This window comes from Streptococcus sp. SR1, assembly GCF_000526075.1.
Lineage (GTDB): Bacteria > Bacillota > Bacilli > Lactobacillales > Streptococcaceae > Streptococcus > Streptococcus halitosis.
On the sequence record NZ_JATR01000023.1, the window covers coordinates 57672 to 113831 of the forward strand.

Annotated in this window: 60 protein-coding genes, 1 tRNA gene, 1 pseudogene and 1 riboswitch (2 of these 63 running past the window's edge); of the genes and pseudogenes, 52 read left to right on the forward strand and 10 right to left on the reverse strand. The window is 41.4% G+C overall.

What is annotated here, in order from left to right; translation table 11 throughout:
* The 7 genes from HMPREF1518_RS08255 to HMPREF1518_RS08285 form a co-directional block, all read left to right on the forward strand.
* On the forward strand, nucleotides 1–555 hold the 3' end of the coding sequence (locus HMPREF1518_RS08255; protein ID WP_007522449.1) for an NCS2 family permease. 864 nt of this gene lie to the left of the window's left edge; 555 of the gene's 1419 nt are visible here — the last part of the coding sequence; the start codon falls outside the window, past its left edge; it ends in the stop codon at nucleotides 553–555.
* Between the two features lie 54 nt (nucleotides 556–609).
* Entirely contained in the window at nucleotides 610–1317 is a 708-nt protein-coding gene (locus tag HMPREF1518_RS08260; protein ID WP_033585462.1) for a CPBP family intramembrane glutamic endopeptidase, read from the forward strand.
* 75 nt (nucleotides 1318–1392) lie between these two features.
* Complete coding sequence (gene folP, locus HMPREF1518_RS08265; protein ID WP_033585464.1) at nucleotides 1393–2367, forward strand: dihydropteroate synthase; 975 nt, start codon at nucleotides 1393–1395, stop codon at nucleotides 2365–2367.
* A 1-nt stretch (nucleotide 2368) separates the two neighbouring features.
* A complete protein-coding gene (locus HMPREF1518_RS08270; protein WP_033585466.1) occupies nucleotides 2369–3691 on the forward strand; it encodes a bifunctional folylpolyglutamate synthase/dihydrofolate synthase in 1323 nt (440 codons plus the stop codon).
* Nucleotides 3672–4226 (forward strand): GTP cyclohydrolase I FolE, encoded by a 555-nt coding sequence (folE, locus tag HMPREF1518_RS08275; RefSeq protein WP_033585468.1) that lies wholly within the window; start codon nucleotides 3672–3674, stop codon nucleotides 4224–4226. Before HMPREF1518_RS08270 ends, folE begins: the two co-directional genes overlap by 20 nt.
* 148 nt (nucleotides 4227–4374) lie before the next feature.
* Complete coding sequence (gene folK, locus HMPREF1518_RS08280; RefSeq protein ID WP_033585470.1) at nucleotides 4375–5196, forward strand: 2-amino-4-hydroxy-6-hydroxymethyldihydropteridine diphosphokinase; 822 nt, start codon at nucleotides 4375–4377, stop codon at nucleotides 5194–5196.
* Nucleotides 5189–6472, forward strand: a complete 1284-nt coding sequence (locus tag HMPREF1518_RS08285) for a membrane protein (protein WP_033585472.1) — start codon at nucleotides 5189–5191, stop codon at nucleotides 6470–6472. Before folK ends, HMPREF1518_RS08285 begins: the two co-directional genes overlap by 8 nt.
* Before the next feature lie 51 nt (nucleotides 6473–6523).
* On the opposite strand, the gene HMPREF1518_RS08290 is transcribed toward HMPREF1518_RS08285, so the two are convergent.
* Nucleotides 6524–6841 carry a DUF960 domain-containing protein gene (locus tag HMPREF1518_RS08290; protein ID WP_000886045.1) on the reverse strand — a complete coding sequence of 106 codons (318 nt, stop codon included), beginning with the start codon at nucleotides 6839–6841 and terminating at the stop codon, nucleotides 6524–6526.
* Between the two features lie 205 nt (nucleotides 6842–7046).
* Here HMPREF1518_RS08290 and ccpA point away from each other — a divergent pair, with 205 nt between their 5' ends.
* The gene (gene ccpA / locus HMPREF1518_RS08295; RefSeq protein ID WP_007519606.1) at nucleotides 7047–8057 is read left to right on the forward strand and encodes a catabolite control protein A; all 1011 of its coding nucleotides are present in this window, start codon (nucleotides 7047–7049) and stop codon (nucleotides 8055–8057) included.
* A 53-nt stretch (nucleotides 8058–8110) separates the two neighbouring features.
* Here the strand turns inward: ccpA and HMPREF1518_RS08300 are convergent, their stop codons facing one another.
* Nucleotides 8111–9073, reverse strand: a complete 963-nt coding sequence (locus HMPREF1518_RS08300) for an asparaginase (protein ID WP_033585474.1) — start codon at nucleotides 9071–9073, stop codon at nucleotides 8111–8113.
* 65 nt (nucleotides 9074–9138) lie between these two features.
* Between HMPREF1518_RS08300 and HMPREF1518_RS08305 the strand changes: the two genes are divergently transcribed.
* The gene (locus HMPREF1518_RS08305) at nucleotides 9139–10533 is read left to right on the forward strand and encodes a Cof-type HAD-IIB family hydrolase (RefSeq protein WP_033585476.1); all 1395 of its coding nucleotides are present in this window, start codon (nucleotides 9139–9141) and stop codon (nucleotides 10531–10533) included.
* 32 nt (nucleotides 10534–10565) lie between these two features.
* Here the strand turns inward: HMPREF1518_RS08305 and HMPREF1518_RS08310 are convergent, their stop codons facing one another.
* Nucleotides 10566–11018: a universal stress protein gene (locus tag HMPREF1518_RS08310; protein ID WP_000079164.1), complete on the reverse strand. Its 453-nt coding sequence runs from the start codon at nucleotides 11016–11018 to the stop codon at nucleotides 10566–10568.
* Between the two features lie 244 nt (nucleotides 11019–11262).
* Between HMPREF1518_RS08310 and HMPREF1518_RS08315 the strand changes: the two genes are divergently transcribed.
* Both HMPREF1518_RS08315 and rpmH read left to right on the forward strand, forming a co-directional pair.
* Nucleotides 11263–12477, forward strand: coding sequence for a pyridoxal phosphate-dependent aminotransferase (locus HMPREF1518_RS08315; protein WP_000657745.1), 1215 nt, complete (start codon nucleotides 11263–11265; stop codon nucleotides 12475–12477).
* A gap of 144 nt (nucleotides 12478–12621) precedes the next feature.
* The gene (gene rpmH, locus HMPREF1518_RS08320; protein WP_000831902.1) at nucleotides 12622–12756 is read left to right on the forward strand and encodes a 50S ribosomal protein L34; all 135 of its coding nucleotides are present in this window, start codon (nucleotides 12622–12624) and stop codon (nucleotides 12754–12756) included.
* 181 nt (nucleotides 12757–12937) lie between these two features.
* Here the strand turns inward: rpmH and HMPREF1518_RS08325 are convergent, their stop codons facing one another.
* On the reverse strand, nucleotides 12938–14782 hold the full coding sequence (locus HMPREF1518_RS08325) for an APC family permease (protein WP_033585477.1): 1845 nt from the start codon (nucleotides 14780–14782) through the stop codon (nucleotides 12938–12940).
* A gap of 292 nt (nucleotides 14783–15074) precedes the next feature.
* Nucleotides 15075–15407 (reverse strand): helix-turn-helix domain-containing protein, encoded by a 333-nt coding sequence (locus HMPREF1518_RS08330; RefSeq protein ID WP_033585479.1) that lies wholly within the window; start codon nucleotides 15405–15407, stop codon nucleotides 15075–15077.
* 144 nt (nucleotides 15408–15551) lie between these two features.
* Between HMPREF1518_RS08330 and HMPREF1518_RS08335 the strand changes: the two genes are divergently transcribed.
* From HMPREF1518_RS08335 to pflA, 21 genes and pseudogenes are all read left to right on the forward strand, one after another.
* Nucleotides 15552–15998 carry a hypothetical protein gene (locus HMPREF1518_RS08335; protein WP_033585481.1) on the forward strand — a complete coding sequence of 149 codons (447 nt, stop codon included), beginning with the start codon at nucleotides 15552–15554 and terminating at the stop codon, nucleotides 15996–15998.
* Nucleotides 15999–16056: 58 nt separating this feature from the next.
* On the forward strand, nucleotides 16057–17010 hold the full coding sequence (locus HMPREF1518_RS08340) for a hypothetical protein (RefSeq protein WP_033585483.1): 954 nt from the start codon (nucleotides 16057–16059) through the stop codon (nucleotides 17008–17010).
* Nucleotides 17011–17205: 195 nt separating this feature from the next.
* Complete coding sequence (locus HMPREF1518_RS08345) at nucleotides 17206–17628, forward strand: sigma-70 family RNA polymerase sigma factor (protein WP_033585485.1); 423 nt, start codon at nucleotides 17206–17208, stop codon at nucleotides 17626–17628.
* A 141-nt stretch (nucleotides 17629–17769) separates the two neighbouring features.
* Nucleotides 17770–18135, forward strand: a complete 366-nt coding sequence (locus HMPREF1518_RS08350) for a hypothetical protein (protein ID WP_033585486.1) — start codon at nucleotides 17770–17772, stop codon at nucleotides 18133–18135.
* Between the two features lie 11 nt (nucleotides 18136–18146).
* Complete coding sequence (locus HMPREF1518_RS08355; protein WP_231458946.1) at nucleotides 18147–18563, forward strand: hypothetical protein; 417 nt, start codon at nucleotides 18147–18149, stop codon at nucleotides 18561–18563.
* 367 nt (nucleotides 18564–18930) lie between these two features.
* Nucleotides 18931–19781, forward strand: a pseudogene (locus tag HMPREF1518_RS08360) (rolling circle replication-associated protein).
* Nucleotides 19782–19832: 51 nt separating this feature from the next.
* Nucleotides 19833–20042, forward strand: coding sequence for a hypothetical protein (locus HMPREF1518_RS08365; protein WP_033585487.1), 210 nt, complete (start codon nucleotides 19833–19835; stop codon nucleotides 20040–20042).
* A gap of 62 nt (nucleotides 20043–20104) precedes the next feature.
* Complete coding sequence (locus HMPREF1518_RS08370; RefSeq protein WP_033585488.1) at nucleotides 20105–21244, forward strand: tyrosine-type recombinase/integrase; 1140 nt, start codon at nucleotides 20105–20107, stop codon at nucleotides 21242–21244.
* 139 nt (nucleotides 21245–21383) lie between these two features.
* Nucleotides 21384–22154: a TatD family hydrolase gene (locus HMPREF1518_RS08375; protein WP_033585540.1), complete on the forward strand. Its 771-nt coding sequence runs from the start codon at nucleotides 21384–21386 to the stop codon at nucleotides 22152–22154.
* Nucleotides 22154–22720, forward strand: coding sequence for a ribonuclease M5 (rnmV, locus tag HMPREF1518_RS08380; RefSeq protein WP_033585489.1), 567 nt, complete (start codon nucleotides 22154–22156; stop codon nucleotides 22718–22720). Before HMPREF1518_RS08375 ends, rnmV begins: the two co-directional genes overlap by 1 nt.
* 93 nt (nucleotides 22721–22813) lie before the next feature.
* A complete protein-coding gene (locus tag HMPREF1518_RS08385; RefSeq protein WP_033585490.1) occupies nucleotides 22814–23149 on the forward strand; it encodes a hypothetical protein in 336 nt (111 codons plus the stop codon).
* A 191-nt stretch (nucleotides 23150–23340) separates the two neighbouring features.
* Entirely contained in the window at nucleotides 23341–24054 is a 714-nt protein-coding gene (locus HMPREF1518_RS08390; protein WP_033585492.1) for a hypothetical protein, read from the forward strand.
* 19 nt (nucleotides 24055–24073) lie between these two features.
* The gene (rsmA, locus tag HMPREF1518_RS08395) at nucleotides 24074–24946 is read left to right on the forward strand and encodes a 16S rRNA (adenine(1518)-N(6)/adenine(1519)-N(6))-dimethyltransferase RsmA (RefSeq protein WP_033585494.1); all 873 of its coding nucleotides are present in this window, start codon (nucleotides 24074–24076) and stop codon (nucleotides 24944–24946) included.
* 1 nt (nucleotide 24947) lies between these two features.
* Nucleotides 24948–25826: a ribosome small subunit-dependent GTPase A gene (gene rsgA / locus HMPREF1518_RS08400; protein WP_033585496.1), complete on the forward strand. Its 879-nt coding sequence runs from the start codon at nucleotides 24948–24950 to the stop codon at nucleotides 25824–25826.
* A 10-nt stretch (nucleotides 25827–25836) separates the two neighbouring features.
* Nucleotides 25837–26493 (forward strand): ribulose-phosphate 3-epimerase, encoded by a 657-nt coding sequence (gene rpe / locus HMPREF1518_RS08405; RefSeq protein WP_033585498.1) that lies wholly within the window; start codon nucleotides 25837–25839, stop codon nucleotides 26491–26493.
* Nucleotides 26456–27118 (forward strand): thiamine diphosphokinase, encoded by a 663-nt coding sequence (locus tag HMPREF1518_RS08410; protein ID WP_033585500.1) that lies wholly within the window; start codon nucleotides 26456–26458, stop codon nucleotides 27116–27118. The genes rpe and HMPREF1518_RS08410 overlap by 38 nt, the downstream gene beginning before the upstream one ends.
* 1 nt (nucleotide 27119) lies before the next feature.
* Complete coding sequence (gene rmuC, locus HMPREF1518_RS08415) at nucleotides 27120–28376, forward strand: DNA recombination protein RmuC (RefSeq protein WP_033585501.1); 1257 nt, start codon at nucleotides 27120–27122, stop codon at nucleotides 28374–28376.
* Nucleotides 28366–29307 carry a 3'-5' exoribonuclease YhaM family protein gene (locus HMPREF1518_RS08420; protein ID WP_000703211.1) on the forward strand — a complete coding sequence of 314 codons (942 nt, stop codon included), beginning with the start codon at nucleotides 28366–28368 and terminating at the stop codon, nucleotides 29305–29307. Before rmuC ends, HMPREF1518_RS08420 begins: the two co-directional genes overlap by 11 nt.
* A gap of 104 nt (nucleotides 29308–29411) precedes the next feature.
* The gene (purR, locus tag HMPREF1518_RS08425; RefSeq protein WP_002874197.1) at nucleotides 29412–30239 is read left to right on the forward strand and encodes a pur operon repressor; all 828 of its coding nucleotides are present in this window, start codon (nucleotides 29412–29414) and stop codon (nucleotides 30237–30239) included.
* A 66-nt stretch (nucleotides 30240–30305) separates the two neighbouring features.
* A complete protein-coding gene (locus tag HMPREF1518_RS08430; protein WP_033585503.1) occupies nucleotides 30306–31562 on the forward strand; it encodes a diaminopimelate decarboxylase in 1257 nt (418 codons plus the stop codon).
* 121 nt (nucleotides 31563–31683) lie between these two features.
* Nucleotides 31684–32478: a pyruvate formate-lyase-activating protein gene (gene pflA / locus HMPREF1518_RS08435; protein WP_033585505.1), complete on the forward strand. Its 795-nt coding sequence runs from the start codon at nucleotides 31684–31686 to the stop codon at nucleotides 32476–32478.
* Between the two features lie 70 nt (nucleotides 32479–32548).
* Here the strand turns inward: pflA and yidC are convergent, their stop codons facing one another.
* Both yidC and HMPREF1518_RS08445 read right to left on the reverse strand, forming a co-directional pair.
* Nucleotides 32549–33478 (reverse strand): membrane protein insertase YidC, encoded by a 930-nt coding sequence (gene yidC, locus HMPREF1518_RS08440; RefSeq protein WP_007522396.1) that lies wholly within the window; start codon nucleotides 33476–33478, stop codon nucleotides 32549–32551.
* Nucleotides 33479–33555: 77 nt separating this feature from the next.
* Entirely contained in the window at nucleotides 33556–33834 is a 279-nt protein-coding gene (locus tag HMPREF1518_RS08445) for an acylphosphatase (protein WP_001174619.1), read from the reverse strand.
* Between the two features lie 33 nt (nucleotides 33835–33867).
* Here HMPREF1518_RS08445 and HMPREF1518_RS08450 point away from each other — a divergent pair, with 33 nt between their 5' ends.
* From HMPREF1518_RS08450 to HMPREF1518_RS08495, 11 genes are all read left to right on the forward strand, one after another.
* Nucleotides 33868–34608, forward strand: a complete 741-nt coding sequence (locus tag HMPREF1518_RS08450) for a TrmH family RNA methyltransferase (RefSeq protein ID WP_033585508.1) — start codon at nucleotides 33868–33870, stop codon at nucleotides 34606–34608.
* Nucleotides 34609–34662: 54 nt separating this feature from the next.
* Nucleotides 34663–35346 carry a Bax inhibitor-1/YccA family protein gene (locus tag HMPREF1518_RS08455; protein WP_033585509.1) on the forward strand — a complete coding sequence of 228 codons (684 nt, stop codon included), beginning with the start codon at nucleotides 34663–34665 and terminating at the stop codon, nucleotides 35344–35346.
* A 109-nt stretch (nucleotides 35347–35455) separates the two neighbouring features.
* The gene (asnA, locus tag HMPREF1518_RS08460; protein WP_000747987.1) at nucleotides 35456–36448 is read left to right on the forward strand and encodes an aspartate--ammonia ligase; all 993 of its coding nucleotides are present in this window, start codon (nucleotides 35456–35458) and stop codon (nucleotides 36446–36448) included.
* Between the two features lie 64 nt (nucleotides 36449–36512).
* Entirely contained in the window at nucleotides 36513–37052 is a 540-nt protein-coding gene (gene rsmD / locus HMPREF1518_RS08465; protein WP_000706949.1) for a 16S rRNA (guanine(966)-N(2))-methyltransferase RsmD, read from the forward strand.
* Complete coding sequence (gene coaD, locus HMPREF1518_RS08470) at nucleotides 37042–37530, forward strand: pantetheine-phosphate adenylyltransferase (protein WP_033585511.1); 489 nt, start codon at nucleotides 37042–37044, stop codon at nucleotides 37528–37530. The genes rsmD and coaD overlap by 11 nt, the downstream gene beginning before the upstream one ends.
* Complete coding sequence (locus HMPREF1518_RS08475) at nucleotides 37514–38551, forward strand: SepM family pheromone-processing serine protease (RefSeq protein ID WP_033585513.1); 1038 nt, start codon at nucleotides 37514–37516, stop codon at nucleotides 38549–38551. The genes coaD and HMPREF1518_RS08475 overlap by 17 nt, the downstream gene beginning before the upstream one ends.
* Before the next feature lie 55 nt (nucleotides 38552–38606).
* Nucleotides 38607–38837, forward strand: coding sequence for a DUF1146 family protein (locus HMPREF1518_RS10730; RefSeq protein WP_080568240.1), 231 nt, complete (start codon nucleotides 38607–38609; stop codon nucleotides 38835–38837).
* 23 nt (nucleotides 38838–38860) lie between these two features.
* Nucleotides 38861–40144, forward strand: a complete 1284-nt coding sequence (murA, locus tag HMPREF1518_RS08480; protein WP_033585515.1) for a UDP-N-acetylglucosamine 1-carboxyvinyltransferase — start codon at nucleotides 38861–38863, stop codon at nucleotides 40142–40144.
* Nucleotides 40131–40325: a DNA-directed RNA polymerase subunit beta gene (locus HMPREF1518_RS08485; RefSeq protein ID WP_000739701.1), complete on the forward strand. Its 195-nt coding sequence runs from the start codon at nucleotides 40131–40133 to the stop codon at nucleotides 40323–40325. Before murA ends, HMPREF1518_RS08485 begins: the two co-directional genes overlap by 14 nt.
* Before the next feature lie 40 nt (nucleotides 40326–40365).
* Entirely contained in the window at nucleotides 40366–41199 is an 834-nt protein-coding gene (locus HMPREF1518_RS08490) for a DNA/RNA non-specific endonuclease (protein WP_033585517.1), read from the forward strand.
* A gap of 125 nt (nucleotides 41200–41324) precedes the next feature.
* Nucleotides 41325–42656: a hemolysin family protein gene (locus HMPREF1518_RS08495; protein WP_033585519.1), complete on the forward strand. Its 1332-nt coding sequence runs from the start codon at nucleotides 41325–41327 to the stop codon at nucleotides 42654–42656.
* Between the two features lie 134 nt (nucleotides 42657–42790).
* On the opposite strand, the gene HMPREF1518_RS08500 is transcribed toward HMPREF1518_RS08495, so the two are convergent.
* A tRNA-Cys gene (locus HMPREF1518_RS08500) sits at nucleotides 42791–42861 on the reverse strand.
* Nucleotides 42862–43167: 306 nt separating this feature from the next.
* On the opposite strand from HMPREF1518_RS08500, the gene HMPREF1518_RS08505 reads away from it, so the two are divergent.
* The 5 genes from HMPREF1518_RS08505 (at nucleotide 43168) to HMPREF1518_RS08525 (ending at nucleotide 49649) form a co-directional block, all read left to right on the forward strand.
* The gene (locus HMPREF1518_RS08505) at nucleotides 43168–45144 is read left to right on the forward strand and encodes a peptide ABC transporter substrate-binding protein (protein WP_033585521.1); all 1977 of its coding nucleotides are present in this window, start codon (nucleotides 43168–43170) and stop codon (nucleotides 45142–45144) included.
* A 66-nt stretch (nucleotides 45145–45210) separates the two neighbouring features.
* Nucleotides 45211–46707 carry an ABC transporter permease gene (locus HMPREF1518_RS08510; protein ID WP_000759887.1) on the forward strand — a complete coding sequence of 499 codons (1497 nt, stop codon included), beginning with the start codon at nucleotides 45211–45213 and terminating at the stop codon, nucleotides 46705–46707.
* Nucleotides 46707–47633 carry an oligopeptide ABC transporter permease OppC gene (oppC, locus tag HMPREF1518_RS08515; RefSeq protein ID WP_000103693.1) on the forward strand — a complete coding sequence of 309 codons (927 nt, stop codon included), beginning with the start codon at nucleotides 46707–46709 and terminating at the stop codon, nucleotides 47631–47633. The genes HMPREF1518_RS08510 and oppC overlap by 1 nt, the downstream gene beginning before the upstream one ends.
* An 8-nt stretch (nucleotides 47634–47641) precedes the next feature.
* Nucleotides 47642–48709, forward strand: a complete 1068-nt coding sequence (locus HMPREF1518_RS08520) for an ABC transporter ATP-binding protein (protein WP_000159803.1) — start codon at nucleotides 47642–47644, stop codon at nucleotides 48707–48709.
* A 10-nt stretch (nucleotides 48710–48719) separates the two neighbouring features.
* Nucleotides 48720–49649: an ATP-binding cassette domain-containing protein gene (locus HMPREF1518_RS08525; RefSeq protein ID WP_001291314.1), complete on the forward strand. Its 930-nt coding sequence runs from the start codon at nucleotides 48720–48722 to the stop codon at nucleotides 49647–49649.
* 88 nt (nucleotides 49650–49737) lie between these two features.
* On the opposite strand, the gene HMPREF1518_RS08530 is transcribed toward HMPREF1518_RS08525, so the two are convergent.
* Both HMPREF1518_RS08530 and trkA read right to left on the reverse strand, forming a co-directional pair.
* A complete protein-coding gene (locus HMPREF1518_RS08530) occupies nucleotides 49738–51177 on the reverse strand; it encodes a TrkH family potassium uptake protein (RefSeq protein ID WP_033585524.1) in 1440 nt (479 codons plus the stop codon).
* 3 nt (nucleotides 51178–51180) lie between these two features.
* Entirely contained in the window at nucleotides 51181–52530 is a 1350-nt protein-coding gene (gene trkA, locus HMPREF1518_RS08535; RefSeq protein WP_033585525.1) for a Trk system potassium transporter TrkA, read from the reverse strand.
* A gap of 402 nt (nucleotides 52531–52932) precedes the next feature.
* Here trkA and HMPREF1518_RS08540 point away from each other — a divergent pair, with 402 nt between their 5' ends.
* The 4 genes from HMPREF1518_RS08540 to pheS all read left to right on the forward strand — a co-directional run.
* Nucleotides 52933–53436, forward strand: a complete 504-nt coding sequence (locus HMPREF1518_RS08540; RefSeq protein WP_000181367.1) for a tRNA (cytidine(34)-2'-O)-methyltransferase — start codon at nucleotides 52933–52935, stop codon at nucleotides 53434–53436.
* A gap of 40 nt (nucleotides 53437–53476) precedes the next feature.
* Nucleotides 53477–53694, forward strand: a riboswitch (FMN riboswitch).
* Between the two features lie 153 nt (nucleotides 53695–53847).
* Nucleotides 53848–54411, forward strand: a complete 564-nt coding sequence (locus tag HMPREF1518_RS08545; protein ID WP_033585527.1) for an ECF transporter S component — start codon at nucleotides 53848–53850, stop codon at nucleotides 54409–54411.
* Nucleotides 54401–55051: a phosphatase PAP2 family protein gene (locus tag HMPREF1518_RS08550; protein ID WP_033585529.1), complete on the forward strand. Its 651-nt coding sequence runs from the start codon at nucleotides 54401–54403 to the stop codon at nucleotides 55049–55051. Before HMPREF1518_RS08545 ends, HMPREF1518_RS08550 begins: the two co-directional genes overlap by 11 nt.
* Before the next feature lie 379 nt (nucleotides 55052–55430).
* Nucleotides 55431–56160: the 5' portion of a phenylalanine--tRNA ligase subunit alpha gene (gene pheS / locus HMPREF1518_RS08555; protein WP_000103747.1), read on the forward strand. The gene runs 317 nt beyond the window's last position; the window shows 730 of its 1047 coding nt (coding positions 1–730); its start codon is at nucleotides 55431–55433; the stop codon falls past the right edge of the window.

Below are 56160 nucleotides of genomic sequence, written 5' to 3' on the forward strand. Positions count from 1 at the left end.
GATATTTTTGACACAATTGGTACTTTGATCGGTACAGGTGAAAAAGTCGGTATCGTAGCAACAAATGGTGAAAATCACCAATCAGATAAGTTAGATAAGGCTCTTTACTCTGACTTGATTGGTACTTCAATTGGTGCCATCGCAGGTACTTCAAACGTAACGACTTATGTCGAGTCTGCTGCTGGTATTGGTGCAGGTGGACGTACTGGATTAACTGCCTTAGTGGTTGCGATTTGTTTTGCAATTTCAAGTTTCTTTAGTCCACTTTTGGCAATTGTTCCATCAGCTGCGACGGCTCCAATTTTGATTATCGTTGGGATTATGATGCTTGGTAGTTTGAAAAACATCCATTGGGATGATATGGCTGAAGCTGTCCCTGCCTTCTTTACATCTATCTTCATGGGATTCAGCTACTCTATCACACAAGGGATTGCAGTTGGTTTCTTGACTTATACGTTAACAAAAGTTGTCAAAGGTCAAGCAAAGGACGTGCACGCGATGATTTGGATTTTGGATGCCTTGTTTATCCTTAACTATATCAGTATGGCGCTATAAATGATATAATAGAAAAAGGGGAGTCTCCCCTTTTTAATTATAAGGAGGTACATCATGAAAGATAAGACGATTTGGCAAGAGGTTTTAAACAGAGGGAAATGGGTGATCATCCTTTTGGTAGCTTTTGTTCTATCTCAATTTCCCATAGGACTTGCTTTGTTTTTAGCAAACAAACAGTTTCCGATTTTACAGTCAGGGCTCTTAGTAGGTGCTCTATCCATAGTCGTTTTGATTGTATTCATTATTGGTGCACGAAAAACACAACTTGCTACTTTTAATCTATCCTTTTTTAAGGCAAAAGACTTGGCTCGCTTGGTACTGAGTTATCTGGTGATTTTTGCGACAAATCTCTTGGGTTCACTCCTGCTTCGACTAACAAATGAGGCAACAACCAATAACCAATCAATACTGAATGGTTTGGTTCAGAATAGTTCCTTGATTTCAACTTTCTTCCTACTAGTCTTGATTGCGCCGATTTGTGAAGAAATTTTGTGTCGTGGAATTATTCCAAAAAAGATCTTCCGTGGAAAAGAAAAACTTGGCTTTGTTGTTGGTGCAATCGTCTTTGCCTTACTCCATATGCCAACCAATTTACCTTCTGTGATTATTTATGGAGGAATGTCAACGGTTTTGACTTGGACAGCCTATAAGACTGAGCGCTTGGAGATGTCCATTTTGCTTCATATGATTCTCAATGGTATTGCATTTTGTTTGTTGGCCTTATTGGTATTGATTAGTAGAAATCTAGGTCTATCATTCTAAACCATTGACCTACTTGGAAAAGATGAATACTAGCGTGTCCATCTTTTTCTTTTTATGGTAAAATAGAGAGATAATATGGTAAAGAACCTTAAGGAAGTGACCGTTATGTCCAATAAAGTCAACCACGTAAAAACAGCCATTTGCGGCATTATCAATGTAACCCCAGATTCCTTTTCGGATGGTGGGCAGTTTTTTGCTCTTGAGCAGGCGCTCCAGCAAGCCCGTAAATTGATAGCAGAAGGAGCGTGCATGCTCGATATCGGTGGAGAATCGACTCGGCCGGGCAGTAGCTATGTTGAGATAGAAGAGGAAATCCAGCGTGTTGTTCCAGTGATTAAAGCTATCCGTGAGGAAAGTGATGTCCTCATTTCTATCGATACATGGAAAAGTCAGGTGGCAGAGGCTGCTTTGGCTGCTGGTGCCAATCTGGTAAATGACATCACGGGTCTTATGGGTGATGAAAAAATGGCGGATGTGGTTGCTAAGGCTGGAGCAAAAGTGGTTATCATGTTTAATCCAGTTATGGCTCGACCTCAGCACCCTAGTTCACTCATATTTCCTCATTTTGGTTTTGGGCAAGCTTTTACAGAAGAAGAGTTAGCTGACTTTGAAAAAGTGCCAATCGAAGACTTGATGGAGGCTTTCTTTGAACGTGCTCTAGCGAGAGCGGAGGAAGCTGGAATTGCAAGAGAAAACATTTTGCTGGATCCAGGGATTGGCTTTGGTCTCACCAAGAAGGAAAATCTACTCCTTCTACGGGACCTTGATAAATTACACCAGCAAGGATATCCGATCTTTCTTGGAGTTTCGCGTAAGCGGTTTGTCATTAATATCCTGGAGGAAAATGGCTTTGAAGTCAATCCTGAAACGGAAGTCGGTTTCCGCAATCGGGACACAGCTTCGGCTCATGTAACCAGTATCGCTGCGAGACAGGGTGTGGAAGTGGTGCGCGTGCACGATGTAGCCAGTCACAGGATGGCGGTTGAAATTGCGTCAGCTATTCGATTGGCAGATGATGCAGAAAATCTAGATTTAAAACAATATAAATAAGATGAACGAAATTCAAAACAATCAATGGATTGCCCACTACCGGACGGACCAACCGCATTTTGGCTTGGAACGCATGGTAGAACTCCTAGCTCTGCGAGGCAATCCCCATCTCAAACTCAAGGTCATCCATATCGGAGGGACCAACGGCAAGGGGTCTACCATTGCTTTTTTGAAAAAGATGCTGGAAAAGCTAGGACTGAGAGTTGGGGTGTTCAGCTCGCCCTATCTCATTCATTATACGGATCAGATTAGCATTAATGGGGAATCCATTCCCGAGGCTAGGCTAGAAGCCCTCATGGCAGACTATCAGTCTTTGCTTGAGGGAGAATCTGCTGACAATTTGCAGGGAACAACTGAGTTTGAGATTATCACAGCTTTAGCTTATGATTACTTTGCCTCAGAGCTAGTAGATGTGGCTATCATGGAAGTCGGCATGGGTGGCCTTCTGGATAGCACCAATGTCTGTCAGCCCATTCTGACAGGAATTACGACTATTGGCTTGGACCATGTAGCCCTGCTTGGTGATACTGTAGAGGTCATAGCAGAACAGAAAGCTGGTATTATCAAACAAGGCATTCCTTTGGTGACAGGTCGCATTGCTCCAGAAGCCTTGGCTGTTATTGACCGCATTGCGGAAGGGAAAGATGCGCCGAGAATTGCCTATGGGACAGATTATCAGGTTGGTCATCAAGAAAGTGTGGTGACAGGCGAGGTCTTTGACTATACAAGTCCTGTCAGACAAGGTCGCTTTCAAACAGGTCTGCTTGGTTTGCATCAGATCGAGAATGCAGGGATGGCACTTGCTCTTCTAGACATTTATTGCCAAGAGATTGGGCAAGAATTAGCTAGCAATGACTTGCTTGCTCAAGCATTGAAAGAGACCAGATGGACAGGGCGTTTGGAGGTTCTGTCTAGCGAACCTATGATGATTTTGGATGGGGCTCATAATCCCCACGCTATCAAGGCTTTGCTAACTACTTTACAAGAACGCTTTGCGGATTATCATAAGGAAATCCTCTTTACTTGTATCAAAACCAAGGCTTTGGAGGATATGTTGGATTTGCTAGAGACGGTGCCGGATAGTCAACTGACTCTGACTTATTTTGATGATAGTCGGGCGACGGATGAAAGCGTGCTGAAAGAGATAGCCAAGTCTAGAAATCTCAACTACCAAAGTTGGCAGGATTTTCTAGAGCAGAAATTGACAGATAAAAAAGAAGAGAAACAAACAGTTAGGATTGTCACAGGTTCCTTGTATTTCTTGAGCCAAGTGAGAGCCTATCTGATGGAGAGGAAGAACGAGAATGGATACACAAAAGATTGAAACGGCTATAAAAATGATTATTGAGGCTGTTGGTGAGGACGCTAACCGCGAGGGCTTGCAGGAAACACCTGCTCGTGTAGCCCGTATGTACCAAGAGATTTTTTCAGGTCTTGGCCAAACTGCTGAGGAACATTTGTCAAAATCCTTTGAGATTATCGACGATAATATGGTAGTGGAAAAGGATATTTTTTTCCACACCATGTGTGAACACCACTTCTTGCCATTTTATGGTAGGGCGCACATTGCCTACATTCCAAATGGTCGTGTGGCAGGTTTGTCCAAGCTAGCCCGTACGGTTGAAGTTTATTCTAAAAAACCACAGATTCAAGAACGGTTGAATATCGAAGTGGCCGATGCCTTGATGGACTATCTGGGGGCTAAGGGAGCCTTTGTTGTCATTGAGGCCGAACATATGTGTATGAGCATGCGTGGTGTCAGAAAACCAGGTACTGCGACTTTGACAACAGTCGCTCGTGGTCTATTTGAAACAGATAAGGACCTAAGAGATCAGGCTTATCGTTTAATGGGACTATAATACCCTTCGAAAATCAAATTCAAACCACGTCAGCTTCACCTTGCCGTACTCCAGTACAGCCTGTGGCTAGCTTCCCAGTTTGCACTTTGATTTTCATTGAGTATAAAAAGAATCCGCTTCATGCGGATTTTTCTAGAAAGGACAAGTTATGGATCAACTGCAGATTAAAGATTTGGAAATTTTTGCCTATCATGGTCTTTTCCCTAGTGAGAAGGAATTAGGGCAGAAGTTTGTTATTTCCGCAAGCTTATCTTATGATATGACCAAGGCGGCGACAGAATTGGATTTGACAGCTTCTGTCCATTACGGAGAATTGTGTCAGCAGTGGACGACCTGGTTTCAGGAAAGCACTGAGGATTTGATTGAAACGGTAGCCTACAAACTAGTTGAACGTACCTTTGAGACCTATCCTCTTGTCCAAGAGATTGAGTTGGAACTCAAAAAACCTTGGGCTCCAGTGCATTTACCATTGGATACCTGCTCGGTGACCATTCGCCGTCGCAAACAACGGGCCTTTATCGCTCTGGGAAGTAATATGGGAGATAAGCAAGCAAACTTGGAGCAAGCCATTGACAACCTGCGAGCTCGTGGCATCCATATTCTCAAAGAGTCCAGTGTCTTGACGACGGAGCCTTGGGGTGGTGTGGAGCAGGATAGCTTTGCCAATCAGGTGATTGAAGTAGAAACCTGGCTACCAGCACCAGTCTTGTTAGAAACATTATTCGCCATTGAGTCAGAAATGGGACGGGTGAGAGAAGTGCATTGGGGGCCTCGCTTGATTGATTTGGACTTACTCTTTGTGGAGGACCAAGTCATCTATACAGACGACCTCATCTTACCTCATCCTTATATAGCAGAACGCCTCTTTGTCCTTGAGCCATTAGCGGAAATAGCCCCCCATTTTATCCATCCAATCTTAAAACAACCAATTCGTTACTTGGTTGACCAGTTGGAGCAAGGAAATGCCTAAGCTTTCTGAGACCTATAGCAAGTGGAAGAGTATCGGGGAGGGACTACTTGCTATTGTTTTAGGGCTTCTCTTGATTCGTTTTGGACAAGTTATTCCGCGAATGGGGTATCAGTTGCTGATGGGCTACTTTTCCTTGTCAGCAGTTTGGCACTTGTTGACTCGCTGGTTTCAAGATAAAAAACGTCGGGAAAACATCTTTGTAACCTTGGCTAAGCTGGTGGTTGCGGCTCTGGTGTTTGACTCTATCATCTTGCAAGACCTTGCCCTCTATCTCCTGGTTTTTATCATTGCGAGCTACCAGCTGTTTACGGGTGGCATTAGTCTTGTGACCTGGTCTCTCTATCGAAAAAATTCTATTCATCCTCGGCTCCATCATCTCTTTGATGCTGTATGGATGATAGGATTCGGGCTTTATAGCATCTCTCCTTTTCACGATGCAGCGAATTTTGAATTGCTCTTGCTTGGGTTTTACTTGCTCATGTTAGGGGCTAGTAGCCTTCGGGACGGTTTCTTTTTTGAAAAGATAGAAAACAATCCCAAGCTGAAGCGGCGTATGCGAATGACTCTGCCGATCTTTGTGACGGCTTTGATCCCTATCAGTACCTTGCGCAAATTGAATGAGTGGCTGTTAAGTCATGAAAGTCAAGAAGGGGAAGTTCATTCAGAAAGAAAAAACGACCAGACGGTTGATCTGGAAATTTTTATCCATACCTCAGAAACCTCCTTCTTCCTCGCTATGGGACATGTGGATATTTGTTACCAAGGGAAGGTTATTTCCTATGGCTCGTATGATCCTCACTCAGAGCGTTTATTCGGCATGGTTGGAGACGGTGTTTTGTTTAAGGCCAATCGGGAAAAATACATCGAACTCTGCAAGAGGGAAAGTCAGAAGACCTTGTTTGCTTACGGTCTGAGTTTGACGGACCAACAGAAAGCTGCTATCCAAGCTCGTTTAGAAGAAATAGAAGATTTGTTAATTCCTTGGGAGCCGAGCTCTCAATTGATGAAAAGAAGAGAGGGCGAGGTAAAGCATACCTACTCCTACCAACTGAAAGAGGAAGCAGATGCGACCCTCTATAAATTCAGCTCATCCGAGTTTAAGACCTACTTTGTTCTCAGTACCAACTGTGTCTTGCTGGCAGACTCTATCGTGGGAAAAGCTGGGACTGATATATTGAGTCCCCAAGGTTTCATTGTGCCAGGGACTTATCAGGATTACCTTGACTTAGAGTATACAAAACCAAACGGTCTAGTTGTCAGTCGATCCATTTATTAGAAAAAGAAAACTCTAGTTCCTCAGCAGTTTGCGCCGAGAAGCTAGAGTTTTTTAAAATAGGTCATTTTCTTCTGGAAGGAGGATGGTTTCTCTGCCGTCCAGGTCTAAAACAAGGACCCTAGGCGGGTAAAGCGGATCAAAAGGATGATTGAAATCAAAATCGATGCTAGTCGGAAGGTGCTGGCTAGAAAAATGGAAGGTGATGGTCCCCTTATTGTTGAGCAGTTGAAACTCAAGTTCTTCTTCTAATTCAAAGACATTTTTCAGGAAATGATCAATAATATACCATAAAGAGTCAATGACATCATCAGGCAGGCTGGTCACGACACCAAAACTAGCGGATCGTCTCTGTGTATTTGTAAAAGCCATGTTTTCCTCCCCCTTTTATTTTTCTTTATCATACAGCAAAATATCTCAAAAATCAAGAAATCGTACTCGCCTTTTCAAAATGAGAATGAAGAATGAAATTTTTTCAAAGTTTCTCCTAAAAATACTTGAAAGTGTTTACAATAAGTGATAAAATGGAGTAAGTAGATGCGTGAAAGCGAAATTTTCATTATAGAAAGGAAACGGAATGAACACAGATGATACAGTAACGATTTATGATGTCGCCCGTGAAGCAGGAGTTTCGATGGCAACAGTTAGCCGTGTCGTTAATGGCAACAAGAATGTTAAAGAGAACACTCGAAAAAAAGTCCTAGAAGTGATTGATCGCTTGGACTATCGTCCAAATGCGGTAGCCCGTGGTTTAGCTAGCAAGAAAACAACGACAGTCGGAGTTGTGATTCCGAACATTACCAATGGTTATTTCTCAACGCTTGCTAAGGGAATTGACGACATTGCTGAAATGTACAAGTATAACATTGTCCTAGCAAATAGTGATGAGGATGATGAAAAGGAAGTTTCAGTGGTTAACACTCTCTTTTCAAAACAAGTCGATGGGATTATCTTTATGGGCTATCACTTGACTGAAAAGATTCGTTCAGAGTTTTCTCGTTCACGGACACCGGTTGTTCTTGCTGGTACTGTGGATGTCGAACACCAACTTCCAAGTGTGAATATCGACTACAAACAAGCAACGATTGATGCTGTGAGCTATCTTCTCAAAGAAAATGAGAAAATTGCTTTTGTGAGTGGACCACTCGTCGATGATATCAATGGCAAGGTTCGTTTGATCGGTTACAAGGAAGCCTTGAAAAAAGCTGGACATTCTTATAGCGAGGGTTTGGTCTTTGAATCAAAATACAGCTATGACGATGGCTATGTCTTGGCAGAACGCTTGATTTCATCACAAGCTACAGCCGCAGTTGTAACAGGTGATGAATTGGCAGCGGGTGTGTTGAATGGTTTGGCTGACCATGGTGTATCTGTGCCAGAAGAGTTTGAAATCATCACGACAGATGACTCTCAAATTGCACGATTCACTCGTCCAAACTTGACGACTATTGCCCAACCTCTTTATGACTTAGGTGCTATCAGCATGCGTATGTTGACTAAGATTATGCATAAGGAAGAGTTGGAAGAACGTGAAGTTCTCCTACCTCATGGTTTGACAGAACGTCGTTCAACACGAAAACGTAAATAGAAAAAATCAGGGAATCGCGAGGATTTCCTGATTTTGCGTTCTAGAGAAGAGTTTTATCCTTCCATATAGTCTTTCAAAGCCTTCCCTTTTAATCCAGCATTAAGGGCAATTAATAATTTGAGGCGCGCTTTTTGAGCGTTGAGTTCTTTGACAAAGAAAACACCAGCTCGTTGCAACTGCACCCCTCCACCTTGGTAGGCGTAGACAGGTTCAGCAATACCATTAAAACATCGTGAGACCAAGGCGACTGGAATCCCTTTTTGGAGGAGATTTTCCAACTTTTGAGCTGTTTCTTTGGGAACATTGCCTGCTCCAAAAGCCTGAATGACTAAGCCATCCAGCTGTTCCAAGTCTAACATATCAATCAGCTCGTCTGTCATACCGGCATAGGATGAGATGATGGGAACTAGACCTTGAATATGCTCGAGATCAAACCGGACACGAGGTTCAGCCGTTTTAAAGTAGAGGATTTCTTGCTTCATGATGAGGCCAAGTGGTCCATGTGTTGGGGTTTGAAAGGTGCTGACGTTGGTCGTATGAGTTTTGGTAACATACTTGGCTGCGTGGATCTCGTCGTTCATGACGACCAGTACACCCTTGTCGGCTGCTTTGTCATCGCTGGCAACTCGCAAAGCGCTCAGATAGTTATAAACACCATCGCTACCAAGTTCGTTTGAACTACGCATGGCCCCTGTTAGAACGATGGGGATGGGCGGGATTTTCATGGTATCAAGGAAGTAAGCTGTTTCTTCTAAGGTATCTGTACCGTGTGTGATGACAACACCATCGTAGTTATCAGCTTCCTCTTTGATTTTATGATAGAGTGCAAGCATATGCTTGGGTTTGATATGAGGGCTTGGCAGATTAAAAAAGTCTAGGGCATGAACCTCAATCCCTTCAAGCGGATTGGAAACATGGTTCATGGGATTGTCCTGACTAGTTACAACGGCACCAGTGGCGTCTGCTTGCATGGAAATGGTCCCACCTGTATGCAAAACAAGGATTTTCTTAGGCATGATTTACTCACTCTTTCTGAAATGTGGTATAATCATTGTAACACAAAAGGGGAGAATGGGATAGGATGGAAGTCAAGGCTGTTTTTTTTGATATCGATGGAACGCTAGTCAACGATCGCAAGAGTGTTTTGAAATCCACTAAGGACGCGATTAAGATTGTCAAAGAGCAAGGAGTACTTGTCGGGGTAGCGACAGGACGAGGGCCGTTTTTTGTCAAGGAATTGATGGAAGACTTGGACCTAGACTTTGCGGTGACCTACAATGGTCAATACATTTTTAATAAAGAAAAGGTACTCTTTGCAAGTCCGATTGCTAAGTCAAGCCTGCGTCAACTGATTGCTTATGCTAAAAAGGAGCGTAAAGAAATCGCTCTTGGAACCGAGCATGCCGTTGTTGGTTCGAAAATTATGTCATTTGGTCTCGGATCCTTTTCGCAACTGGTTAGTCGTTTTATCCCAACTGTTCTGACAAGAACTGTTAGTCGTTCCTTTAATCGAATGGTCAGCAAGGCCGTTCCTCAAAAAGAAGACGACTTGCTTAACTTGATTAATCAACCCATTTATCAAGTTTTGATGCTGATGACGCCAGAGGAATCTGAGAAGGCAGCAGCCGATTTTGAAGACTTGAAACTGACTCGAAGCAATCCTTTTGCCGCAGATATCATTAACCAAGGAAATTCCAAACTAGAAGGCATTTGTCGGGTCGGGAAAGAATATGGCTTTGCTCTCAACCAAGTCATGGCCTTTGGCGATTCAGACAACGATCTGGAAATGTTAGCAGGTGTCGGTATGTCAGTCGCTATGGGAAATGGCAGTAGCAGTGCCAAAGAGGTTGCTAAACACATTACGGCAAGTAATCAACAAGATGGCATCCACAAGGCGCTTGAGCACTTTGGCGTTTTAGCTTCAGAAAAAGTGTTTGTCAGTCGGGACTACCACTTTAATAAAGTCAAGACCTTCCACCACATGATGGATGAACGAACTCAGGAAGAGCCACAGGCATGGGATGTTGAAGGTGCAACCTACCGCGCAGACTTTAAAATTGAAGAATTAGTAGAGTTTGTCCGCGCAGCAAGTTCTTCAGAGGAAGAATTCCAAAACTCCCTTGCAAGCATGCATGAGGCACTTGATAAGGCGGCAGAGAAAGTGGCGAAAAAGACGCCTGCGAAGCAAAATCTGGTCGGTCAAGTGGATGCTTTGATTGACACACTGTATTTTACATACGGTAGTTTTGTTTTGATGGGAGTAGATCCAGAACGTATTTTTGATATTGTTCATGAAGCGAATATGGGGAAGGTCTTCCCTGATGGGAAAGCTCATTTTGACCCAGTTACACACAAGATTTTAAAACCAGATGACTGGGAAGAAAAATATGCTCCAGAACCTGCCATTAAACAGGAGCTACAACGTCAGCTTAAGGCTTATGAGCGACATAAAGAAAGAAATAGAAATAATAAGTAACAAAAAGGAGCTCTAGGCTCCTTTTTTAATAATTATAATGTTTTTTCACTTTCTCTTACGACCAGCAAATCGACTTTTGCATGGCGGAGAATATATTCAGATGAAGAACCGACTAAGAGGCGTTCAAAGGCATTGAGACCTGTAGCACCAACTAAAATCAAGTCAACATTTTCTGCGTCCGGAATCGTCCGAGCGAGGAGAGTTTTGGGATTTCCCATTTCGATGACGATGTGGATATCCGTTAAACCAGCATCTTTTGCACGCTTTTCATACTCTTTCATCATACTTTCAGCGTCGGCTTGGAGTTCTTCGTAAACTTCAGCATCAAAGGTAGATACGCTTTGAAGAGCGCGTGTGTCAATAACATGGACAATGGTGAGCTTGGATTCATTGCGTAGAGCAGTGTAAACACCTTTGACGAAAGCCAAGTCCGCTTCTTTAGAACCATCAATTGCGACCATAACATTTTGGTAACGTTGTGCCATAATGAAACCTCCTGAAATTTTCTTACTTTTATTGTAACCCTTTTCACTAAAGAAGTAAAGTAAAAATCATATTTTAAACCATATTGTTGGTCATAGACTTAGTGCGTATATAGAAATAAAAGAAAAGAGAATTGGTGAGAATTCCCATTGTCCATTTTTTCTTTTACTTCCTTGTTTATGGAAGCTTGTCGCAGCGACTTTCTAGTGGTATAATGTTACTATCCTGACGAATTGAGGAAAAAAGATGAAAGAATTTAACAAATCTAGCAAGCTAGAGCATGTTGCTTATGATATCCGTGGTCCTGTTTTAGAAGAAGCCATGCGTATGCGAGCAAATGGAGAAAAGATTTTACGCCTGAATACAGGGAATCCAGCAGAATTTGGCTTTACAGCGCCAGATGAAGTCATTCATGATTTGATTATGAATGCGCGTGATAGCGAAGGTTACTCTGATTCTAAAGGGATTTTCTCAGCCCGTAAGGCTATCATGCAGTATTGCCAACTGAAGAAATTCCCAAATGTGGATATTGATGATATTTACCTTGGAAATGGTGTCAGTGAGCTGATTGTCATGTCCATGCAGGGGCTTTTGGACAATGGAGATGAGGTCTTGGTACCTATGCCAGACTATCCTCTCTGGACAGCGGCTGTCAGCCTAGCTGGAGGAAATGCCGTCCACTATATCTGTGATGAAGCTGCAGAATGGTACCCTGATATTGACGATATCAAGTCAAAAATCACTTCAAATACCAAGGCTATTATTCTCATCAATCCAAATAATCCGACAGGAGCTCTCTATCCCAAGGAACTCTTGTTGGAGATTATCGAGATTGCACGTCAAAACGACTTGATCATCTTTGCGGATGAAATTTACGACCGTATGGTCATGGACGGTCATGAGCATGTCTCAGTAGCTAGTCTGGCTCCAGATGTCTTCTGTGTCAGCATGAATGGTCTTTCAAAATCTCACCGTATCGCTGGTTTCCGTATAGGATGGATGGTCTTATCTGGACCTAAGACACATGTCAAGGGCTATATTGAAGGTCTTAATATGCTGTCTAACATGCGCCTTTGCTCTAACGTTTTGGCCCAGCAAGTCGTGCAAACCTCGCTAGGTGGGCACCAGTCGGTGGACGAATTGCTCCTTCCTGGTGGACGGATCTACGAGCAAAGAAACTTCATTTACAATGCCATCCAAGATATACCTGGTTTATCTGCTGTTAAACCCAAAGCCGGACTTTATATCTTCCCTAAAATTGACCGCAATATGTACCGCATCGATGATGATGAACAGTTTGTTCTTGATTTCTTGAAGCAAGAGAAGGTTCTCTTGGTTCATGGTCGCGGTTTCAACTGGCAAGAACCAGACCATTTCCGTATCGTTTACCTTCCTCGTGTGGATGAATTAGCACAAATTCAAGAAAAGATGACTCGTTTCTTGAAACAGTATCGTAGATAGGGCTTACATTAGAAAAAGCTGGAAACATTTGCCTAGAGCTATTGACAAAAGTATCAGAATCAGATAGAATAGTAAAGTATGTTTAGTAACTGATCACTTTATAGCCGGCTAAACGAATACAAAATCTATGAGGAGGTATTCATCGTGAAACGTACTTATCAACCAAGTAAAATTCGTCGTGCGCGCAAACACGGATTCCGTAACCGTATGTCAACTAAAAACGGTCGTCGCGTATTGGCAGCTCGTCGTCGTAAAGGACGCAAAGTTTTGGCTGCATAATCCAAACAAATTCAGCAAAGAAGTCAGTAGGAACTCGAGTCTACTGGCTTTTGTTTTTATCTTAAAGGGTGCATTGTCCACGAAATCGGTCATTTCAGATGGAATTCATGGAATGCTCATTTAAAAGGTCACATGCAAAAAACTCAAAACCAGATATAAGTTACTGATTTTGAGTTTTTGTTTATTCTTTTAAGTGATAAGAGTAGCTAGCGACAACGACGTCTTCGTGCCATCTGAGAGCGTATTTTAGTTTGAGGCTCATTTGATTGTGCAGGATATTTTGCCAAGGCTTGTTAGGTATAAACTGCGGTACAAGGACTGTAACGGTGTAGTTTTTTTGCTTAGCTTCTTGGGCGATTCGTTTGACATACTTGACGCTAGGGGTGATGATGTCGCGGTAGCTGGTGTTGATATTCTTCAGAGTGATACTTGGGAAGTAATCGGCAAATTCCTGAAGAATTTCTTGGTCTTTTTCGGCAGTTTCTTTAGTAGAAATGTGCATGGCCAACACTTCATCACCGATACTTTGAGCGTAGTTAATGGCTCCGACACTTACTCGAGTAACATTTCCTACTAGGACAAGGACAAGGTTACCATCATAAGTGCGCTTTTCAATTCCTTCGTAGAGTCGTAGTTGTTTAGCCACCTTTTGGTAATGGTTGTGGATGGACAAAAAGAGGAAGGTTAAGACTAGAATAATTGGGAAGAATGGCCAGATATCACCCAGTCTGAAGAGGAGTAAAATGAGGACAATGGCATAACAAATGATGGCCCCAAGGATATTAGCGAAGGCAGATTTTAAGAAGTTTACTCCTTTTTCCTTTTTCCAATGGCGAATCATCCCAGTCTGAGAAAGGGCAAAGGGAACGAAGACCCCGATAGTATAAAGAGGAATCAAGCGTTCAGTATTCCCATTAAAAATGAGAAGAAGGATCATAGCCCCAAAGGCCAGAGTTAAGATACCGTTGGAGTAGCCAAGGCGATCCCCTTTTTCCATAAAGAGATGAGGCATGTACTTGTTTTTGGCCATATTGTAGGACAGCATAGGGAAGGCTGAAAAGCCAGTATTTGCAGCTACAGCTAGAATCAAGGCTGTTGAGAACTGGAAGAGATAGTAGCTAGCATGACCAAAGAATGAATCACCAAGAATACCCTTGGCCATTTGCGAGAGGATGGTTTCTCCGTGTTGAGGCGTGATACCCATCCAGTAGTTTAGGAAGGTAATGCCTGCAAAAAGAAATCCTAAAATCAGCGACATGATGGTCAAAGTCTGAGCAGCATTCTTTTCTTTCGGAGTTTTAAAAAATGGTACCGCATTTGAAATAGCTTCAACCCCTGTCAGAGAGGCAGAGCCACTGGTAAAGGCTCTTAGTAGGAGAACGATGGAAAGGCTCGGAACAGTTTGTCCAATGGTTGAAGTCGCCTGATAGTTTAGGGAACCTGTAAATAGTTGAAAGAACCCATAAAGCAAGAGAAAGACGGTACTGAAGATAAAGAGGTAGACGGGAATCATCAGAGAGCTGGCAGATTCTTTTAATCCTCTTAAATTCAAGAGCATGAGCAGGCAGACTAGGAAAATAGAGATATGAAGATTATAGGGATGGAGGGCAGGGATGGCTGCAGTAATAGCATCAGCTCCAGAAGCAACGGATACGGCTACTGTCAGCATATAGTCAACAAGGAGGCTGCCCCCTGCAATCAAGCCTAGTTCAGGAGAGAGATTTTCCCGAGTGACCATATAAGCTCCTCCACCTTGGGGATAGGCGTGGATGATTTGACGATAGGAAATGGTCAAACTAGCGAGCAGTAAGAGGACAAAAATACCGATAGGGAGGCTCCACCAAATAGCGAGAGGAGAGAGACTGACTAAAACGAGAATGACTTGTTCAGGTCCATAGGCAATAGAAGACAGGGCATCACTGGATAACATTGCAAGTGCCTGCATTTTTCCAAGTAATCCCCCTTCGCCGTCTGTGAGAGACTTGAGTGGTCGACCGATAAAGGTATATTTTAATTTTCTAAACATTTTCTTTTCCTTTGATGAAAATTTCAATAAGTGTTATTATACTGCTTTGAAAAAGGGCAGTCAAGGGAGAATGACTGGTTTTTGGATATTTTTCCAAGCCGAGGGATGCTATTTTTGGTATAATAGATGGAAGAATGAGGTTAAGAGAAATGATTTTTGATACTCATACTTAGAGTGTTTGGAGTGAAGTTTAAGGACTCATGACATTATTGAGGCACAAATTAACCATAAAACTAACCAAAGGAAAGTTAAAGTAGCATACAAAAAGAGGAATTCATTGAGAGTTCCTCTTTTAATCTATATTTTTAACAATTTCATTGAACAAAGAAATGATTTTTAATTTTTTTGTGTGAGATAAATCTGAGATGTTATCGATCAATGTAGTTATAGGGACGTAATTATTTGAGAGTGGGAAATTAAAGAAGTCTTCTACGGTCATTCCTAAAGCAGTAAGCACTTTTTCAAGTGTGTGTATTTTAAAATCGTATTTCATATTCTCGATGTTTTGTATTGCTTTAATACCTAGTCCAGCTTGATTGGATAATTGTTCTTGGCTGAGATTCTGTTCTTTTCTACATTCTCTTATACGCTCTGCTATGTATTTTTGTAATTGATTAGCTTCCATCTGTAATTTCCTCTTTTGTACTATTCTACTATCCTTTATATGATTTTTTAAGTACAGTTAGCTGTCCAAAATATCAACATAGTATAGCGCATCGTACTATTTTGTGTTAAAATAGATAAAAAACAATACAAAAGGAGCAATAACATGGCAGAAGAAATAGCTGTGTATAAATTACAAGAATGGGACATGGGAAATGGTGAGAAGAAATATTCTCAGTTAGGTAGCTTAGAAGCTCATTATTATTTTGCAAAAAATAATGGTGGAAAAGTTTTATTTACGACAGAATCGGACTTGTACCAGAGAAATGTTGGTTATGTGTTACTAACATTGCCGAATGGAGAATACGGCTTTCTTTCTAAAATTATTGAAAAAGGAACCTATCCTAAACTCCCCGAAGATCTCTCGTATATGGTTCCCACAGAGTGGAAAAATATAAATGAAACAATAGAAAAACAGACCAATTTTAATTGGATTGCCTTAGAAGTTGTTTCAAAGATTTTTGAAGGTATTGAAGGAATACCTAAAATGCCTAGTCCACAGTACATGAAAAAAGAGGAATTTCAAAAATATCTAAATAACATAGATTATTAAGAAATAAACTCAGGTTTTGCTAATAGAATAGATACAAAAATCAAGGAGAATAAGATATATGAGAAAGCAGAAAAACGAAGAAGGTAAAAAGGATAGTAAGAATGGCAAAAAAACTAAAAAATTTAGTTTAGTGAGGGTCATATTACTTACGATTGTTATATTGGGTATCTTTGCCGCTGCAGGTATAAGCATATCTAATTATTTTTCCGAAAATTCATCAAGTGATAATTTGTTTGATAAGAAGTGGGGTTCAGTAGGACTTAAAACTAGTGTTTGGGAATTTTCAGGTTCAGATAAATTAAAAATTGACTATATGCTAAAAAATAATGAAGTATTTAATTATGATGTAACTATTCATGATTCATATTCTGATTTTAAAAATATCACAAAAACTAAACTTTCGGAAGAAGATATCGTCAAATCATTTAAGGAAAATTTCGAGATATTAAAAAATAGTGATATCAAAAAAGAAGATTTGAAGTTTATTTCATTACTTGATAATAAAGACCAAGAACGTTACGGAAGAATCCTGTATAAGATAGATCAACATAAGATGGTATATCTTGATATATTTGGTGAGAATACAGCTGTGCCGTATGAGTTAGTACCATTAGTAAATACAAAAATCAGCGGAACTTATCGTGTTACGAAGGTTTATGGGAATAAGGGTTCTGTGGAAGAAAATCAAAAAAATATAGATAGATTGCCTAACATTAAATTTTCAAGTGATAGAATTATTGTAGGAGACAAGGTGATTTATTTAACTTCATATGAATCATTTACTAATACTGTTCAGAATTTGAAAACAAAAGAACAAATTATTGAAATCATGGAAAGTAGAGGCTATAAGATAAAGGATACAGAAAAAATATATGTTAATTTGGATAGAGAGCAATTCTTTATTCCAGTTGAACATGGTAAGAAAGTATTCATGGGATTTTTGAAGAATGATACCTCAAATGAAGAGAATAACGCAGTAATGGAACTAGAAAAAGTAGAACTAAAAGAATAATTGAATAAAAAAACAAATAGCATATAGATTTGGCTCTAAAAAATGAATAGCAGTTATACGATTTTGTATAACTGCTATTTTTTTTATACATCTGACTGTTTTTATCTAAAATGACTACTAAGTTTTTTCCACTGGCGATAGCGTGAGAAGACAAACTCTGTATGGTTGGTAAACCCGAGCAGGAGGTACCAACATATGGTAGATTTAACAAAAGTAGAACAACGTAGAGAAGAAGCAATTAATAAAGCTGTATTATCTGGTGATTGGGCTAAGGTAGATAACTTATTAAACCAGCCCTATGAGAATTCATGTAGAAAAGATCGTTCTTATGGTCTTCGTAGTTTAGATAGTGGTTCAGGTGATACAGATCCTTTACTAGATACGATAGCAGATAATAGAGATGCATTGTCTCTCCTAATTAAAAAAGAAGAAATTGCTATTATAAAGAATGCTATTGAGAGATTGCTGAGTGAAAGAGATAGAAAAATTCTATATGGAGTAGTTTTAGAAGGTAAATCGTACTCAAGTCTTTCAAAAGAATTCGGGCTTACTGACAAAACTGTCAAAAGACACTATGAGCGTATTATAGAGATTCTGCGAAAAGAATTAAAAAATTAAGAATCTCCTCCGAATTCTTTTAAAATTTCTCCTTATAAGCAAGGAGGTGATTTTAAAATGTTGCTATCTGTAATCGTCACAGTATTTATTTCGTTAAAAGTAGACGATTTACTTTTAAGTTTAGAAAGAAGGTATTGAATTATGGCACTTAAGAACTTAACTCATTTTACAGAGTTTGATGCGTCACGGTTCCTTTCTCGCAAAGAACTACGTTTTGTGTCCGCCAAAAGGTGGATAGAAAAAAGTGAAACTGGTTCAGAAATTGAAAAAGGGGTAAAAGTGGGCGTACTTATCTTTTCCGATGACAGTGATTATCCAAACGAAAAAAATAATATTGGAGAGCAACTCACTGTAAAAGTTCCACTAGCATCGATGAAGGATTATGACTCGTATCAACCAATGCTCACAACTGTAGAAATTGTAGATATTGAGAAGGCTGTTGTATATGGAGAGTACCGTAACCAGCTTAGTTTGATTGCAAAAGTCAATGAAGTAGTCGAACTTTAAAGGAGGTCAATATGCCGTCGATTATCGAAGAAATACCTATGAAGATTTTTGAAGGTATTAAGGAAGTTTGTCATCTTTGTGGCAGAAAACTTCAGGAGTACCAGAGGAAAGTCCAGATAGAAGAAAATCAAAAAAACTGGAATAGATTTCTAGCTTCTACGCAAAATGTATTGGTAGAATTAGTGAAAGAAAATATTCAGGAAAATCAGTTTGCATATACACTAGTTCCAATTTACGAAGCTCAGGAAGTTGTTCAAGCCGATGGAAGCAAGTCGGTCCAGAGAGTGCACGTAGCAGATGAAAGAGTTCCTGTATGTACAATGGATAACCATGGGATTCGAGAATTTGGAGCTAGGTGTGTAGTTTTTCGGTTTCAAATTTTTGGAGAGCTACCCCAAGAAGTTCTATTAAGGATACAGGATACTTGAATCTTTTATTTGCACAAATATGCTCTTCATGGTCTCGCTGATCTATATCTAAAGCATGGTTTACGCTATCTAGTGTTCATCATCTGTAATGAATCAGATAAACGAACGATAAAGGGGGCGTTGTTCAAATTGAAGCATCCGTGGTCTTAGATGGTTAATTTTATGCCGTGAAAGTTGTTGACAGTAGGCTAAGATGAATTAGACTGGTTGTGGTGGTGCGGTCGAACTTTGTTCGTCGTGCCAACACAATCAGTTTTATAATCTTAGGGTTCCTATTGTCAATAAACCATGGAATAAATTTAAACATCGTTAGTTTGACTCATTAACTTGATAAGCGTCAAACATTAGCACAACGAAAGGTGACATTATGAATCAAATTTTTCCCAATAAATTGGTTAAAGCCTATGTTTATGGTGATACCGTAGAAATGACTACAGCCAACGGCCAACAAGAACAAATTATCAAAGTGATAGAAGGCAAGCGTTACGTAAATCTTGAGACCGGAGAAATTCACGCTATGGATACTTCCAGTAGTACACGACTCGATAATTTGAAGTCTACTAAACAGACTATGAAAAAACTACGCCGTCTAGTAGCTCATAATTTTACGGGAGGTATCAACCAGTTATGGATAACGTTGACTTATCGAGACCATGTTACCGATCCGGCTATAGTTTACATGGATTTCAAAGCGTTCATTCGACGCATTCGTAATCAGTTTGGAAATGTTGATTATATTACGGTCATTGAACCACAAGCTAGTGGAAGGTGGCATTTGCATGTGTTATTAAAGAACGATTCCGAACTAACAATTCCTAACAATGACCTTGCCAAGATGTGGGGGAAAGGTTTTACAAAGACCAAGAGGTTAAAGAGAGCTGATAAGGTTGGGAATTATTTGATTGCTTATTTGTCTAATTTGCAGATAGGTGATGAGGGTTCACAAAACAAAGCAATTATAAAAGGTGCGCGCCTATACATGTACCCCAAGGGTATCAGAATTTATCGAACTAGCAGAGGAATTAAAAAGCCTTTGGAAATGACAACAACAAAGGGTGAGCTTATGGAAACTTATAAAATTAACAGTCCTCCGACATTTTCACGTACTACAAAACATGATACTCCTTATGGTGTGAAAGAATATACTACCGAGTTTTATGATAACATAAAAGCCTGTCAGACACTTTTAGCGGAGCAACTGACAAGCTAAGTAGGTAATAAAAGAGAATCTCTTTTACCATCCCTATTATATCAGAATAGGAGAAATTTATGAAAAATATATATAAAAGCAAGAAAGGGATTACGGAATTATTTGATGTTCCGTTAAAAACCTTAAACAATGATCTAACAGAAATGCGAAGAAATGAAAAATTCCAAGGATACATTTTGAAGCCTTCTCATAAGAGAGTATATATAAATGTTGAAGGTTATAAGGAATTTCTTCTTTATAAACAAAAGAAATATGAGGAAGCTATGTAGTTATGTTATAATTAAGCTATGCTACATAGCTTTCCTTTGCTTTAAAAGTACAAGGAGAAGAAATGTTTTTTAAAAAATTAGATAATGGTAAATACCGTTATTATGAGAAATTCTATCATGAACGAGAGGGAAAGTGGAAGCAAGTCTCTGTGACTCTAAAATCAAAATCTAGAGTTTCTCAAGCAGAAGCAAAACGTCGTTTAGCGCTAAAAATCGAAAAACTTCTAACCGCCCCTACAAAAGAGGAAGTTGAAAAGAAACAACTAGAAGAAATGATTTTTAGTCAACTATTGGAAGAATGGAAAACGATTCGTTCCAGTGAGATAAAATCTTCTAGTTATAGAAGTGAGATGAAAAGTTTAGAGCTTTTCATGGGAGCAGTAGGAAATTTGAGAATATCAGATTACACCACTCAGCTAGTTCAAACATATCTAATGAATTTGAATGTTCAAAATTCAACAAGAAAAAATCGAAAAATATACTTGAATGGTATCTTTGATTATGCTGTAAAGGTCGGATATATTTCTGACTCACCAGTTAAAGGGGTGGTAATTCCGAAGCAGAAAGCAGACTATGAGAAGTTGCAAAAAGCTAAGGATAATTTCATTAGTAGAGAGGAACTAGGACAGGTTTTATCGTATTGTGAAAGTCACAATAAAGATAAGCGTTATGCTTTGGCAATGGAATTTATCTTTTTAACTGGTCTTCGTTTTGCAGAGTTTATAGGGGTTCGCTATCAAGATGTAAACTTCAAAGCGAATCTTTTAACAATTGATCATACAATAGATTATGTTGCTCATGGATATGATGAGAGAATCTTACAGACAACGAAAACAGTAGGTTCTGTCAGGACGATAGTACTAAGTGAACGTTGCTTGGAAATTATCGAGTACTTTCGTAGTAACTGTTTTGATGAGGAGTTCATCTTTGTGACTGAGCAAGGTAACATTATGAGACAGCCTTTATTATATAGATTTATCAAAAATATTTGTGAAGTAGTGTTGGGTGGGCACAGATCCTATAATATTCACATGCTTAGACATTCGCATATTAGTTTATTGGCTGAACTAGGGATACCCATAAAGGCTATTATGGAGCGAGTTGGACATAGAGATGAATCTATCACTTTAAGGATCTATAGTCATGTAACAAAAAATATACAAGATGAATTGAGAGAGAAACTTAATCAAATTCATCTGTAGATGCTAACCATAGAACTAACCAAGTACTAACCAAAGTGAATAGAAACTAGGGGAAGTATAGGGAAGTATAGAAGAGAGAAAGTCTTTTCTTTTGGTAGCTAAGGAACATTGAGGAAAGAGAAGGAAATATAGTTTGGATATTTTTGATACGCATACACATTTAAATGTAGAGGAATTTGCAGGACGTGAGGTAGAAGAAATCGCCTTGGCTGCTGAGATGGGTGTGACACAGATGAATATTGTTGGTTTTGATAAACCGACTATTGAACGTGCCCTAGAGTTGGTAGATGAGTATGAGCAACTCTACGCAACTATTGGCTGGCATCCAACGGAAGCAGGGACATACACAGACGAGGTCGAAGCTTACTTGCTTAAAAATCTAAAGCATCCCAAGGTTGTCGCTTTAGGTGAGATTGGTCTGGACTACCATTGGATGACAGCACCTAAGGAAGTTCAGGAGAAGGTTTTTCGTCGTCAGATTCAGCTGTCTAAGGATTTGAACTTGCCTTTTGTGGTCCACACTCGTGATGCGCTAGAAGATACTTATGAGATTATCAGGAGCGAAGGCGTTGGTCCTCGTGGTGGAATTATGCACTCATTTTCAGGTTCTTTGGAGTGGGCTGAGAAGTTTGTCGAGCTTGGAATGACTATTTCTTTCTCAGGTGTGGTGACCTTTAAAAAAGCGACGGATATCCAAGAGGTTGCTAGGGAACTTCCTTTGGACAAGATTTTGGTAGAGACGGATGCCCCTTACCTGGCTCCTGTTCCTAAACGTGGCCGTGAGAATAAAACAGCTTACACACGCTATGTGGTGGACTTTATTGCCGACTTGCGTGGGATGACGACCGAGGAATTAGCAGCAGCAACGACTGCAAATGCAGAGCGTATCTTTGGATTGGACAGCAAGTAATGAAAGAAAAAATTTCCCAAGTCATCGTGGTCGAAGGGCGTGATGACACGGCCAATCTCAAACGTTACTTTGACGTGGAAACCTATGAGACACGAGGTTCCGCAATAAATGACCAGGATATAGAACGCATTCAGCGTCTGCATGAATTGCATGGAGTCATTGTCTTTACAGATCCAGATTTTAATGGGGAGCGGATTCGGCGTATGATTATGACGGCCATTCCAACAGTGCAGCATGCCTTTCTCAAGCGAGATGAGGCTGTTCCCAAATCTAAGTCCAAGGGACGTTCTCTGGGAATCGAACACGCCAGCTACGAAGATCTAAAAACAGCGCTGGCTCAAGTGACAGAGAAATTTGAAAACGAGAACGAGTTTGACATCAGTCGTGGTGACTTGATTCGCCTAGGTTTCTTGGCGGGAGCAGACAGTCGTAGGCGCAGAGAGTATCTAGGTGAACAGCTCCGCATCGGCTATTCTAACGGCAAGCAACTCCTCAAGCGTTTAGAGTTGTTTGGCGTAACCTTGGTAGAAGTGGAAGAAGCTATGGAAAGTTATGATAATAGCTAGATAGCCCAAAAATACAAAGGGAATGTGTTACAATAGAGGTACTTAGATTTATTTTGATAGCGTTCAAATAGAAACTTATAAGGACAGATCGAAATGAAAATACAAGTTGACAGAGAGTCTGTGTGTATGGGGGATGATGTACTGCCCCATGAGACAGAATTTGAGATTCCTGAAGATATGACGGTGAAAGAATTTTTTGACTTTCTAGAAAAGAAAGGTTATTTGCGGTCTGTTCAAGGAAATAATGTGGCCTGGGAACTCCGTAATCGGAATGGTGAACAAGGTGTTTATTTCACTAAAACAGGAGAGATTATCCATTCAGATGGAGTATTAAAAGAGATGTTGGAAGGAATTACGGAGACCCCCTTATTTGTTTTGCTCTATCATTATACCCCGGAAGCATACTATATTAGAAAAGAGAATAAATGAGAATTGCAGATGATGTCCTGACCGAGGTTGAACTGGTCATGTATTGTTATCGTCCCTTGGTGCTTTTATGAAACATCTTTTTAAATGAAGTCTAGGTTTTCGATTGGGCATGAAAAATTGGAAACTTTATAGTTTTATCTACATCCTACTTGAACCACTAACCTTTTTCAAAGATTGTGAAAGGAAATGATATGGCAAATAGAAGTTATATTTACTTAAAAAACGGAGATGAAGCCCGTATTCTAACAGAGGGAATTTACACAATACCCTATTTTTGGCAATTGTTTTGGGATGAAGAAGATTTAAAAGCTCCTATTGCTCTCTGGGAAACAGCAGAAAAACTGGAAGAAGATGAAGAGGAAGCAGAAAAGTTTTACCAAGAGCAGAATGTAGATATCTTACTTTCTATTGAAAAATTCCAGCGGAATGCCCTCAAAAACCGATCTTTTTTAGAAGATAATGCCCCGCAATCCGTGCAACTATATGATGACTTTGTCCGTTATATTCTTGCAAATGTCAAAGACGGGGATGTGCTCGGATTTGATCTTTTAGATGTTGTTTTTATGGACCAAGTGTCTGTTGTTTCTGATAAACTGTTAAAAAATATACGAGCTATTCGGGAAAATCAACCCAAAGATTTAGATTTTTCTGTGACAGAAAAGAACTTAATTGGTCTTGCTATGGGTTTTCCTGATTATTATGCTTCAGAATTATTACCAGAAGACAATATTCTAGATTCGGTTGCCTATCAGGATGAACTGAAGAAAATGAACCCCCAAGAAGATAAGAAAGTGCTAGATACGACTGGAGCTGATTCAAAAGGGAACAAGTCTCGTGTTCTTTTAGTGTTTTGGATTTTGTTGGCACCAGTAATTATGTGGGTTTTATATATTATTTTTAGCTAATAAATAGAAAAGAGAATAAATGAGAATTGCAGATTATAGCGTGACCAAGGCAGTGCTGGAGCGTCACGGTTTTACTTTTAAAAAGTCCTTCGGGCAAAATTTCTTGACGGATACCAATATTCTTCAAAAAATCGTGGATACGGCTGAAATTGATGACCAGATCAATGTTATCGAAATTGGGCCAGGTATTGGTGCCTTGACAGAGTTTTTGGCTGAGCGTGCAGCTCAAGTCATGGCCTTTGAGATTGACCACCGTTTGGTGCCAATTTTAGCAGATACTTTACGTGATTTTGACAATGTAACAGTAGTCAACGAGGACATTCTAAAAGTTGACCTAGCTCAGCATATCCAGAATTTCAAAAATCCAGACCTGCCGATTAAGGTAGTTGCCAACTTGCCCTACTATATCACAACGCCTATTCTCATGCACTTGATCGAGAGTGGGATTCCTTTTAGTGAGTTTGTGGTCATGATGCAAAAAGAAGTGGCAGATCGTATCTCTGCTAAGCCAAATACCAAGGCTTACGGTAGCTTGTCGATTGCTGTGCAGTATTATATGACAGCTAAGGTTGCCTTCATCGTGCCTCGTACGGTCTTTGTGCCTGCGCCAAATGTGGACTCAGCCATTTTAAAAATGGTACGTCGTCCAGAACCAGCTGTAGCAGTAAAAGATGAGCAGCTCTTCTTTAAGGTTTCCAAGGCTAGTTTCACTCATCGTCGCAAGACCCTATGGAACAACTTAACAGGCTACTTTGGGAAGACCGAAGAAATCAAGAATAAATTGACCAAGGCTCTGGACCAGGCAGGTTTGTCACCATCTGTGCGTGGTGAAGCTCTCAGCTTAGAAGAATTTGCCAGTCTAGCAGATGCGCTTAAAGGACAAGGACTCTAAGATGCAGGGACAAATCATTAAAGCCTTGGCAGGATTCTATTATGTCGAGAGTGATGGCCAAGTCTATCAGACACGTGCGCGTGGAAATTTCCGCAAAAAAGGCCACACGCCCTATGTTGGGGATTGGGTAGATTTTTCTGCAGAGGAAAATTCCGAAGGTTATATCCTCAAGATTCATGAACGGAAAAACAGTCTCGTCCGTCCGCCTATTGTCAATATTGACCAAGCCGTGGTTATCATGTCGGTCAAGGAGCCGGACTTCAACAGCAATTTGCTGGATCGTTTCTTGGTTCTTCTGGAGCACAAGGGTATCCACCCCATCGTTTATATTTCTAAAATGGATTTGCTGGAAGATAGGGAAGAATTAAGTTTTTATCAACAAACCTATCGTGACATTGGTTATGACTTTGTGACCAGTAAGGAGGAACTCCTGCCCTTATTGACAGGAAAAGTGACGGTCTTTATGGGGCAGACAGGTGTGGGAAAATCAACCCTCCTCAATAAAATCGCCCCAGACCTCAATCTTGAAACAGGAGAAATCTCAGACAGTCTAGGTCGCGGTCGTCATACCACTCGAGCTGTTAGTTTTTACAACCTCAATGGGGGTAAAATCGCGGACACACCAGGCTTTTCATCACTGGATTATGAAGTGTCAACGGCTGAAGACCTCAATCAGGCCTTTCCAGAGATTGCTAGTGTCAGTCGAGACTGCAAGTTCCGTACTTGTACTCATACCCATGAACCGTCCTGTGCGATTAAGCCGGCTGTAGAAGAAGGCGCTATTGCGACCTTCCGTTTTGACAACTACCTGCAATTCCTCAGTGAAATTGAAAATCGCAGAGAAACCTATAAAAAAGTCAGCAAAAAAATTCCAAAATAAGGAGAAACCTATGTCTCAATACAAGATTGCTCCGTCAATTCTGGCAGCAGATTATGCCAACTTTGAACGTGAAATCAAACGCCTAGAAGCAACTGGGGCAGAGTATGCCCATATCGATATCATGGATGGTCACTTTGTGCCACAAATCAGTTTTGGTGCAGGTGTGGTCGAAGCTCTTCGCCCCCATAGCAAGATGGTCTTTGACTGCCACTTGATGGTATCAAATCCTGAGCATCATCTAGAAGATTTTGTGCGTGCAGGGGCAGACATCATCAGTATCCATGTAGAAGCAACGTCTCATATCCATGGAGCTCTTCAAAAGATTCGTTTGCTTGGTGTTAAACCTTCGGTTGTCATCAATCCTGGGACACCTGTCGAGGCTATCAAGCACGTGCTTCATCTAGTTGATCAAGTCTTGGTCATGACGGTTAACCCTGGCTTCGGCGGGCAAGCCTTTCTACCTGAAACCATGGATAAGATTCGTGAGTTGGTTGCCCTTCGTGAGGAAAAAGGTTTGAGCTTTGAGATTGAAGTTGATGGCGGTATTGATGACCAGACTATTGCTCAAGCCAAAGAAGCTGGTGCGACCGTTTTTGTAGCAGGATCCTATGTCTTTAAGGGAGATGTCAATGAACGAGTGCAAACTCTCAGAAAACAACTGGACTAGGGTTGCCGTTTTTGCAGGCGGAGACCGTGGTCACTACCGGACGGACTTTGATTCCTTTGTCGGTGTGGATCGGGGCTCGCTCTGGGTCTTGGAGGAAAAACTTCCTCTTGCTCTAGCAGTTGGCGATTTTGATTCGGTAACTGCAGAAGAGCGTCAGTTGATTCAAAAACGTGCCCGGCATTTTGCCCAAGCCCAGCCAGAAAAGGATGATACGGATCTGGAATTGGCTCTCTTGACCATCTTTGAGCAAAATTCTCAGGCTCAGGTGACTATTTTTGGGGCTTTGGGTGGTCGAATTGACCATATGCTGGCTAATGTCTTTCTGCCTAGCAATCCCAAGTTGACATCCTTTATGCGCCAGATAGCGATTGAGGATGGGCAAAACTTGATTGCCTATTGTCCAGAAGGGACCAGTCAGCTAGAGCCCCGTTCAGACTACGACTATCTTGCTTTTATGCCAGTTCGGGATAGCCAGCTGACTATTCTTGGTGCCAAGTACGAATTGACAGAGGAGAATTTTTTCTTTAAAAAAGTGTACGCTTCTAACGAATATATAGATAGGGAAGTTTCGGTAACTTGCCCAGATGGTTATGTCGTCGTGCTACATAGCAAGGACAGGAGGTAGGATGGAGACTGTATTATTACTATTATTAATTGCCAACCTAGCTGGGCTCTTTCTCATTTGGCAAAGGCAGGATAAGCAAGACAAGTACCTAGCCAAGAGCTTGGAGGATCAGGCAGACAATCTTTCAGATCAACTGGATTATCTCTTTGAACAAGCCAGACAAGCCAGTCAGCTAGATCAAAAAGACTTGGAAGTGGCTGTCAGCGACCGTTTGCAAGAAGTGCGAATGGAGTTGCACCAAGGGCTGACGCAAGTCCGTCAAGAAATGACAGATAATCTTTTACAAACTAGGGACAAGACCGACCAACGCCTTCAAGCCTTACAGGAGTCCAATGAGCAACGCTTGGAACAAATGCGCCAGACAGTCGAGGAAAAGTTGGAAAAGACCTTGCAGACGCGCTTGCAGGCTTCCTTCGAGACAGTTTCCAAGCAACTGGAGTCTGTCAATCGTGGCCTTGGAGAAATGCAGACAGTTGCCCGCGATGTTGGTGCACTTAATAAGGTTCTCTCTGGAACCAAGACGCGAGGGATTCTGGGAGAATTGCAACTGGGGCAAATTATCGAAGATATCATGACACCAGCCCAGTACGAACGAGAATTTGCAACGGTTGAAAACTCTAGCGAGCGAGTAGAGTACGCCATCAAGTTACCTGGCCAAGGTGACCAGGAATATGTCTATTTGCCGATTGACTCCAAGTTTCCACTGGCGGATTATTACCGCTTGGAAGAAGCCTATGAAGCAGGTGATAAGGACGAGATTGAACGCTGTCGCAAATCCCTCTTAGCAAGCGTTAAGCGCTTTGCCAAGGATATCAAGAGCAAGTACATAGCGCCACCTCGGACGACCAATTTTGGAGTCTTGTTTGTTCCGACAGAAGGTCTCTACTCAGAAATTGTCCGTAATCCTGTCTTCTTTGATGATTTGAGACGGGAGGAGCAGATTATTGTCGCAGGTCCGAGTACCCTATCAGCCCTGCTTAATTCCTTATCAGTTGGCTTCAAAACCCTTAATATCCAAAAGAGTGCTGATCATATCAGCAAGACTCTTGCTAGTGTCAAGACCGAGTTTGGCAAGTTTGGTGGCATTCTGGTCAAGGCACAAAAGCATCTTCAACATGCCTCTGGCAATATTGATGAATTATTAAACCGTCGTACTACAGCTATCGAGCGGACGCTCCGTCACATTGAGTTATCAGAAGGTGAGCCTGCGCTTGATCTACTCCATTTCCAAGAAGATGAGGAAGAATATGAAGATTAGTCACATGAAAAAAGATGAGCTGTTTGAAGGTTTTTACCTGATCAAATCAGCTGACCTGAGACAGACGCGTGCTGGGAAAAACTACCTAGCCTTTACCTTCCAAGACGATAGTGGCGAGATTGAAGGGAAACTTTGGGATGCCCAACCTCATAACGTCGAGGCCTTTACTGCAGGGAAAGTCGTCCACATGCAGGGACGCCGAGAAGTTTATAACAACACTCCTCAAGTCAATCAAATTACTCTCCGCTTGCCTCAGCCTGGGGAACCCAATGATCCAGCTGACTTCAAGGTCAAGTCACCAGTCGATGTCAAGGAAATCCGTGACTACATGTCGCAAATGATTTTCAAGATTGAAAATCCTGTCTGGCAGCGTATCGTTCGCAGTCTCTACACCAAGTATGATAAGGAATTCTACTCCTATCCAGCTGCCAAGACCAACCACCACGCCTTTGAAACAGGTTTAGCCTATCATACAGCAACCATGGTGCGCTTGGCAGATGCCATTAGTGAGATCTATCCTCAGCTCAACAAGAGCCTCCTCTATGCGGGGATTATGCTGCACGACTTGGCCAAGGTTTTAGAACTCAGTGGACCAGACCAGACGGAGTACACAGTGCGAGGCAATCTACTTGGACATATCGCTCTCGTCGATAGTGAAATTACCAAGACAGTCATGGAACTGGGCATCGATGATACTAGAGAAGAAGTGGTGTTACTGCGCCATGTCATCCTCAGCCACCATGGCTTGCTGGAGTATGGAAGTCCAGTCCGTCCACGCATTATGGAGGCAGAGATTATTCATATGATTGATAATCTAGATGCCAGCATGATGATGATGTCAACAGCTTTAGCTTTGGTGGATAAAGGAGAGATGACCAATAAAATCTTCGCTATGGACAATCGTTCCTTCTATAAACCAGATTTAGATTAATGATTTAAGAAAAACGAGCATTTTTTACGCAATAATGTTCGTTTTTTTATGTGAATATGGTATAATGGATAAAATATCAAAATTAAATGGAATGGTAAATAAAAATGAAATTAAGAAGAAGTGATCGGATGGTTGTCATTTCCAACTATTTGATTAATAATCCATACAAACTAACAAGTCTCAATACCTTTGCAGAAAAGTACGAATCTGCTAAATCATCGATTTCAGAGGACATCGTGATTATCAAGCGTGCCTTTGAGGAAATCGAAATCGGCCATATTCAGACTGTAACTGGAGCAGGTGGTGGCGTTATCTTTACACCATCAATCTCGAGTCATGAAGCCAAAGAAATGATCGCAGACTTGCGTGATAAACTTTCAGAAAGTGACCGTATCTTGCCAGGTGGCTACATCTACCTGTCTGATTTGCTCAGCACACCTGCTATTTTGAAAAATATTGGGCGCATCATTGCCAAGAGTTTTATGGACCAAAAAATCGATGCCGTTATGACAGTAGCAACAAAAGGTGTGCCACTCGCAAATGCAGTTGCCAATGTCCTCAACGTTCCATTTGTCATTGTGCGTCGTGACTTGAAAATTACCGAAGGTTCAACGGTCAGCGTCAACTATGTTTCAGGTTCCAGTGGTGACCGCATTGAGAAAATGTTCCTTTCAAAACGCAGTCTCAAGGCAGGCAGTCGTGTCTTGATTGTGGATGACTTCTTGAAAGGCGGCGGAACTGTCAACGGGATGATTAGTCTCTTGCGTGAATTCGATTCTGAACTAGCTGGTGTCGCAGTCTTTGCAGACAATGCCCAAGAAGAACGTGAAAAGCAGTTCGATTACAAGTCACTCTTGAAAGTAACCAATATTGATGTTAAGAACCAATCCATCGATGTTGAGATTGGAAATATCTTTGACGAAGACAAATAAGAGATAGAACTAAAGGTTGGAACGATTGTCCCAGCCTTTCTTTGCAAACAGAATAGAAGGATGCTTATGAAAACACCATTTATCAGCCGTGAAGATTTAGAAACAATCGTTGCAGAGTTCCCGACTCCCTTTCACTTGTATGATGAGAAGGGGATTCGTGAAAAAGCAAGAGCAGTCAACCAGGCCTTTTCTTGGAATAAGGGATTCAAAGAATATTTTGCAGTTAAGGCCACTCCAACCCCAGCCATCTTGAAAATCCTCCAAGAGGAAGGTTGCGGTGTGGACTGTTCTAGTTACGTGGAGCTTTTGATGAGCCATAAACTGGATTTCCCCGGTTCTGAGATCATGTTCTCATCAAACAATACGCCAGACCAAGAGTACGCTTATGCCCATGAATTAGGTGCGACCATTAACTTGGATGCCTTTGAAGATATTGAACATTTGGAGCAAGCGGCAGGCATTCCAGAAATTATCTCTTGTCGTTACAATCCTGGAGGCGTTTTTGAGCTAGGAACAGATATCATGGACAATCCCGGGGAGGCCAAGTTTGGCATGACCAAGAATCAACTCTTTGAAGCTTTTGCCATCTTAAAGGAAAAAGGAGCCAAGACTTTTGGGATTCACTCCTTCCTAGCATCCAATACCGTGACCCATCTCTACTACCCAGAGTTGGCCCGTCAGCTTTTTGAATTGGCTGTTGAAATCAAGGAAAAGTTGGGTATTTCGCTAGACTTTATCAATCTTTCCGGCGGTATTGGTGTCAACTATCGCCCAGACCAGGAGCCAAATGACATCGCTGTGATTGGTGAAGGAGTGCGTAAGGTTTATGAGGAAGTCCTTACGCCAGCAGGACTTGGTCAGGTTAAGATTTTCACAGAATTAGGCCGTTTTATGTTAGCCCCTCACGGAGCTTTGGTCACAAGAGTCACTCATAAGAAAAAAACCTATCGTACCTATCTGGGCGTGGATGCATCAGCAGTCAACCTCATGCGCCCAGCCATGTATGGGGCCTACCACCATATCACTAATCTGACCCATCCAGATGGCCCAGTTGAGGTGGTAGATGTGGTTGGTTCACTCTGTGAAAACAATGATAAATTTGCCATTAATCGCGAACTGCCTCATACAGAAATCGGCGATTTGCTAGTGATTCATGATACAGGTGCACATGGATTCTCCATGGGTTATCAGTACAATGCCAAACTACGCTCGGCAGAAATCCTCTATACCGAAGAAGGAAAAGCCCGCCAAATCCGCCGTGCAGAGCGCCCTGAGGACTATTTTGCAACCTTGTATGGTTTTGATTTTGAACCGGATCATTAAAAGAAATTGAAAATGAAAGTGAAAAACAGATTGCTTTCTAAAAAATAGACAAAAAAACCTTGTTTTTCACCTTACTCGTGATATAATAAAACTATAAAACGGTTTCAAGGAAGGTGACGATATGTCTGAAGAAACAATTGACTATGGACAAGTGACAGGAATGGTGCATTCGACAGAGAGTTTTGGGGCGGTAGATGGCCCTGGGATTCGGTTTATTGTCTTTTTGCAGGGCTGTCAGATGCGTTGCCAGTACTGCCATAACCCCGATACATGGGCTATGGAGACCAATAAATCACGAAGACGGACAGTAGACGATGTTTTGTCAGAAGCCCTTCGCTACCGTGGATTCTGGGGAGACAAAGGAGGAATCACTGTCAGTGGAGGAGAAGCCCTCTTACAGATTGATTTCTTGATTGCCCTTTTTACCAAGGCCAAGGAAAAAGGAATCCACTGTACCTTGGATACCTGTGCCCTCCCTTTCCGTAATAAACCACGTTACCTTGAAAAATTTGACAAGCTCATGGCTGTCACTGACTTGGTTCTCTTGGATATCAAGGAGATCAACGACGAACAACACAGGATTGTTACCAGCCAAACCAATAAAAATATCTTGGCCTGTGCAAAATATCTATCAGATATTGGGAAGCCTGTGTGGATTCGCCATGTGCTGGTTCCAGGCTTGACAGACAGAGATGAGGACTTGATTGAACTCGGTAAATTCGTCAAAACCCTCAAAAACGTTGATAAGTTTGAAATCCTACCTTATCACACGATGGGAGAATTCAAGTGGCGTGAACTAGGAATTCCTTATTCGCTCGAAGGGGTAAAACCACCAACAGCAGATCGTGTCAAGAATGCCAAAAAACTCATGGACACAGAAAGCTATCAAGACTATATGAAACGTGTACATGGATAAAAAGAAGCCTGATGGGAACATCAGGCTTTTGTGATGCAAAAAGGCCTAGCCTTTCAGCTAAGCCGTTAACTTATTTTCTAGAATGTTGTTTACCAGCATTACGTTTTTTATGTTTCTTAGTAGTCGTAATTGCAGTTGCTTGGTTAGGAGTGATATCTTTTCGCCCGCCTGTAGTTGATGCTGAACTTGCTTTTGGTGGATTTTTGGCAAATTCTTCACGTACTTTTTGACGAAGTTTTGGACGAACAACATAGTTAACGATGAACTGTTGGAGAATCATCATAAAACCACCGACAACCCAGTAAAGTGTCACACTGGCTGGTGCGAAGAGGGAGAAGACGACAATCATGAGTGGGCTCATGTAAATCATTTTCTTGAGTTGATCTCTTTGCATCTCATCTTCTACTCCGTGAAGTGAAAGGAGTGATTGGAGATAGTAGAGGATACCAGCGAAGGCGACAAGGATCATACTTGGGGAACCGAGATTGATACCCAAGAAGGTAGAGCTAGATACTCCATCAGTATATTGGGCTGCAAAGTAGATAGCAGAGAAGAAAGGCATCTGAATGAGGATAGGGAAGCATCCTACACCACCGAACATGCTGATGCCGTTTTCTTTTTGTGCAGCAAAGAGAGCCTGTTGTGCTTCTAGTTTTTCTTCCTGAGTTGTTGCCTCTTTAAGGCGTGTTTGATGTGGTTCGAGCACATGTTTGAGAGCATTCATCTTTTCAGAGTGAAGCGTTGCCTTCCATGATTGGTAGATACCAAGTGGCAAGATAATCAAGCGCACGATAATGGTTACGATAATGATAGCCACACCAAAGCCTAGACCTTTATCAGTAGCGAAGTACTTGATAGCCTCTGCCATAGGCGATCCGATAGTGTTCCAGATAAAACCAGTAGGTTGTCCTGTTGCTTTGTCTACTTGGACACAGCCTGTCAAGACGAGTAGCATAGCCACTCCCATAGCAGAGAGGGCAAAACGTTTAATAGATTTCAATGTTTTCATTCCTTCTTTAAAAATTATACCTTTCTATTCTACTGTTTTTTTGTAAAATATACAATAGTTCTAGAGACCTAATTTGCGACTTTGAAGTCTGGATAGGATGAAAAGTTGCTCATTTGCACATCCAGATAGGTGACTTTTGAAAAGGGTGTCGGACCTTTTCGGATTTCTTGGATAAATTTTGCCATAGTGGCAGAGGAGTCTGCCTGAGCAAGAATTTCCACTGTGCCATCGTCGTTATTCCAGACACGACCAGTGATGCCACCAATCTCAAGAGCTAAAGTATAAACACCCCAGCGAAAACCAACACCTTGCACCCTGCCTTGGGCAATCATTCTAACCTTTTGCATACCAAACCCCTTTGATTGTGTTATAATATTTCTATGACTATTATAACCTCAAAAGCCAATTCTGTGGTAAAAAATGCCAAGAAATTACATCAAAAAAAATATCGAAAGTCTGCTTATTTGATTGAAGGCTGGCACTTGTTTGAAGAAGCTGTTCAAGCAGGAGTGACGATTGAAAAGATTTTTGCCTTAGAAAGTTATCGAGATCAGTTAGCTGCTTTTCCTCAAACTGTCTGGGTTTCAGAGGAGATTTTGCGGGACTTGGCAGATACGCAAACTCCTCAAGGGATTGTTGCAGTGATCCAAAAAGAAGAAGTGGGACTGCCTGATTTTCGTCAGGGTAAGTTTCTATTTTTAGAGGAAGTCCAAGATCCAGGGAATGTGGGCACCATGATTCGGACGGCGGATGCCGCAGGTTTTACAGGGGTTATTGTTTCAGACAAGTCAGCAGATATCTACAGTCTTAAGACCCTGCGTTCCATGCAAGGAAGTCATTTTCACTTGCCCATCTATCGTATGCCAGTTGCCGCTTTTGTAGAAGGGGCAAAGAAGAGCAACTTGCCCATTCTGGCAACGACTTTATCAAGAGATTCCAAGGATTATCGTGACCTTTCTCCCCTAAAAAACTTTGCCTTAGTCATGGGAAATGAAGGACAGGGGATTAGTTCTGTCATGGCTGAGAGTGCTGATCAACTGGTTCATATTGGCATGAAAGGTCGAGCAGAAAGTCTCAACGTGGCAGTTGCCGCAGGTATATTGATGTTTTATTTTAGCTGATTTATAAAATCTTTGTTATAATCAAGACATATTTATAGAAAAAGGAGAATCAGAATGAATCAAACGATTATTCAAGAACGTTCAGGTCTCAATCAATTTTACGCCAAGGTTTATGCCTTTGTGGGACTTGGGATTGGTCTATCAGCTCTCGTGTCAGCTTTGATGTTGACAGTCTTTCAGTCCCAATTGGTCTACTTTTTAATGCATGGCCGTCTCTGGCTGATGATTGCAACTTTTGCAGAACTTGCTCTGGTCTTTGTTGCAAGTAGTATGGCTGCGAAGAACAGCCCAGCAGCTCTGCCAGTATTTTTAGTTTATTCTGTTTTAAATGGATTTACTCTTAGTTTTGTCGTAGCCTTCTATACACCTGGGACCGTCTTATCAGCCTTTGTATCTAGTGCCCTTCTCTTCTTTGTCATGGCGGTAATCGGAATTTTCACCAAGAAAGATTTGAGTGGCATGGGACGAGCTTTGATGGCGGCGCTTGTTGGCCTCATCATTGCCATGGTTGTGAATCTATTTTTAGCTAATAGCTTTTTTGACTACATGATTAGTATTGCTATGGTTTTGGTTTTCTCAGGTTTGATTGCTTGGGACAACCAAAAGATTCGCTATGTTTATGAGCAGTCACGAGGACAAGTAGCGACAGGTTGGATCATCTCAATGGCACTCAGCATCTACCTAGACTTTATCAACCTCTTCCTTAGCATCTTACGAATCTTTGGTCGAAACGATTAATGAATGACAGAGTCAGTGTTCGAAAGAGCACTGACTTTTTCTCATTTACTCTTTTCTTTTCTTGGAAATAGGTGTATAATGCTTTTAACTAATTTTTGAGGAGCCGTTTATGAAGAAAAGTTTTATTCATCAGCAAGAAGAGATTTCCTTTGTCAAAAACACCTTTACCCAGTATTTGAAAGATAAGTTAGAAGTTGTTGAAGTTCAAGGTCCTATCTTGAGCAAGGTTGGTGATGGGATGCAGGACAACCTGTCCGGTGTCGAACATCCAGTATCCGTAAAGGTCTTGCAGATTCCAGATGAAACTTATGAAGTCGTTCACTCACTAGCCAAATGGAAGCGCCACACCTTGGCTCGGTTTGGTTTCGGTGAGGGTGAAGGTCTTTTTGTCCACATGAAGGCCCTTCGTCCAGACGAAGATTCGCTTGATGCGACTCACTCTGTATATGTAGACCAGTGGGACTGGGAGAAGGTTATTCCAAATGGTCAACGCAATATTGCTTATCTCAAAGAAACCGTAGAGAAGATTTACAAGGCTATTCGTCTGACAGAGCTAGCCGTAGAAGCACGCTACGATATTGAATCCATCTTGCCAAAACAAATCACCTTTATCCATACAGAAGAGTTGGTGGAACGTTATCCAGACCTAACACCGAAAGAGCGTGAAAATGCGATCTGTAAAGAGTTCGGGGCAGTCTTCTTGATTGGTATCGGTGGCGAGTTGCCTGACGGGAAACCTCATGACGGCCGTGCACCTGACTACGATGACTGGACAACAGAGTCTGAAAATGGCTACAAAGGGTTGAATGGCGATATTCTCGTTTGGAACGAATCTCTTGGTTGTGCCTTTGAACTTTCTTCTATGGGGATTCGGGTAGATGAGGATACACTTCGTCGCCAAGTGGCTCTTACCGGAGACGAAGATCGTCTCGAGCTGGAATGGCATAAAGCCCTGCTTAACGGCCTTTTCCCATTGACAATCGGTGGAGGTATCGGACAGTCTCGGATGGCCATGTTCCTTCTTCGTAAGAAACACATTGGAGAAGTTCAGACCAGTGTTTGGCCTCAGGAAGTCCGCGATACGTATGAAAATATCTTGTAGAGAATCGAACCGCAAGGTTCGGTTTTCTTTCTCTTTTTGCCTATAATTTGGTATAATAAACGGTATGAAAATCGTATCAGGAATCTACGGAGGGCGTCCCCTCAAGACGCTAGAAGGCAAGACGACGAGGCCGACATCAGATAAGGTGCGTGGAGCTATCTTTAACATGATAGGTCCCTATTTTGAGGGCGGTCGTGTCTTGGATCTCTATGCTGGCAGTGGTGGTCTGTCTATTGAAGCTGTGTCAAGAGGGATGTCCCATGCTGTCTTAGTGGAACGGGATAGAAGGGCACAAGCTATCGTCGCTGCAAATATCCAAATGACCAAGGAAGTTTCCAAATTTCAGCTCTTAAAGATGGAGGCTGAACGGGCCTTGGAGCAGGTGACAGGTCCCTTTGACCTGGTCTTTTTAGACCCTCCCTATGCCAAGGAACAAATCGTTGCAGATATCGAAAAAATGGCAGAAAGAAACCTATTTTCCGAAGAAATCATGGTTGTCTGCGAAACCGATAAGTCTGTAGAACTTCCAGAAGAAATTGCCTGCCTCGGCATATGGAAGGAAAAAATATATGGGATTAGTAAGGTGACTGTCTATGTCAGATAAAATTGGATTATTTACCGGTTCATTTGATCCAATGACAAATGGACATCTGGATATCATTGAACGTGCCAGCAAACTCTTTGATAAGCTTTATGTCGGGGTGTTCTACAATCCCCACAAACAAGGCTTTCTCCCTGTTGAAAATCGCAAACGGGCAGTCGAAAAAGCTTTGGCGCATTTAGATAATGTAGAGGTCCTAGCTTCTCATGACCAGCTAGTCGTCGATGTTGCAAGAAGACTGGGTGCTAAGACCCTTGTTCGTGGCTTGCGGAATGCCACAGACTTGCAATACGAGTCTAGCTTTGACTACTATAATCATCAACTGGCTCCAGAAATCGAAACCATTTACCTATATAGTCGCCCAGAGCATCTTTATATTAGCTCTTCAGCCGTGAGAGAACTTCTGAAGTTTGGTCAGGAGATTCAGCAATATGTCCCAAACAGTGTTGTGGAGGAATTAGAACATGAAGAAAAAAACTAGATGGCCCTTATATGTCATCCTAGCACTAGTATTGACTTTTTTAGCCTTTGTAGTACCTTTACCCTACTACATAGAAGTTCCAAGTGGAGCGGAAGATATTCGTCAAGTTTTAAAAGTCAATGAAACAGAAGATACAGAAGCAGGAGCTTACCAGTTTGTAACGGTCGGTATTCGACACGCAACCCTATCACATCTTGTCTATGCTTGGTTAACACCTTTTACGGATATTAGAAGTGCTAAGGAGACTACGGGTGGCTCTACTGATGCAGAGTTTATGCGGATCAATCAGTTCTACATGCAAACATCCCAAAACATGGCCAAGTATCAAGGACTGAAGACGGCTGGAAAGGATATCGAACTCAAGTATCTGGGTGTCTATGTCTTGACCGTGACGGACAATTCAACTTTTAAGGGCATTCTGAACATTGCAGATACCGTGACGGCTGTTAATGACAAAACGTTTGACAGTTCCAAAGATTTGGTCGACTATGTCAATTCTCAACAATTAGGGGATACGGTCAAGGTAACTTATGAAGAAGACGGAAAAGTCAAGTCTGCAGAAGGTAAAATTATCACTCTCGAAAACGGAAAAAACGGGATTGGGATTGGTTTGATTGACCGTACGGAAGTGACCAGTGATGTTCCCATTCGTTTTTCAACAGCTGGTATCGGGGGGCCAAGTGCCGGTCTCATGTTTAGTCTAGCTATTTACACCCAGATAGCAGATCCAGGACTTCGTAATGGCCGCGTCGTTGCGGGAACGGGAACTATTGATCGTGATGGAAATGTTGGCGATATTGGTGGAATTGACAAAAAAGTGGTGGCAGCCTCTCGTCAGGGAGCCAACATCTTTTTTGCTCCTGACAATCCAGTCACTGAGGAAGCAAAAAAAGCAGATCCCAATGCGAAAAGCAACTATGAAACAGCCCTAGAAGCTGCTAAAACGATCAAAACAGAGATGAAAATCGTTCCGGTTAAGACCTTGCAGGATGCGATTGATTACCTTAAAAACAATCCCTAATTCGTAGAAAAATTGAAAACTAGCGCGCAAGCCGATAAGATGGTATAATAGTCAAATGGTTCAATTATTATTCACTCTAAGTAGTCATCTACTCTTTATTTATTTGAGTTTTTACCTTTTGAAGGATCTTGTGAGATGGGAAAAGGTTTTAAAAGTAACCGCTACTAACACAAAAAAGGTTCGTTTGTTGGTCGGCTTCTTTAGTATTGTGATGGGCTACATCTTGAGTTCATTCTTTATCAGTTTGTACCAACTGTGGCAAGAAGCGCTTAGAGGACTATTATAAAATCAAAAGTAAAGGAAACAACTATGGAAAAAATTGTGGTTCAAGGCGGAGATAATCGTCTGGTCGGGAGTGTGACGATCGAGGGAGCAAAGAATGCAGTCTTGCCCTTGTTGGCAGCGACTATTCTAGCAAGCAAGGGGAAGACAGTCTTGCAGAACGTCCCAATCTTGTCAGATGTGTTCACCATGAATCAAGTAGTTCGTGGTCTGAATGCCAAGGTGGACTTTGATGAGGAAGCTCATGTTGTCGAGGTTGATGCGACTGGTGATATCACGGAGGAAGCTCCTTATAAATATGTCAGCAAGATGCGAGCATCCATCGTTGTCTTGGGACCAATCCTTGCTCGTGTAGGTCATGCCAAGGTATCCATGCCAGGGGGATGTACCATCGGGAGTCGTCCCATCGACCTTCACCTCAAAGGTTTGGAAGCTATGGGGGCAAAGATTACCCAGACAGCTGGTTACATCGAAGCCAAGGCAGAACGCCTGCATGGCGCTCATATCTACATGGACTTTCCTAGTGTCGGCGCAACACAAAACTTGATGATGGCAGCAACTCTAGCTGATGGTGTGACAGTGATTGAAAATGCTGCGCGTGAGCCAGAAATTGTTGATCTCGCTATCTTCCTTAATGAAATGGGAGCCAAGGTCAAGGGAGCTGGTACCGAAACCATCACAGTGACTGGTGTCGAGAACCTCCATGGTACGACTCATACTGTAGTACAGGACCGTATTGAAGCTGGAACCTTTATGGTAGCCGCAGCCATGACAGGTGGGGATGTTCTCGTTCGTGATGCAGTCTGGGAGCATAATCGTCCCTTGATTTCAAAACTACTTGAGATGGGTGTTGAAGTGACAGAGGAGTCAGAAGGTATTCGTGTTCGTTCTCAACTTGAAAATCTCAAGGCTGTTCATGTAAAAACCTTACCACATCCAGGATTCCCAACAGATATGCAGGCGCAATTTACAGCTCTGATGACAGTCGCAAAAGGGGAATCCACCATGGTGGAAACGGTGTTTGAGAATCGCTTCCAACACTTAGAGGAAATGCGCCGTATGGGCTTGCATTCAGAGATTATCCGTGACACAGCTCGTATTGTTGGGGGGCAGGCTTTGCAAGGGGCAGAAGTTCTATCAACGGACCTTCGCGCTAGTGCGGCTTTGATTTTGACAGGTCTGGTGGCGCAGGGAGAAACAGTTGTTGGTAAGTTAGTCCACCTTGATAGAGGCTACTACCGCTTCCATGAGAAATTGGCTCAGCTAGGAGCGAAGATTCAGCGAATCGAGGCAAATGATGAAGAAGAATAAAAACTTACGCTATGTACTCCGTCGTTTACTGTTGATTTTTATCGTTCTATTGCTAGGATTTCTGGCTTTAGGAATCGGCTTGATGGTTGGCTATGGCATCCTAGGAAAGGGACAGGATCCGTGGGCTATCTTGTCTCCGGCAAAGTGGCAGGAATTGATTAGCAAATTTACAGGAAATTAGACTGGGAGACCAGTCTTTTTCTAAAGAAATAAGGAGAAAAATGGACAAAAAAACAAGACAGACTTTGATAGGGTTACTTCTATTCTTACTCTTGGCTGCGGGAAGCTATTATATCAAGCAGATGCAGTCGGCACCAAATAGCCCTAGAACTAAGGTTAGTCAGAAAAAACAAGCTTCAGAAGCTCCCAGTCAGGAGCTGGCTGAAAGTGTCTTAACTGAGTCAATCAAAAACCAAATCAAGGGGGAGCTCGAGTGGAATGGAGCAGGGGCCTTTGTTGTCAATGGCAATAAAACCAATCTAGATGCCAAGGTTTCTAGCAAACCCTATGCAGATAATAAAACAAAGACAGTGGGAAAAGAAACAGTTCCAACTGTTGCCAATGCCATCTTATCCAAAGCGACTCGGCAGTATAAGAATCGTGAAGAAACAGGCAACGGCTCCACCTCCTGGACGCCACCAGGATGGCATCAAGTTAAGAATCTAAAGGGGGCTTACACACATGCAGTTGATAGAGGACACCTGCTGGGCTATGCCTTGATAGGTGGTTTGGATGGTTTTGATGCCTCTACCAGCAATCCCAAGAACATTGCAGTCCAGACAGCTTGGGCTAACCAAGCGCAGGCTGAGGATTCGACAGGTCAGAACTACTATGAGAGTTTGGTCAGAAAAGCCTTGGACCAAAATAAGAAGGTCCGTTACCGCGTGACACTCCACTATGCGACAAATGAAGATCTAGTTCCATCCGCTTCACAAATCGAAGCCAAGTCTTCAGATGGCGAATTGGAGTTCAACGTCCTAATCCCCAATGTTCAAAAGGGAATCCAGTTTGACTATCGAACAGGTCAAGTAACGGTGACAGATCAGAAACAATAGATACAATAAAACAGTTCCTTTGTCTTCTAGAGGCAGGGGAGTTGTTGTTTAAATGAAAAATAATGTGAATCCTGAAGAATTTTATGATATAATGAAACACAAGATACTATTTTAGGAGAAGGACTATGGAAGACCCGAGCAGTCAGAATTTGTTGCTACAGTTTGTATTATTATTTATCTTGACCTTGTTAAATGCTTTTTTCTCAGCCACTGAGATGGCAATGGTGTCACTAAACCGTTCCCGAGTAGAGCAAAAGGCAGAAGAGGGAGACAAACGTTACATCCGTTTGTTAAAGGTACTTGAAAATCCTAACCACTTTTTATCAACGATTCAAGTTGGTATCACGTTAATTACCATCTTGTCTGGGGCCAGTTTAGCGGAGACTCTAGGACGCGAAATTGCATCTTGGATAGGGAACAGTGAAACAGCTTCCGCTATTGCAAGTTTTCTATCTTTAGCGTTTTTGACCTATATTTCTATTGTTTTTGGGGAACTCTATCCCAAGAGAATTGCTCTAAATCTGAAAGATACCTTGGCTATCCGAACAGCGCCAGTCATTATTGGTTTGGGGGAAATTGTCAGTCCCTTTGTTTGGCTTTTGTCAGCCTCAACGAATCTATTGAGCCGTGTGACGCCAATGACCTTTGATGATGCTGATGAAAAGATGACACGTGATGAAATTGAGTATATGCTCACCAATAGTGAAGAAACACTGGATGCAGATGAGATTGAAATGCTACAGGGAGTCTTTTCTTTAGATGAACTAATGGCTCGTGAGCTAATGGTACCCCGAACAGATGCCTTTATGGTAGATATTCAGGATGACAGTCAAACGATTATCGAGAGTATTTTAAAGCAAAATTTCTCACGTATCCCTGTTTATGATGGGGATAAGGACAATGTGATTGGTTTGATTCACACCAAGCGCTTGTTGAATGCCGCTTTTGTGGATGGCTTTGACAATATTGTCTGGAAACGAATTCTCCAAACGCCACTGTTTGTTCCTGAGACTATCTTTGTGGACGATCTCCTTAAAGAACTTCGAAATACCCAAAATCAAATGGCCATCTTACTAGATGAATACGGTGGAATGGCTGGTTTGGTAACTCTGGAGGACCTCTTAGAAGAAATTGTTGGTGAGATTGATGATGAGACTGACAAGGCTGAAATTGAAGTCCATCAAATAGGAGAAGACACCTATATCGTTCAAGGCACCATGAATCTTAATGATTTTAATGACTACTTTGATGTAGAATTGGAAAGTGATGATGTTGATACCATCGCCGGTTATTATTTGACGGGTGTGGGAATGATTCCAACGACTGAGAAACTCAGTTATGAATTGGTCAGCCAAAACAAACAAATCATCCTAACCAATGACAAGGTGAAAAACGGACGTGTTACCAAGGTAAAAGTCCAAATCACTGAAATAGAGACTGAAGAAGAAACAGAATAAAGCAGTGACTTGAGTCACTGCTTTTTGTAAATCTATATGGTAGATACAGTTATCCCTATCTATTTGGAATAACAAAAAAGCCCGATTTTACGGGCTTTTTTATTCGGATAATTCCTGTTAATTCAGGTACTGAAAGGCGGTAGACGGATTTGAACCGACGATCAAGCTTTTGCAGAGCCGTGCCTTACCACTTGGCTATACCGCCTCAACGTTTATTATTATACCTTGAAAATCATTTCCCGTCAATAGTTTCTTATTCTAAAATCCAATTTAAGAAGATAGATCATGTCATGTGAAGAAAAAAGGGAAAAGCAACTTGTAAAAATGAAGCTTACAGAGCTAGACAAATTAATTTTCTTTTCCTATAAATACAAATAAAGAATGAGGAAATTCTGACAAAGAGAAGTTTTTTGTAGATATACGCCTAAATATTCTGAAAATTCGTTTACTTTTTAGAAGATATATGTTATAATTTCCAATAAGCCTAAATTTTTCAAGAGGAGTTATATACATGAAAAAAAGCAGAGTATTGGTTGTAGCAGGGGTTGCCTTATTAGCGACTGGCGTACTAGCTGCCTGCAGTTCTAAATCATCTGATTCAACGGCGCCAAAAAATTATGGTTATATCTATTCAGCTGACCCAGAAACGTTGGATTACCTCATTTCAGGTAAACAAAGTACTAAGATTGCCACTTCAAACGGTATTGATGGTCTCTTCACAAATGACAAATATGGGAATTTGACTCCCGCAGTTGCAGAAGACTGGTCAGTCTCAAAAGATGGTTTGACTTATACTTACAAAATCCGTAAAGGTGTTAAATGGATGACATCTGATGGAGAAGAGTACGCTGAAGTAACAGCTAAAGATTTCGTAAATGGTTTGAAACACGCAGCAGATAAGAAATCCGAAGCTCTATATCTAGCAGAAATTTCTGTTAAAGGATTGTCTGATTATTTGTCTGGAAATTCAAAAGACTTTTCTACGGTAGGTGTGAAGGCAGTTGATGATTATACTCTTGAGTATACCTTGAACCAACCAGAACCATATTGGAACTCTAAGATGGCTTATTCAATCTTCTGGCCATTGAACGAAGATTTTGAAAAATCAAAAGGATCAGATTTTGCCAAAGCAACAGATCCTACGTCCTTGCTTTATAATGGTCCGTTCTTGCTAAAAGGTTTGACTACTAAATCTTCTATCGAATTTGCTAAGAATGAGCAGTACTGGGATAAGGATAATGTTCACCTTGATAAAGTTACCCTTGCTTTCTATGATGGGTCAGACCAAGAGTCCATTGAACGTAACTTTACAAGTGGAGCATACAGCTATGCTCGCCTTTTCCCAACAAGTTCAAACTATTCTAAAGTAGCAGAAAGCTATAAGGATAACATCTTCTACACTCCATCAGGACCAGGGATTGCTGGTTTGGGTGTGAATATTGACCGTCAAGGTTACAAATACACTTCTAAGACAACTGATGAAGAGAAGACTTCTACTAAGAAAGCTCTTCTTAACAAGGATTTCCGTCAGGCTTTGAACTTTGCCTTTGACCGTACTTCTTACTCAGCACAAATCAATGGTAAAGAAGGTGCTCCTCTTGCAGTTCGTAACCTCTTTGTGAAACCAGGTTTTGTCTCTGCAGGTGAAAAAACTTTCGGTGACTTGGTAACTGAAAAGATGGCTACTTATGGTGATGAGTGGAAGAATGTAAACTTTGCGGATGGTCAAGATGGACTCTTCAACGCCGATAAAGCCAAAGCCGAATTTACCAAAGCTAAAACTGCATTGGAAGCAGAAGGTGTGAAATTCCCTATCCACTTGGATATTCCAGTAGACCAAACATCTAAAAACTATATCGCACGTATCCAATCTTTCAAACAATCAGTTGAAACAGTACTTGGCGAAGGCAATGTAATCATTGATATCCAACAAGTTTCTAAAGATGAGTTGAACAATATCACTTACTATGCTGCAAGCGCTGCGGCAGAAGATTGGGATCTCTCAGGAGCAGTTGGGTGGAACCCAGACTACGAAGATCCATCAACTTACCTTGATATCTTAAAAACAACGAATGCTGAACAAACAAAAACATATATGGGTTACGAAGGTGCAGATAACGCTGCGGCTGCTCAAGTTGGTTTGAAAGAATACGATAAGCTAGTTGATGAAGCTGCTAAAGAAACAAGCGATTTGAATGTTCGTTATGAAAAATACGCGGCTGCTCAAGCTTGGTTGACAGATAGCTCACTCTTCTTGCCAGCTATGTCATCAAGTGGTGCTGCACCATTCATTTCTCGTGTTGTACCATTCTCTGCATCATACAGCCAGTCTGGAGATAAGAGCTCAGATGTATACTTCAAGTATATTCAGTTGCAAGACAAGGTTGTAACGAAAGCTGATTACGAACAAGCTCGTGAGAAATGGCTCAAAGAGAAAAAAGAATCAAACGAAAAAGTTCAAAAAGAATTGACGAATCACGTTAAATAAATAACTCTCAAGAGAACTTTCTCTCCATGAGGAGAAGGTTCTTTTGGGATTTTAAAAGGAAACGATATGAAAAAATATATTTTTATGCGTGTCTTGCGCTCATTGTTGTCTATTTTCTTGGTGACAACCTTGACCTACACGATTATCTATACGATGGTTCCTCGAAAACTGATTTTCAAGCAGGATACCAACTACAACAAGATTGCAACGACTCCAGATAAGCGGGATAATTATGAGAATACCGTTTATGAACGTATGGGCTATATTGAGTATTACGATACCAAGGAGTTGCAAGAAAAAGCTAGCACAATGGACTCATCTGTAACAGTAGATGCCAATGACACCAATAAGGCAATCTACGAAAAATACATCAACCAACTCGGTAATGGTTGGACGTTAGGTGTCTTTTCAGAGAGTGGTCAGTTCTATGCTACGCGTGAAATTCCAATTTTTGAACGTGTTTTCAAATTCTATGCGAACTTACTTGATATTGATCATACAAACAAGATTCAAGACCCTGAAAATCCAAACTTGGAACGTTATCTTCGTTTTGAAAATGACCCTGCTATCGGTTGGTCATTGGTTGGTTCAGGTACCAAACATAAATACCTTTTGTATTTCAACAATCAATTCCCGTTTGTACACCAAAACTTTGTGAACATTAACTTGGGTGACTCTTACCCAACTTATGCGAACACGCCAGTGCTTCAAGTTATCACACAAGGTCAAGGACAAACTAAGACATCAGAAGTTCAATTCCCTACTGGTAAAAAGACTTCGTCTGTAGATATTTACTCTCGTACCTACAAATCTCCAAGTCAAGCAGATGCGCGTGAAATAGCTAACTATGGTAAAGACGATCCATATACAGCTACAGAAAGTAACTACCAATATCCATCTATGATTGCAAGTTCAGCTGTTGCTGGTTTGATTGGTTTGATTATTTCTTATGCTATTGCGATTCCTCTTGGATCTGCTATGGCTCGCCACAAGAATACTTGGATTGATAGCTTCTCAACAGGTGTTCTAACCTTCTTGCTTGCCCTTCCAACGATTGCCTTGGTTTATATCGTGCGTTTGATTGGCTCATCTATTGGTCTTCCAGACTCATTCCCTATCCTAGGTGCTGGAGATTGGCGTTCCTATGTCTTGCCAGCAGTCATTCTAGGTTTGCTGGGAGCACCAAGTACAGCAATCTGGATTCGTCGTTACATGATTGACTTGCAATCTCAGGACTTTGTCCGTTTTGCTCGTGCAAAAGGTTTATCTGAAAAAGAAATTTCAAATAAACACGTCTTTAAAAATGCCATGGTTCCTTTGGTTTCAGGTATTCCAGGTGCCGTAATCGGGGTTATTGGTGGTGCAACATTGACAGAAACAGTCTTCGCCTTCCCAGGTATGGGTAAAATGTTGATTGACTCTGTTAAGGCATCAAATAACTCAATGGTAGTTGGTCTCGTCTTCATCTTTACATGTATTTCTATCTTCTCACTCTTTGTAGGAGATATCTGGATGACTATGCTTGACCCACGTATTAAATTGACAGAGAAAGGAGGCAAATAATGTCAACAATTGATAAAGAAAAATTTCAGTTCGTAAAACGTGATGATTTTGCCTCTGAAACGATTGATGCTCCTGCCTATTCATACTGGGGTTCTGTATTTAGACAGTTTTTAAAGAAAAAATCAACAGTCATTATGTTGGGAATATTGGTAGCTATTATTTTGATGAGTTTTATCTATCCGATGTTTTCAGACTTTGACTTTAACGATGTAAGTAAGGTTAATGACTTTAGCGCTCGTTTTATTAAGCCCAATGCCGAACACTGGTTTGGTACGGATAGCAATGGTAAATCCTTGTTTGATGGCGTTTGGTTTGGTGCGCGTAATTCTATCCTCATTTCTGTAATTGCTACTTTTATCAACCTTGTGATTGGGGTTATTGTTGGTGGAATTTGGGGGATTTCAAAATCTGTTGACCGCGTCATGATGGAAGTTTATAACATTATTTCAAACATTCCATCTCTCTTGATTGTTATCGTCTTGACTTACTCAATTGGCGCTGGTTTCTGGAATTTGATCTTCGCTATGAGTGTGACGACTTGGATCGGTATTGCTTATTCAATTCGTATTCAAATCATGCGTTACCGTGACTTGGAATACAACCTTGCTTCTCAAACACTTGGAACACCAACCTTTAAGATTATCGTGAAAAACATCATGCCACAATTGGTATCTGTTATTGTTTCTACGATGACCTTGATGTTGCCAAGCTTTATCTCTTATGAGGCATTCCTTTCTTTCTTTGGATTGGGATTGCCTGTAACAGTGCCAAGTTTGGGACGTTTGATCTCAGATTACTCACAAAACGTTACGACCAACGCGTACTTGTTCTGGATTCCATTGACAACCTTGATTTTGGTATCCCTATCTCTATTCGTTGTTGGTCAGAACTTAGCGGATGCTAGTGATCCACGTACACATAGATAGGAGTAGACATGACAAAAGAAAGTAATGTAATTTTGACTGCTCGCGATATCGTCGTGGAATTTGACGTTCGTGACAAAGTTCTAACAGCTATCAGAGGCGTTTCTCTAGAACTGATTGAAGGAGAAGTTCTTGCCTTGGTAGGTGAGTCTGGTTCTGGTAAATCTGTATTAACAAAAACCTTTACAGGGATGTTAGAAGATAATGGACGCATTGCCCAAGGAAGCATCGACTATCGTGGACAAGACTTGACAGCCTTGACTTCGAACAAAGAATGGGAGAAAATCCGTGGTGCTAAAATTGCGACCATCTTCCAAGACCCAATGACAAGTTTGGACCCAATCAATACAATCGGTAGCCAAATCACAGAAGTTATCGTTAAACACCAAGGGAAAACAGCTAAGGAAGCCAAAGAAATGGCAATCGACTATATGAACAAGGTCGGAATTCCAGACGCTGAAAAACGTTTTGACGAGTATCCTTTCCAATATTCTGGAGGGATGCGCCAACGTATCGTTATTGCCATTGCCCTTGCGTGTCGTCCAGATATCTTGATCTGTGATGAGCCAACAACGGCCCTTGACGTAACCATTCAAGCGCAAATCATTGATTTGCTTAAAACTTTGCAAAATGAGTACCACTTCACCATTATCTTTATCACCCATGACCTTGGTGTGGTAGCAAGTATTGCGGACAAGGTAGCGGTTATGTATGCTGGTGAAATTGTAGAATATGGTACTGTTGAGGAAGTCTTCTACGACCCACGTCATCCATATACTTGGAGTCTCTTGTCTAGCTTGCCACAGCTCGCTGATGATAAAGGGGAATTGTACTCTATCCCAGGAACACCGCCGTCTCTTTATACGGAGTTGAAAGGTGATGCCTTTGCCCTTCGTTCAGATTATGCGATGCAAATTGACTTTGAACAGAAAGCACCTCAGTTTTCAGTCACTGATACTCACTGGGCTAAGACTTGGTTGCTTCATGAGAATGCTCCTAAGGTTGAAAAACCAGAAATCATCGCAGATTTACATGATAAAATTCGTGATAAAATGGGCTTTGCTCATCTAGAAGACTAGGAGGAAGGAAATGTCTGAAAAATTAGTAGAAATTAAAGATTTAGAAATTTCCTTCGGTGAAGGAAGTAAGAAGTTTGTTGCCGTTAAAAACGCTAACTTCTTTATCAACAAGGGAGAAACTTTCTCTCTCGTTGGTGAATCTGGTAGTGGGAAAACGACGATTGGTCGTGCCATTATTGGTTTGAATAATACTAGTAAAGGTGAAATCATCTTTGACGGTCATAAGATCAATGGGAAAAAATCTCATAAGGAATCTTCAGAGTTGATCCGCCGTATCCAGATGATTTTCCAAGACCCTGCGGCCAGTTTAAATGAACGTGCGACAGTTGACTATATCATCTCTGAAGGTCTTTACAACTACCACTTATTCAAAGATGAAGAAGAGCGAAAAGAAAAAGTTCAAAAGATGATTCATGAAGTTGGTCTTTTGAAAGAGCACTTGACTCGTTACCCACACGAGTTTTCTGGTGGTCAACGTCAACGTATTGGGATTGCCCGTGCTCTTGTGATGGAACCTGATTTTGTTATTGCGGATGAGCCGATTTCAGCCTTGGACGTGTCTGTTCGTGCGCAAGTCTTGAACTTGCTCAAGAAGTTTCAAAAAGAATTGGGCTTGACCTATCTCTTTATTGCGCATGACTTGTCAGTTGTTCGCTTTATCTCAGATCGTATCGCAGTTATCTATAAGGGTGTTATCGTTGAAGTAGCGGAGACAGAGGAGTTGTTTAACAATCCTGTTCATCCGTACACTCAAGCACTTCTATCTGCTGTACCGATTCCAGATCCAATCTTGGAACGTAAGAAGGTCTTGAAAGTCTATGATCCTAGCCAACATGACTATGAGACAGACAAACCATCTATGGTGGAAATTCGTCCAGGCCACTATGTTTGGGCTAATCAAGCGGAAGTTGCTCGCTACAAAGAAGCACTTAAAAAATAAACAGATTAGGAGAGGACCGAAAGGTCTTCTCATTTTTAATAGAAAAACTCCCCCTTTACTAGCTAGTAAAGGGGGAGTTGTATTATAATTAGCGTTTGGACCAGGTACGTTTCATAAAGAGAAGCAAAATGGGATAAATCTCTAGACGACCTGCAATCATTGCAAATGAGAGAAGTATTTTAGAGATGGGACTAAAGATGGCAAAACTAGAAGTTGTACCTAGAATAGGTCCGATGTTATTGAAACAACTGAAGACAGCACTGGTCACAACTAGAAAATCATTGTTATCTAGACTGACAATGAAGATAAGTGACAGTAAAATCATCACATAAATGACAAAATATTTTAGGACCTTGTGCTGAGTATCCTTATCAATCACAGTTTTATTGACATGTAGAGTCAATACGCGATGAGGAGATAAGATGGACAAGATCTGATTTTTTGCAATTTTTGAAAGGATGAGCCCTCTGATAACTTTGAGTCCACCTGCGGTTGATCCAGCAGAGCCGCCGATTCCCATGAGGAAGAGGAGGATAAATTGGGAGAAGAGGGGCCAGTTGGTAATATCTCCATAACCAAAACCAGTTGTTGTGATGATATTGGACACCTGGAAGAGGGCCATTTCAAAGCTCTTAGAGACACCTTGGTAGAGATGGAGCGTATTGAGCGTAATCAAGCCGGTAGAAACTAGGACAATGATTACATACGTGCGAAGTTCTTCATCACCAAAGAAAGCCTTAACTCGACGGAGCATGAGGTAGTAGTAGAGATTGAAGTTAACCCCAAAAACCAGAACTCCGATACTAACTAGATAGGTGATGAGTGAGCTGCCGTAGTGGGCAATCCCGTCGTTATAGACGGTGAAGCCTCCGGTTCCTGCCGTTCCCATAGCGATGACAAAGCTATCAAATAGAGGCATACCAGCTAGATAGTAGATGACTACAAAAAGTGAGAAGAGCCCTAAATAAAGCAGATAGAGGATCTGGGCAGTATTTTTTAGTTTGGATACAACCTTACCGAAGACAGGCCCAGGGACCTCAGCCTTCATCACCTCTAAATGACTATTCTTGGCATTGTCCATAATGGCAAGCGCGAAGACGAGTACCCCCATCCCTCCAATCAAGTGAGTAAAACTTCGCCAGAAGAGGAGGGAACGGCTGAGAACGGAGACATCTGTCAGAATGGTTGCTCCTGTAGTTGTAAAACCAGAACTGATTTCAAACAAGGCATCGATGACACTTGGGATTTGTCCTGAAAAGACAAAGGGAAGCGCTCCAAAGAAAGACCATAGAATCCAACAGAGGGCGACGATTAAGACTCCCTCCTTAGTATAAATTCGCTGATTTTTGGGTTTCCGTAAAATTCCCAAGCTACCAAGAAGTATTAAAATTCCAATTGTTGTAAAGAGAGCTGTAAATACTTGGCTGGATTCTTGGTAATAGATTGCTACACTAACAGGCACTAGGAGGAGAACCGCCTCAATCAAGAGAAGTTTTGAGAGGAGGTAACGAATCATACTTTTATTCATCTTTTACCTCTCAATCAGATCATAAATCTTGGTGATATTTGTCAATAAGGTCGTCACGAGTAACTGATCTCCTACCTCAAGTCTATCCTCTCCAGTAGGGAAGATTGTTTTTCCTTTTCGGATAATGGCTGCGATGAGAACCCCTTTTTTCAATTTCAACTGTGAAAGAGGTTTGGCAGTCATTTTATTAGCTTCCTTGATTTGGAATTGAAGAGTTTCAATTTGACCGTTTGCTAGATGGTGCATGGCTTGAAGGTCTGAGTACTGAGCGTTCACTCGACCACGGATAAAGTGCATAATGGTATCCACTGCGATGCTTTTTGGTGTGATGATACTTGAAAAATCAGGTGCATGGATAATCTCTAAAAGGCTAGTTCGATTCACCTTGGTGATATTCTTATGGACACCAACACGGTCTAAGAACATAGAGGTAATGATGTTTTCCTCATCAACCCCAGTCAAAGTTGCAACTGCATCATAGTTGGGAGCACTTTCCTCAAGCAAGATATCTTTGGCAGTTCCATCTCCCTGTACGATATAGAGATTTGGAAATTTTTCACTGAAGAGACGAGCTCTCTCAGGATTAATCTCGATAACTTTAGTGTCAATACGGCTATCTTTTAAAATGCCAAGTAGGTAATAAGCAATTTTTCCAGCACCAACGATGAGCAAGCTTTTCACTGCACGTGATTTGAAATAGTTATGGAAGAGCATCATATCCACACGATTCCCAGTAACAAAAATCCTATCTCTGTCCTGAATGGTGATATCACCGCTCGGAATCATAAGTTGATGGTCTCGTTCCATAGCGCAGACAATGATATTGCCAAATTTTTTACGAAAATCTGAGATTGGCATTTGACAGAGACCACTGGAATCTTTGACAACAAACTCCATCAGGTTGACCCGTCCCCCTGAGAACCGCTCAACTGAGAGTGCATTCGGGAAATCAATGATATTTGAGATAGCACGGGCGGCTAGGAGTTCTGGGTTAACGATAAGTGAGAATCCAAGAATATTTTTCTCTTTGAAATAGGCATTGGAGTATTCAGGATTTCGCACTCGAACGATGGTTTCTTTAGCGCCCATTTTTTTAGCAAGTACTGCTGAAATCATATTCACTTCATCGTGTTCCGTTAGAGCAATAAAGATATCACACTCTTGAACGCCGGCTTGCTCTAAGATAGCAAAGTCTGCTCCATTTCCAAGGAGTCCCATGATATCAAAGCGACTGACAATATGATCGAGAACAGCCTCATCTTGTTCGATGAGGACAACGTCGTGTTTTTCTGCAACCAGTGAACGACAGAGGGCGAAACCGACTTTCCCTCCACCAACAAGGACAATTTTCATATAAAAACCCTACTTTTTCATGATGTAACTATCATACCCTTTTTTCGCAAAAAATGCACTTACCAAGCCATTTTAGAGGATAAGAAAAGACTTTTTGTAAGTTTTCAAAGATAAAATTGCTCACCTTTCATAGAAATGTCTATTATATGAAGTGATTTCGCTCATTTAATATCCTTTCTCAGAAAAAGAATGACTAAGTATGGAAATATTATCAAAAAAAGTAAAAAAATCAAGTCGTTTCTATTGACAATGATTCTGAAAGTGTTATACTAAGAAAGTAGCTTCGCTGATTTACTTCAAACCTGTTGTGAGGTAAGTTAACGATGCCTTAACCACGCTGTTTGCTGAGCTTGACTCCGGGCAGTGTGGCTATTTTTTTGCAATGGTGAAAGGAAGCAAGTCATGACAAATCACATTGTATTATTTGAACCTCAGATTCCACAAAATACAGGTAACATTGCGCGTACTTGCGCTGCGACCAATTCTCCCCTTCACATCATCAAACCGATGGGATTTCCTATTGATGATCGCAAGATGAAACGGGCTGGTTTGGACTACTGGGATAAGTTAGAGATTTATTTTTATGACAGTTTGGAAGATTTCATGTCTCAGATGAAGGGTAAACTCTATCTGATTTCAAAATTTGCGGAAAAGGTCTATTCTGAAGCAGATTTATCGACGGACGAAGACCATTATTTTCTCTTTGGACGCGAAGACAAGGGCTTGCCTGAGGACTTTATGCGGGAGCATCCCGAAAAGGCTCTCCGTATTCCTATGAATGATGAACATGTTCGTAGCCTCAATGTTTCCAATACCGTCTGCATGATCGTCTACGAAGCTCTCCGTCAGCAAAATTTTGCAGATCTTGAGCTTGTTCACACCTATGAAGCAGATAAATTGAAATAAACAAAATGCTTGCACTTGCAAGCGTTTTTTGTTATGATAAAGGGGTCTTCAGGGCTGGGTGAGATTCCCGACCGGCGGTGACTTTAACTAGCTATTTTGGCTTACTCTTCGTTGTCTTGTCTCGATATACTCAAGTATTATCTTCGACTGCGACGCCTAGATTAATCCAAAATATCTTAGTTAAAGAAGTCCGCGAGCGCAAGCTGATGTGGTGCGATTCCACAACCGACAGTATAGTCTGGATGGGAGAAGACGAAAGAATGGCTTTGTCTGTTCTGATGAGTTTATTGATGAATTGCAACCGCTTGCTCAAAAGAGTGAGAGGGAACTTTTGGGATATAAAAAGTGAGAATAGATAGAGGGATCCTTTCCAACTTCTTCTGATTTTATAGAAAATTGGAGGAACCTGTTATGACAAACACACGTCGAATTTCGACCATTGCGATTTTATCAGCCATTTCATTTGTGCTGATGTACTTTGACTTTCCGCTCTTGCCAGCGGCGACCTTCCTCAAGATCGAGTTTAGTATCTTGCCAGTCCTTGTGGGCTTGGTGGTGATGGATTTGCCTGCTGCTCTAGGCATTCTCTTGTTGCGATCACTCTTGAAGTTGCTTCTCAATAGCCAGGGAGTGAATACTTACATTGGCTTGCCAATGAATATCGTAGCCTTGGGAGTTTTTGTTATCGCTTTTGGTTTGATTTGGAAAAAGGAACGTAGCACCCTTCGTTTCCTACTAGCATCTCTAGCGGGAACTGTCGGATTGACTACTGCCATGTTGGTTCTCAACTATGTCTATGCTGTTCCTTTATACGCGCAGTTTGCCAACTTTGATATTGGAAAAATTTTGGGACTTTCCAACTACCTAATGACTATGGTACTACCTTTTAACTTGATTGAGGGTGTAATTTTTGCCGTTTCATTCTGGTTGCTGTATGTCCTCTTAAAACCAACCTTAAAACATTATGAGAGATAAACAAACATTTTTAATGAAGGGCAGTTTTGCCCTTTTACTTTTCGTCCTTCTTGGCTATATGGTTAAGTTCTATCCTGAAACGCTGGTCGGTTTTGATCAACCGATTCAGACTGCTCTTCGTGGGGACTTGCCAGATTATTTGACAGTTCTGTTCCGTGCCCTTACGCATTTGATTGATATCCCAGTGATTATCACCTGGGTTACCATTGCAGCCTTTATCTTTTATCGTAAGCAGTGGAAGATAGAAAGCTACTTCATGGCGGGCAATCTAGCCTTAGCTGGTCTTTTAATCGTGACCTTTAAAAACATCTACCAGCGCCCACGACCAGCTATCTTACATCTAGTCGAGGAGAAGGGATTTTCCTTCCCAAGTGGGCATTCTCTGGCAGTGACGCTGATGGTAGGGACTTTGATTGTTATTCTTAGTCAGCGAATTAAAAATCCAGTCTGGAGAAAAATCGTGCAAATCGTCCTTGGCCTCTACCTAGTCAGTGTGCTGCTATCTCGGGTCTATCTGGGAGTTCACTACCCATCAGATGTTCTTGCCAGTCTCTGTGTAGGCTTGGGAGTCTTGTTTATCGAATTTCCTTTCTATGATAAGCTTCGCTTCCAATGGCGATTTAAAGGCAAGCAGAAGTGAGTATCGAATTCCCTTGAGGAGAAAGAAATGAAAGGGAAAGCAGATGAAACAGATCTTACAAATAGATAGTGCATTGCGTCTTGTTCCTTTTTATATTGAAATTAGTCTGGTCTAACTTGTTTTTTAACTAAAAATTTGATAAACTATGTAGTAATCGAATAGAAATCCGCAAGACTAGTAACTCAAGGGAAGTATATCAGGGAGGAGAGCCATGACTGCAAGCTCTCTATATGAAAGCTGAGTGAATTCACTTGCGCATGGATTTAGAAATGAAGGTCTGACTTGTCAGATGAAACGGATGGTACCGCGTGTCAACGCTCCGAGTGGAGTTTTTGGCATGTGGTTTTCTTTTTATCTACGAGCGACTGATGGAGGAATTATGTCAACTATTGAAGAACAATTAAAAGCGCTTCGCGAAGAAACGCTGGCTAGCTTGAAGCAGATTACTGCTGAAAATGAAAAAGAGATGCAAGAATTACGTGTCTCTGTCCTTGGTAAAAAAGGGTCGCTTACTGAAATCCTTAAAGGGATGAAGGATGTATCGGCTGAAATGCGCCCTGTCATCGGGAAACACGTTAATGAAGCTCGTGATGTCTTGACAGCAGCCTTTGAGGAAACAGCGAAACTCTTGGAAGAAAAGAAAGTCGCAGCTCAACTTGCTAGTGAGAGCATCGATGTAACACTTCCAGGTCGTCCTGTTGCGGTTGGTCACCGTCATGTTCTTACACAAACCAGTGAAGAAATCGAAGATATTTTTATCGGGATGGGTTACCAAGTCGTGGATGGTTTTGAAGTGGAGCAAGACTACTATAACTTCGAGCGTATGAACCTTCCAAAAGATCACCCAGCTCGCGATATGCAGGATACTTTCTACATCACAGAAGAAATCTTACTCCGTACTCACACGTCTCCAGTTCAGGCGCGTGCTATGGACGCCCATGATTTTTCAAAAGGTCCTTTGAAAATGATCTCACCTGGGCGTGTATTCCGTCGTGATACGGACGATGCGACCCACAGTCACCAGTTCCACCAAATCGAAGGCTTGGTTGTTGGGAAGAACATTTCTATGGCAGATCTTCAAGGAACCCTTCAATTGATCGTTCAAAAAA

What these genes read in the sequence shown, in the direction of transcription:
- HMPREF1518_RS08260 (WP_033585462.1), top strand. Translation starts at nt 610, where the DNA reads ATGAAAGATAAGACGATTTGGCAAGAGGTTTTAAACAGAGGGAAATGG.
- folP (WP_033585464.1), top strand. Translation starts at nt 1,393, where the DNA reads ATGGTAAAGAACCTTAAGGAAGTGACCGTTATGTCCAATAAAGTCAAC.
- HMPREF1518_RS08270 (WP_033585466.1), top strand. Translation starts at nt 2,369, where the DNA reads ATGAACGAAATTCAAAACAATCAATGGATTGCCCACTACCGGACGGAC.
- folE (WP_033585468.1), top strand. Translation starts at nt 3,672, where the DNA reads ATGGATACACAAAAGATTGAAACGGCTATAAAAATGATTATTGAGGCT.
- folK (WP_033585470.1), top strand. Translation starts at nt 4,375, where the DNA reads ATGGATCAACTGCAGATTAAAGATTTGGAAATTTTTGCCTATCATGGT.
- HMPREF1518_RS08285 (WP_033585472.1), top strand. Translation starts at nt 5,189, where the DNA reads ATGCCTAAGCTTTCTGAGACCTATAGCAAGTGGAAGAGTATCGGGGAG.
- HMPREF1518_RS08290 (WP_000886045.1), bottom strand. Translation starts at nt 6,841, where the DNA reads ATGGCTTTTACAAATACACAGAGACGATCCGCTAGTTTTGGTGTCGTG.
- ccpA (WP_007519606.1), top strand. Translation starts at nt 7,047, where the DNA reads ATGAACACAGATGATACAGTAACGATTTATGATGTCGCCCGTGAAGCA.
- HMPREF1518_RS08300 (WP_033585474.1), bottom strand. Translation starts at nt 9,073, where the DNA reads ATGCCTAAGAAAATCCTTGTTTTGCATACAGGTGGGACCATTTCCATG.
- HMPREF1518_RS08305 (WP_033585476.1), top strand. Translation starts at nt 9,139, where the DNA reads ATGGAAGTCAAGGCTGTTTTTTTTGATATCGATGGAACGCTAGTCAAC.
- HMPREF1518_RS08310 (WP_000079164.1), bottom strand. Translation starts at nt 11,018, where the DNA reads ATGGCACAACGTTACCAAAATGTTATGGTCGCAATTGATGGTTCTAAA.
- HMPREF1518_RS08315 (WP_000657745.1), top strand. Translation starts at nt 11,263, where the DNA reads ATGAAAGAATTTAACAAATCTAGCAAGCTAGAGCATGTTGCTTATGAT.
- HMPREF1518_RS08325 (WP_033585477.1), bottom strand. Translation starts at nt 14,782, where the DNA reads ATGTTTAGAAAATTAAAATATACCTTTATCGGTCGACCACTCAAGTCT.
- HMPREF1518_RS08330 (WP_033585479.1), bottom strand. Translation starts at nt 15,407, where the DNA reads ATGGAAGCTAATCAATTACAAAAATACATAGCAGAGCGTATAAGAGAA.
- HMPREF1518_RS08335 (WP_033585481.1), top strand. Translation starts at nt 15,552, where the DNA reads ATGGCAGAAGAAATAGCTGTGTATAAATTACAAGAATGGGACATGGGA.
- HMPREF1518_RS08340 (WP_033585483.1), top strand. Translation starts at nt 16,057, where the DNA reads ATGAGAAAGCAGAAAAACGAAGAAGGTAAAAAGGATAGTAAGAATGGC.
- HMPREF1518_RS08345 (WP_033585485.1), top strand. Translation starts at nt 17,206, where the DNA reads ATGGTAGATTTAACAAAAGTAGAACAACGTAGAGAAGAAGCAATTAAT.
- HMPREF1518_RS08350 (WP_033585486.1), top strand. Translation starts at nt 17,770, where the DNA reads ATGGCACTTAAGAACTTAACTCATTTTACAGAGTTTGATGCGTCACGG.
- HMPREF1518_RS08355 (WP_231458946.1), top strand. Translation starts at nt 18,147, where the DNA reads ATGCCGTCGATTATCGAAGAAATACCTATGAAGATTTTTGAAGGTATT.
- HMPREF1518_RS08365 (WP_033585487.1), top strand. Translation starts at nt 19,833, where the DNA reads ATGAAAAATATATATAAAAGCAAGAAAGGGATTACGGAATTATTTGAT.
- HMPREF1518_RS08370 (WP_033585488.1), top strand. Translation starts at nt 20,105, where the DNA reads ATGTTTTTTAAAAAATTAGATAATGGTAAATACCGTTATTATGAGAAA.
- rnmV (WP_033585489.1), top strand. Translation starts at nt 22,154, where the DNA reads ATGAAAGAAAAAATTTCCCAAGTCATCGTGGTCGAAGGGCGTGATGAC.
- HMPREF1518_RS08385 (WP_033585490.1), top strand. Translation starts at nt 22,814, where the DNA reads ATGAAAATACAAGTTGACAGAGAGTCTGTGTGTATGGGGGATGATGTA.
- HMPREF1518_RS08390 (WP_033585492.1), top strand. Translation starts at nt 23,341, where the DNA reads ATGGCAAATAGAAGTTATATTTACTTAAAAAACGGAGATGAAGCCCGT.
- rsmA (WP_033585494.1), top strand. Translation starts at nt 24,074, where the DNA reads ATGAGAATTGCAGATTATAGCGTGACCAAGGCAGTGCTGGAGCGTCAC.
- rsgA (WP_033585496.1), top strand. Translation starts at nt 24,948, where the DNA reads ATGCAGGGACAAATCATTAAAGCCTTGGCAGGATTCTATTATGTCGAG.
- rpe (WP_033585498.1), top strand. Translation starts at nt 25,837, where the DNA reads ATGTCTCAATACAAGATTGCTCCGTCAATTCTGGCAGCAGATTATGCC.
- HMPREF1518_RS08410 (WP_033585500.1), top strand. Translation starts at nt 26,456, where the DNA reads ATGAACGAGTGCAAACTCTCAGAAAACAACTGGACTAGGGTTGCCGTT.
- rmuC (WP_033585501.1), top strand. Translation starts at nt 27,120, where the DNA reads ATGGAGACTGTATTATTACTATTATTAATTGCCAACCTAGCTGGGCTC.
- HMPREF1518_RS08420 (WP_000703211.1), top strand. Translation starts at nt 28,366, where the DNA reads ATGAAGATTAGTCACATGAAAAAAGATGAGCTGTTTGAAGGTTTTTAC.
- purR (WP_002874197.1), top strand. Translation starts at nt 29,412, where the DNA reads ATGAAATTAAGAAGAAGTGATCGGATGGTTGTCATTTCCAACTATTTG.
- HMPREF1518_RS08430 (WP_033585503.1), top strand. Translation starts at nt 30,306, where the DNA reads ATGAAAACACCATTTATCAGCCGTGAAGATTTAGAAACAATCGTTGCA.
- pflA (WP_033585505.1), top strand. Translation starts at nt 31,684, where the DNA reads ATGTCTGAAGAAACAATTGACTATGGACAAGTGACAGGAATGGTGCAT.
- HMPREF1518_RS08445 (WP_001174619.1), bottom strand. Translation starts at nt 33,834, where the DNA reads ATGCAAAAGGTTAGAATGATTGCCCAAGGCAGGGTGCAAGGTGTTGGT.
- HMPREF1518_RS08450 (WP_033585508.1), top strand. Translation starts at nt 33,868, where the DNA reads ATGACTATTATAACCTCAAAAGCCAATTCTGTGGTAAAAAATGCCAAG.
- HMPREF1518_RS08455 (WP_033585509.1), top strand. Translation starts at nt 34,663, where the DNA reads ATGAATCAAACGATTATTCAAGAACGTTCAGGTCTCAATCAATTTTAC.
- asnA (WP_000747987.1), top strand. Translation starts at nt 35,456, where the DNA reads ATGAAGAAAAGTTTTATTCATCAGCAAGAAGAGATTTCCTTTGTCAAA.
- rsmD (WP_000706949.1), top strand. Translation starts at nt 36,513, where the DNA reads ATGAAAATCGTATCAGGAATCTACGGAGGGCGTCCCCTCAAGACGCTA.
- coaD (WP_033585511.1), top strand. Translation starts at nt 37,042, where the DNA reads ATGTCAGATAAAATTGGATTATTTACCGGTTCATTTGATCCAATGACA.
- HMPREF1518_RS08475 (WP_033585513.1), top strand. Translation starts at nt 37,514, where the DNA reads ATGAAGAAAAAAACTAGATGGCCCTTATATGTCATCCTAGCACTAGTA.
- HMPREF1518_RS10730 (WP_080568240.1), top strand. Translation starts at nt 38,607, where the DNA reads ATGGTTCAATTATTATTCACTCTAAGTAGTCATCTACTCTTTATTTAT.
- murA (WP_033585515.1), top strand. Translation starts at nt 38,861, where the DNA reads ATGGAAAAAATTGTGGTTCAAGGCGGAGATAATCGTCTGGTCGGGAGT.
- HMPREF1518_RS08485 (WP_000739701.1), top strand. Translation starts at nt 40,131, where the DNA reads ATGAAGAAGAATAAAAACTTACGCTATGTACTCCGTCGTTTACTGTTG.
- HMPREF1518_RS08490 (WP_033585517.1), top strand. Translation starts at nt 40,366, where the DNA reads ATGGACAAAAAAACAAGACAGACTTTGATAGGGTTACTTCTATTCTTA.
- HMPREF1518_RS08495 (WP_033585519.1), top strand. Translation starts at nt 41,325, where the DNA reads ATGGAAGACCCGAGCAGTCAGAATTTGTTGCTACAGTTTGTATTATTA.
- HMPREF1518_RS08505 (WP_033585521.1), top strand. Translation starts at nt 43,168, where the DNA reads ATGAAAAAAAGCAGAGTATTGGTTGTAGCAGGGGTTGCCTTATTAGCG.
- HMPREF1518_RS08510 (WP_000759887.1), top strand. Translation starts at nt 45,211, where the DNA reads ATGAAAAAATATATTTTTATGCGTGTCTTGCGCTCATTGTTGTCTATT.
- oppC (WP_000103693.1), top strand. Translation starts at nt 46,707, where the DNA reads ATGTCAACAATTGATAAAGAAAAATTTCAGTTCGTAAAACGTGATGAT.
- HMPREF1518_RS08520 (WP_000159803.1), top strand. Translation starts at nt 47,642, where the DNA reads ATGACAAAAGAAAGTAATGTAATTTTGACTGCTCGCGATATCGTCGTG.
- HMPREF1518_RS08525 (WP_001291314.1), top strand. Translation starts at nt 48,720, where the DNA reads ATGTCTGAAAAATTAGTAGAAATTAAAGATTTAGAAATTTCCTTCGGT.
- HMPREF1518_RS08530 (WP_033585524.1), bottom strand. Translation starts at nt 51,177, where the DNA reads ATGAATAAAAGTATGATTCGTTACCTCCTCTCAAAACTTCTCTTGATT.
- trkA (WP_033585525.1), bottom strand. Translation starts at nt 52,530, where the DNA reads ATGAAAATTGTCCTTGTTGGTGGAGGGAAAGTCGGTTTCGCCCTCTGT.
- HMPREF1518_RS08540 (WP_000181367.1), top strand. Translation starts at nt 52,933, where the DNA reads ATGACAAATCACATTGTATTATTTGAACCTCAGATTCCACAAAATACA.
- HMPREF1518_RS08545 (WP_033585527.1), top strand. Translation starts at nt 53,848, where the DNA reads ATGACAAACACACGTCGAATTTCGACCATTGCGATTTTATCAGCCATT.
- HMPREF1518_RS08550 (WP_033585529.1), top strand. Translation starts at nt 54,401, where the DNA reads ATGAGAGATAAACAAACATTTTTAATGAAGGGCAGTTTTGCCCTTTTA.